Raw genomic sequence first — 57,671 nt, 5'->3', positions numbered from 1 at the left:
GTTGCGCAATCAAAGTTTCAAGATGCGTATTCATCTCGCTGATGCGGCGGCGGGCTTCGTTTTGGGCCGTATAATCACGCATTGTTTTGGACGATCCAATGATCTGCCCGGTATCTGATTTGATCGGTGATGCGGTCACCGAGACATCAATAATCGTCCCATCCTTACAGCGGCGCTGCGTTTCAAAGTTCTTCGTCGGAGAACCACGTGACAAACGTCGCGAAATCGCGGCTTCTTCTTCTTGCAACGTGTCGGGCACCAGAAGCGTTTTAAACGGCTGGCCTAGTGCTTCTTCCTCGCTATAGCCAAATAGCGCCGTTGCACCGGGGTTCCAGCTTGTAATAACGCCATCTAAGTCGCGGCCAATAATCGCATCAAACGAGTTTTCAACAATCGAGGCCAAAGCAGCGCGGTTTTCCATCGCACGGCGTTTTTGAAGGCGACTGGACATAAATGCAGCGAACAAAAGCGCAAGCCCCACACTGGCCGCTGATCCCACGGCAAGGACAGTTTCATGGGGCAATAGGTTCAGTCGATTGATGAATTCTGGTGTGGCGGTGAAATGCACCGACCATGTGCGGCCAAAAAGGGTGATGTTATCAACGCTGTTAAAGTCCGATTGCTCAAGATTTTCTGTCGGAAGGTTTTTGAAAAACGAAACGGGATTGTCGGGTTCGGTGACGTCGATCAGTTCCAGCACAAAAGACCCGTCATAAAAATCTAGATCGGCAAGAACCTCTTCCATCAGAAGGGGCGCATAGCTCCAGCCAAACGCGGCGGCAACCCGCTGCGCTTGGGTTTGAAGCAGCATATGCGGACGATAGATCGGGGTCAGGATCAAAAACGACTGTTTGGGGTTGCCTGTTGCCTGCACAAGGGTAATCGGCCCGGTCAGTTGAACCGTTCCTGTGCGCATGGCATCGTCGGCGGCTTTGCGTCGGTTGGTTTCTGATCCGATATCAAGACCGATGGCTTGTCGGTTGCGGCCAGCGGGCTCGATATACTGAATGATATAGCGTTCTTGGTTATTGGGGGTCAGTTGGCGGATGGTAAAGGACGGTGCGCCGTCTTCACGCGCACGTTCCAAAAATGCAGCCTCGTCGCTGACATCAACCCGACGGATAAAGCCAAATCCGCGCGCACCGGGGAATTCCGTATCGATATCGCGCACTTGGCTATATTGCACAAATTGGCGGCGGCTTATGCTGTTTTCGCCAGTCGCCAGAATGACGCCCTTGGTGCTGCGCAGACCATATTGATACAGACTAAACCGTTCCCTGATCGCCGCCGTCGCCTTGGCGGATGCGTCATCAACGGATGCCTGAATATAGGCCATATTATTTTGCCGCAGATACCATGCTTCCACGGCGGTCAGGCTAATGCCGATAAAGGCAATCAGCACCGAAAGCAGCTTTAGTTCTTTTTGTGAGAAACTGTATTTGAATGGGAACACAAAACCGCCGCCAAAATGATGTCAAACGTCATGAGTTATGAAATTGGGACTGGCGGGCCGCTTTTCTAGTTCCGCGTCAATTTTCCTGTTTGTCACCTGCCAAAGGAACTCAAAGGTGCACCAAACGTTGTGATCTCCATGTAACCGTTTCATGAAGAACATAAAAACGGCGTAATGGCGCGTTTGTCTGTCATGAGGCTCGGCCTATAGTCCAGAAAACACCGCTATAAAAATATGCCGGTGGCACATGGAATTAAGGAATTTGGGATGCTGATAAAAAAGACGATCCGCGCGGCACTGTTTGGTGTCGGTTTGTCGGTTGCAGGTTCGGTTATGGCGTTGAACGCAGCCGGGTTAGGGATTGGCACCGCCGCCGCACAGGACATCACCCAGGAAAAAGTCGTGATCGCCCATCGTGGTGCGTCGGGATATCTACCGGAACATACGTTGCCTGCTGTTGCGTTGGCCTATGGGATGGGTGCTGATTACATTGAACAGGATGTGGTCCTGTCAAAGGATGGCGTGCCGGTGATCTTGCATGACATTCATGTTGATACCACCACCGATGTCGCGACCAAATTCCCCGACCGCAAACGCGAAGACGGGCGCTATTACGCGATTGATTTCACCCTTGAAGAACTCAAAACCTTAAATGTCACTGAACGCTTTAAGGCCGATACCGGCAAGCAAGTGTTTGTACAACGCTTCCCGAAGGAATTTGGCATTTTCAAAATCCCGACCCTTGAAGAAGAAATCAAGATGATCCAGGGGCTGAATAAATCGTCGATCCGAAAAGTCGGGATTTATCCAGAAATCAAAAACCCGGCCTTCCACCACGCCGAGGGTCAAGACATCGCCAAAGCAGTCGTCTCGGTTTTGGAAGAATGGGGCTACAACAATCCGTCTTCAAATGCCTACCTGCAATCGTTTGACTGGGCCGAAACCAAGCGGATCCGCAACGAATTAAACTATCAGGGCAAAATGGTGCAGCTGATCGGCGAAAACAGCTGGGGCGCGCCAGAAGGTACGGACTACGATTATCTAAAATCCGATGACGGCATTTTGGAAATGGCCAAGGTTGTGGATGGCATCGGCCCGTGGTTGCCCCAAGTGATTTCAGGTCTAAGCGAAAAGGGAACCGCGGTGATGACACCAACCCTGATCGCCGCCCAGCGTGCACAGCTTACCGTGCATCCCTATACCTTGCGTGCGGATAAATTGCCGAAATGGGCTGGGGATATGAATATCGCGCTTAAGGCGATTTTTGATGATGCCGGGATTGATGGCGTCTTCACCGATTTCCCTGATCAGGTTGTGCAATATTTGGCCGAAAATCCCGCAGCCTAATGGCGGGGCGATGAAACATAACGCGGTCTGATGCGTTATGGGACCTATAGAGTTTCTAACTTCGGTGTTCCCAATCTGTGTTCATACACGAACATTGGTCGATGGGGGCGTCAACCAAGGAGGTAATGATGGCAAAAGTACTCGTACTTTATTATTCGATGTACGGACATGTGGAAACCATGGCGAATGCTGTGGCCGACGGCGCGCGCGCCGTTGCCGGAACGCATGTTGATGTGAAACGCGTGCCTGAAACCATGCCCGAGGACGCCGCCCGTGAAGCCGGTGCGAAAATGGATCAGGTTGCACCCGTGGCCGAAGTTTCCGATCTGCCTAAATACGATGCGATCATCTTTGGTGTGCCGACCCGCTTTGGCAACATGCCAGGCCAAATGCGCACCTTCCTTGATCAGACCGGTGGCCTTTGGGCCAACGGCGAACTGATCAACAAGGTCGGTTCTGTCTTTACCTCGACCGGCACCCAGCATGGCGGTCAGGAAAGCACCATTTTGACAACCCATGTGACTTTGATGCATCTGGGCATGGTCATTGCCGGTGTCCCGTATAGCTGCGAAGGCCTGACCAAAATGGATCAGATCACGGGTGGTTCACCTTATGGTGCGGGCACGCTTGCCGGTTCTGACGGGTCACGCACCCCGTCGGAAAACGAGCTTGATATCGCCAAGTTCCAGGGCAAACACGTTGCCGAACTGGCCGCCAAACTCGCAGGGTAATTTACACCTTCGATTTGGACCTAAATCGCGAAAGGCAGCCTTAATCAAGGCTGCCTTTTTTGTTTGGCTTTGGGGTTTAGGGCGAAACAACAACGGGCATAAAGGGGCCTTTCGTCCGTTGGCTCCGCCCGTTTTGTTGGTCAAATGGAAACAATCAGATGCCTGATTGGGTCTTGTTTGGCGACAGCTTTATGCGACAGTGATGGGTATAAAGCTCTGTCTGGCACGACTGCCGATATGATCAGGAGGATAAAAATGTCTAACTCTGTTGAAAATCCGCGCGGCGTCGAAAAAGTTCTGCGCGCCATGGATACATCTGATGGTGCGGGTGTCGCACTTCGTCGGTCCATCGGAACGCCACAGCTTGATATGCTTGATCCGTTCCTGATGCTTGATTCGCTTTCGACCGATAAGGCCGATGAATATATCGCCGGCTTCCCCGAACATCCCCACCGTGGTTTTGAAACCGTGACCTATATGGTCGAAGGTGCCATGCGCCACCAAGACAGCATGGGCAACGAAGGTATCCTGCGTTCTGGCGGGGCGCAGTGGATGACGGCCGGAAGCGGCATTGTACATTCCGAAACGCCCGAACAAGAAGACGGCCTTTTGCAGGGCTTTCAGCTTTGGATCAACTTGCCCGCCAAGGACAAGATGATTGATCCGCGTTATCAGAATATGGAACCGGATGAATTGCCGGAAATCTCGCCGGTCGATGGCGCGCAATTGCGCCTTCTTGCGGGATCCATGCATGGTGCAACCGGCCCGATTAACGGCATTTCGACCGATCCGGTCTTTGTCGATGTCAAACTCGAACCGGGTGCCAAAGTCACCATCCCAACGCCCAAGGGCCATACGGCGGTTGCCTATGTCTTTATCGGCGATGCGGTGGTTGCCGACAAGCCTGTCCCGACCCATCACTTGGCGATCCTTCAGGACGGCGATGGCGTGACCCTGGAAGGTGGCGAACATGGTGGTCGCATGCTGGTAATTGCTGCACGCCCGATCCACGAGCAAGTCGTGCGCTATGGCCCATTCGTCATGAGCAGCAAACAAGAATTGATGCAGGCCTTTGAAGATTACCAGAACGGTAATTTCGTCCGCAAAGCGGCGTCCTAAAGCGTTTCGGCACTGCTTAACGATATGCCTTTAAAGACGAAGCCCTGATCCATCCGGATCGGGGCTTTTTCGTACGCTGTCGTTATAATCCCCAAAAGAAAAGCCCCCGCCGAATGAACGGCGAGGGCTTCTTTTATTTGGCAAAACTGCCAGCGTGATCGAAAACCGATCAGGCCATTGCAGCTTTCAGACCTTCGTCCAGTTTGTCGAGGAACTGGTTGGTGGTCAGCCATTTCTGGTTCGGGCCGATCAGAAGCGCCAAATCCTTGGTCATGAAGCCAGCTTCGACGGTGTCGACGCAAACTTTTTCAAGGGTTTCAGCAAATTTGACAACTTCTGGCGTACCGTCGAATTCACCACGGTATTTCAGGCCCTGCGACCAAGCAAAGATCGACGCAATCGGGTTGGTCGAGGTTTCTTTACCCTGCTGGTGCTGACGATAGTGACGGGTCACGGTGCCGTGTGCTGCTTCTGCTTCGACGGTCTGCCCATCCGGGGTCATCAAAACAGAGGTCATCAGACCGAGCGAGCCAAAGCCCTGTGCCACGGTGTCAGACTGAACGTCGCCGTCATAGTTCTTACAAGCCCAAACGAAACCACCGTTCCATTTCATGGCACATGCGACCATGTCATCGATCAGGCGGTGTTCATAGGTGATGCCAGCTGCTTCGAACTTGTCTTTGAATTCTTCCTGGAAGACTTCTTCAAACAGGTCTTTGAAACGACCGTCATAGGCTTTCATGATGGTGTTTTTGGTCGAGAGGTAGACCGGCCAACCAAGGTTAAGGCCATAGTTCATGCAAGCACGTGCAAAACCTTTGATGCTGTCATCAAGGTTGTACATCGACATCGCAACGCCCGAGGACGGGAAGTCAAAGACTTCATGCTCGATGGCTTCGCCGCCGTCTGCCGGCTGGAACTTGATGGTCAGTTTACCTGCGCCCGGAACTTTAAAGTCGGTCGCACGGTATTGGTCACCAAATGCGTGACGGCCAATAACGATCGGCTGGGTCCAACCCGGAACCAAACGCGGCACGTTCGAGCAAATGATCGGCTGACGGAAAACGGTACCGCCAATGATGTTACGGATGGTGCCGTTCGGCGACTTCCACATCTTTTTCAGATCGAATTCTTCAACGCGCTGCTCATCAGGGGTGATGGTTGCGCATTTCACACCAACGCGGTGTTCCTTGATGGCGTTTGCCGCATCAATGGTGATCTGGTCGTCGGTCTCGTCACGTTTCTGAACCGAAAGATCGTAATATTTCAGGTCAATGTCGAGATACGGCAGGATCAGTTTGTTTTTGATGAAATCCCAGATGATCCGGGTCATTTCATCGCCGTCAAGCTCGACGACTGGATTCTTAACTTTAATCTTGCTCATGGAATACTCCCTTGCTGGCCGCGGCCGAGTTACAGCGCGGCTGCCATTCAAGATGGTTCATCTTTGTCTTCCGGCGCGCGAGGGAGCGCCCTGGCCGCGTCGGGAGCCCGAACATACAGGAAGCCACCAGAAAATCAAAGAGGGTGAGCCAACAACATTATCCGGATCGATCAAAAGCCGGATTTCCCGCCGGTTTGATTGGGGTTTGGCGCCGGTTTGCCATCCCAAAAACCGCAATGAGGCCCGCTATTTAGGCGTGCGTCTCGAATTTTTACAACATGACGATCAAGGTGGCGAAAAAACAAGTCGACCTGACACGGATCAAAGAAGCCCCATGCCAACCGCCCCTAAGGTTGGGGTGTTGAGGGGAAAGATCGGAGACTCCGATTGGGGCGTGATCTTTACAAAAAGGGGACTGTCATGATTGCGACAATGGAAAATAACATCGTCATTCTTTTGTGCCTGATCGGTTTCGGACTGCTGGCGGTGGGGTTCAGCAACCGTGACGAAAACTGGGGCCTGTGCACGATGTGGGTCGGGGCCCTGACGATGTTCGGGCCCGTTGCATGGCGCTTGCTGACCCTGTTTGACTAGGGCCGCCGCCAAAACGGGGTCGGGGGACCATGTTTTGGCTTTTACCGCCGAAAAGGCACGGCTTTGCCAGATCATGCTTTTGGACGTACGGCTTTTGCTGAACCTGTTTCTTACGCCGTTTTGTCCGGATCAAGCCCATAGCCACGCAGGAACATATCAACCGAGCCAATCACGTGTGATCGCAAATCCTTGGCCTGCGGTTCCCAATCGACATAGGACATCTGGCGAATGTCGTAATCGGCTTTGATCAGGCTGGAAAAGAAAATGGCGGCCTGTCTTGGGTCGCCCTTGGGAAAGCGTCCTTCGTTCATCTGACGTTCAAAATAAGACGTGATGATCCGCCGCCCATTCATCAGGCCCGTTTCGTAAAAGATTTTCCCAAGCTTGGGAAAACGCGGCACTTCAGACAGAAACAGCCGCATATAACGGATTGTATCCGGGGCTGTCAGAAGCTCCATCAGCGTTTCACCGTAATGAATAAGTGCCGCCCGAAGCGGAAGGTCGGTGAGTTCAAGACCGGCCATGATCGATGTAATGCGCCCGGTGCAATCGCGAATAACCGCCTCAAACACCCCATCCTTATTGCCAAACAGCTCATAGATCGTGCGGCGTGATCCACCGGCCTCTGCCGTGATCATTTCAAGCGTCGTGCCGGCAAATCCATGCTCGCAAAACAATTCGCGTGCCGCCGAAATCATGGCGTCACGGCGTTTGAGCGTTCTGGGATTGAGCTGTTCGGTTTTCATAAATTGAATGTTTCCAATTTCGCGCTTGACGTTTGGTACTGGTTGGTACCATATAAATGCAAATGGTACTAATCAATACCAAAAGGGCTTAGACGGCGATGGATGTGAAGAAAATCATACTGCCCCTGGTCGCAGCAGCGATCATTGGCGGCGGTGCCTATTACGGTTTCTATTGGCTGACCGAGGGTCAGTATTTCGAAAATACCGACAATGCCTATTTGCAGGCGGACGAAGTTGCGATTTCGCCCAAGGTATCGGGATATGTGGGCGAATTGCGCGCCGATGAAAACCAGTCGGTGCGCAAGGGTGACTTGCTGCTGACGATCAAGGACGATGATTTCCGTCTCGAAGTCGCCAAGGCAACCGCCGCCCTTGAAGCCCGCCGTTCGGCGGTTGCGACAATGGACGAACAAATCACCCTCCAGGAAGCCGCCATCCATCAGGCCGAAGCCAATGTGCAAATTGCCAAGGTCGAGCTTGATCGCACGACCGAGGATTTTGACCGCTATAAGGATCTGGTCAAAAAGGGTGCGGCCAGCCGCCAGAAATATGATTACGCCAAGGCCGACCGCCAAACCGCACAGGCCCAAGTCGCGGTGGCAAATTCCACGCTGACCGTCGAAAAAAGCCGGCTTGGCGTTCTAAAAGCCCAGAAAACTGAGGCCGAACGTGCCGTAAGTCAGGCCCAAGCCGCACGTGATCTGGCACAGCAATCCCTTGATGATACCCGCGTTTATGCCCCGTTTGATGGGGTTGTTGGCAATCGGTCGGTGCAAACTGGTGCGTTGGTTCAGCCGGGCGAGCAACTGCTGGTTCTTGTTCCGCTGCCCAACGTTTACATCGTTGCCAATTTCAAGGAAACCCAGATCGGCCATATGGCACCGGGTCAAAAAGTGCAGGTTGAAGTCGACGCCTTCCCGGATGCCGATATCACCGGTCATGTGCAAAGTTTCGCCCCGGCAACCGGATCGCAGTTCAGTTTGCTGCCCCCCGAAAATGCCACGGGCAACTTCACCAAAATTACCCAGCGCGTTCCGGTGCGCATCGCCCTGGATCAAAGCAAATGGACCGATGCCCTGCGCCCGGGCCTGTCTGTGGTTGTTGATGTCGATACCCGTGATGCCGATGGCAGCCAACATGTTGCCGCAAGCGGCCTTGTCCCGGCCGATGTTTCCAAAACGGAACTGTCGGAGCGTAACTAATGGCCAGTGCCAGTAGCGATACCAACAACACTGCCAAAGTGCCCACATCAGCAGACAGCGGGCAGATTGATCGCGCCGCCTTTATTGGCTGGGTCGCGATGGTTATTGGTATGTTTCTGGCCATCCTTGATATCCAGATTGTTGCAAGTTCGCTCGAAGATATTCAGGCCGGTTTATCGGCAAGCCCCGATGAAATTGGCTGGGTGCAAACCAGTTATCTGATTGCCGAAGTCGTCATGATCCCGCTTTCGGGGTTTTTGTCACGGCTGATTTCGACCCGCTGGCTGTTTGTGATGTCGGCTGTTGGCTTTACGATGATGTCGGTGGCATCGGCCTTTGCGTGGTCGATCGAAAGCATGATTTGGTTTCGCGCGCTACAAGGCTTCCTTGGCGGGGCGATGATCCCAACCGTCTTTGCTACCACCTACATCATTTTCCCACCGGCAAAACGGAATACCGCCTCGGTGATGATCGGGTTGATTGCCACCATGGCGCCGACGGTCGGGCCGACATTGGGCGGCTTTTTGACCCAGTCGCTGTCATGGCACTGGCTGTTTTTGATCAATGTTCTGCCGGGGCTTTTGATTGCCCTTGTGGTGGGCATGACGCTTCACATTGATAAAGGCGATCGATCCCTGCTTAAGGGGTTTGATTTCAAAGGCCTGATTGCCATGGCGGTATTTTTGGGCAGCCTTGAATATGTCATGGATGAAGGCCCCAAAGACGACTGGTTTGATGAACGTGCGATTGTCTATGGCACGATCATTTGCGTCATTGCCGGGCTGTATTTCTTTTGGCGGATGTTTCGCTATGACAAGCCGATTGTCGATTTGAAATCCTTTACCGACCGCAACTTTACGATGGGCTGCGTGTTTAGCTTTACGCTGGGTATCGGGCTTTATGGCAGTGTCTATGTCATGCCGCTGATGCTCGGGCGTATTCGGGGCTATGACAGTCTTGAAATCGGTATTGTCATGGCGGTCACGGGGATTTCGCAATTCCTGAGCGCGCCGATCGCCGGCAAAGTGACGGCAAAATTCCCACCGCGCGTGGTTCTGGGATTTGGCTTGGCGTTGTTTGCTTTGGGCCTTGCGATGCATGGCTTTAACACCAGCGAAGTTTCCTTTCACGAGCTGATCTGGCCACAGGTCGTGCGCGGGGCGGCGATGATGTTTTGCATGTTGCCGGTCACTGATTTGGCCCTTGGCACCTTGCCGCCCGAAAAGATCAAAAACGCCAGTGGTCTGTATAACCTGATGCGGAACCTTGGTGGGGCGATTGGCATGGCGGCGATCAATACGTTGCTGGATAAACGCATCGATTATCATTTTTCGATCTTGTCCGAGCATATCAGCCCGGCCAGCACGGCCTTTAAAAACCATCTGGCGACCTTGATGGCGCGCTATTCGCAAATGGGCATTGCCGAACCGCATGCCGCGGCCATGAAAACCATTGTTCAAATCGTCACACGCGAAGCATCAATGATTTCATTTAACGATGTTTATCTGGCGATGGCAGCGACCTTTGTGGTGGCATTGCTGTTGCTGCCCCTTGCCAAACCTGCCCGCCATGCGGCTGGTGCCGAAGGTGCGCACTGATCAAACCCATATCCCCCTGATCGCCAAAAGTGGCAGGGGGCTTTGAAACAAGCCGCACACTGTCCCCCGACCCCGCAAGCGTATGCTTGAGTGCGGCTTGGCCGGTCCCCTTTCCCCGGGGGGCCGGCTTTTTTCTATTTTGATCTCGGGATAAAAAAGAAACGCCCGGGGAAGCCCGGGCGTCTCGGCCTTCCGACCTAGGGAGATTTCGGAAGGACTTCAGGGCACATGCGGACAATCATTCAATCTGGGGGGCAAATGATTGGCGCTTGGTTTTCATGGGGTATGAAAACCTGTGACCTGTTTTCTTTAATCAAGACACCCCCAAACAGGGGGCGCCAGACCCGCCTCGCAACATCGGAATCTGGCAAATGCACTTACGCAGATGGGGACTTTTTGCATTCGTCTTGCTACGACGCCCAAGACCTAGCGCGGTTACCAAAAATTGAAAAGAGATCGAGAACACACGTTTTTATGTATTAAGGCTTGCATCGCGGCGGGCATGGGATGTCCGGTGTCTTTGTACCCAAAGAAACACCGCGCAAGGGTGTTAATGTCCTGTGCGCGGTGTTGGGTTTGGGGCGGAATGCGATGCGCGTGGTTACCGAATGCCTGCGCGCAGGAACGCCTGAATAAACTGGCGTTGGAAAATCAGAAACGCCACCAAAAGCGGTAAGATCGTCATCAAGGTGGCCGCACTGATCACGGAAATATCCACCCCGGTTTCAGGTGCGCCAAACAGTGATAATCCCACCGTTAACGGACGGGTGTCGGGCGAGTTGGTCACAATTAGCGGCCACAGGAAGTTATTCCAGTGGGTGGCAATGGACACCAGCGCATAGGCCAGATAAACCGGTTTGGCGGCAGGTACATAAACCTTCCACAAAACCCCCATCCAACTGCATCCTTCAATCCGCGCGGCTTCTTCCAGCTCAAGCGGCACGGATTTAAACGCTTGGCGCAAAAGGAAGATACCAAACGCACTGGCCATATACGGAAGCCCGATGCCAAGGGCGGTATCAAACAGGCCAAGCTTTGAAATGATCGCGTAGTTTTCAACAATCAGCACTTCGGGCAGGATGAAAAGCTGCAGCAAAACAAGAATGAAAACCGTGTCGCGGCCCTTAAATTCAAACCGGGCAAAGGCAAACCCCGCCAAGGTACACAAAACAAGCTGCCCGGCCAGAATAAGTGTGACCAAAATCACCGTATTGGCAAAATAGCCAAGCCACGGCACCGCATTCCAAACATAGACGAAGTTTTCAAACGTTAATGGCGTTGAAAAATCCAGTCCAAGCGCCGTGCCCGATGGCTGCAACGCGGCCCATGTGGCAAACAGCAATGGTGAAATCCAGACAAGTGCCAAAACCCATGCCCCGATGGCATCAAAAACCTTATCAAGGTCGGGCAGGCGGCGTTTGTTGGGCATGGAAGAAACAAGCGTATTCATCGGTAATGGGTCCGTTTTTCAACCAGTCGGAACTGAATGACGGCAACAATGCCAAGGGTCAGCAAAACAAGCATGGTCATGGCCGCGGCATGCGGGGTATCGAAATACGAAAACGCCATTTCCCAAATCCAATACAGGATCAGCTTGGATGCGTTATTGGGGCCGCCCTTGGTCAGGATGAACAAATGGTCGATCAGTTTGACCGAATTGATCATCGCATTCACAAACACAAAGATCGTGGTCGGCATCAAAAGCGGCAGCAAAACCCGCCGCGTATAGGTCCAACGACCCGCCCCTTCAATCCGGGCGGCTTCACGCAAATCTGGCGGAATGGTCTGAAGGGCAGCCAGATAGAAAATCATGAAAAACCCGGACTCTTTCCAGATCGTCACGACAATGATGGATGCCAGTGCCGTTTGCGGCTGGCCCAGCCAGTTGGTCGGTTCTGCGCCGAAAAATCCGGTGATTTGGTCAATCACGCCAAGGTCGGGCGTATAGAAAAACAGCCATAAATTGGCCGCGGCAATCATCGGTAAAATGGTCGGCGTGAAATAGGCACTGCGCACGAAACTGCGTGCGGGAATATGCGCATTGGCCCAAAGCGCCATGGCAAGCGCAAAGAAAATAGAAACCGGAATCGTGACCCCGGCATAGATCAGATTATTGATCGCAACCGTGGCAAAGGTCGGATCAGAAAACAGATCGCCATAATTTTCAAACCCGGCAAAAACCGACGGTCGGCGCGTTGTCCCACGGGTAAACAGACTGTGCCAAAATGTCGCCACGGCCGGGTAAAAGGCAAACAAGCTCATCAAAGCCAGGGCAGGGGCCGCCAGCATCCAGCCATAAAGGGCCAGCCTGCGTTTTTTAAGTTGGGCCATTTCGTTCATGCTCGGCGCGTCCTGAAGTCAAAATCACAAAACAAATCAAAAAAGATAAAAGTGCCGAAGCGGGCATTGGGCACCCGCTTCGACGTGCAGATCTGTTGGCACATCAAATGCCAGCCAAATTACCGGCCCGCTTATTGGAAGGCCTTCAGAAGACGGTTTGCGTCTTCCTGCGCACCATCAAGGGCTTCTTTTGGTGTTTTCTCACCGGTCAAAGCCGCCTGAATGGCGTTGTTCAGGCCATCACGCACACGCGCGGTGTCATAGGTGGAGAATTCCGGGATCGCGACTTCAAGCTGATCACGCGCCACAAGTGCCTGCGGGAAATCAGCGGCATAGGCTTTAAGCGCATCGGTTTCATATGCCGCGGGGGTTACCCCGACATAACCGGTTGCCATTGACCATTCTGCTGCACGTTCTGGGGCGGTCATGTATTTGATCAGTTCAAGCGATGCTTCTTTTTGGGCATCGGTTGAGTCTTTGAACATATAGAAGTTACCGCCACCGGTCGGAGAGCCCGGCTTTTTGTGTTTTGGCAACATCGCAACGCCGAAATCAAATTTGGCTTCGCGTTTCACAGCCGACAGGTTGCCGGTGGAATGCCACATCATCGCGGTCTGACCCTGAACAAAGGCCTGACGCAGGGTGCCCCATTCAATCGTGCCTTCGGGCATGATTTTTTCATCCACCGCAAGACCGCGCCAGAATTCAAGCGCCTCTACAACGGCCGGATCATTGAAATAGGTCTGGGTGCCGTCTTTGCTCATCAACTCTTTGCCGTTCTGAATGGCAAAGCACTGGAACATCCAATACGGATAACCGGTTGATGGCACCATCAGGCCCCATTTGCCGTCTTTGGCAAGGGCCTTGCCATCGGCAACCAGTTCTTCCCACGTTTGCGGCGGGTTTTCCGGATCAAGACCAGCAGCCTTGAACATGTCCTTGTTGTAGTACATGACAATGGTCGAACGCTGGAACGGGATGCCCCAGGTTTTGCCATCGACTTCACCATTGGCCATCAAGGCTGGGTAAAAGCCGTTCAGCCATTCTTTGTCTTCGTCGGTTTTGACAACATCATCAAACGGTACAATCAGGTCCTGTTCGATCAGGTCATAAACATCGATCGAAAACATCACTGAAAGCTGTGCTGGCTCGCCGCTTTTGATCGCCGACACGGCACGCAGACGCGTATCGTCATAGTTCCCGGCATAGATGGCGTTGACTTTGACATCCGGGTGTTCGGATTCAAAACCATCAATCATGCCATCAATCACATCGGTCAGCGGGCCGCCAACAGCGATCGGGTAATACATGGTCAGCTCGGTCGCAGCAAAGGCTGGTGTCGCGGCCGCGGCCATCAGTCCGGCGGCAAAGGCCGCACGGGTTACGATGTTACGCATGGAGATAAATTCCCTGTTAGAGTGTCAAAAGTGACGAAGGTGAAGAAGGTAAAGAGGCTGTGGTTTGAAGTTCTGAGGTTTGAAATTCTGTGGTCTGTGATGGTGCGTTGGCTGCTGTGCTGGTCGCCGCCGTCGCGTGACGACGACCGGTTTCGCGGTCAAACCAATGGGCCGCAGCACCAGCCCACCGGAGCGAGACTTCCGTCCCCGGCGAAAGATGAACGCGACCGGGCAGGCGGGCGGTGGCCCCATCCGTTCCGGGGATCGCGACATAAACAAATGTTTCCGCCCCCAAAAATTCGCTGCCCGTGACGGTGGCTGGAATGCCTGCCATATCGCCCGTTTGCTCTGTGGTCAGGATCAGGTCTTCGGGACGGATGCCAAAAATAAGGTCCTTGGCCGCAAGGCCGTTGGGAATGACGTCAGTTGGCAGGGCGTCGGCGGGCAAAAGACCCATGGGCGGGCTTCCGACAAATCCGGCGGCAAAGGCGGTGGCGGGCTGCAAATAAAGGTCTCCCGGGTTGCCTGCTTGTTCAATCCGGCCATCCTTCATCAGAATGACAATGTCGGCCATGCTCATGGCTTCGGTTTGATCATGGGTGACATAAACCACCGTAATGCCCAGACGCTGCTGAAGGTCGCGGATGTCTTTGCGCACCGAATGGCGCAGCTTGGCATCAAGGTTTGATAACGGCTCATCCATCAAACACAGCGGATGCCCCGCGACAATTGCGCGGGCAAGGGCAACACGCTGGCGCTGCCCACCGGAAAGTTCGGCGGGTTTGCGATCTTCGCATCCTTCAAGCCCTGTGACTTTAAGCGCTTCGGCCAGGCGGGTTTTAATCTCGCCCTTGGTGGTTTTGCGCACTTTCAGGCCAAAAATGATGTTTTCGGCAACGCTTAGATGCGGGAAAAGGGCATAGGATTGAAACACCATCGACAATCCGCGCTTGGATGGCGGGGTGTTGGTGACGTCCTTGCCGTCAATTTTGATGCTGCCTTGATCAGCAATTTCAAGACCGGCAATCAGGCGAAGCGTGGTTGATTTGCCACAGCCCGACGGGCCGAGCAGAACGACGAAACTGCCGCGCGGGATATCAATGGAAAGATCATGCACCCCGTTCCCGCCATTAAAAATGCGCGATACGGAATTGATCTCGATGAACGGTGTTTGGGCAGTCATTTCGAAACTTCGCTTTTTGCAAGTTGAAGGCGCGCACGAACGTCTTGGCGATCAAACAGCGGGGCGAAAACGCCGCCGGGAATGCTGTCGACAATCACAAGGTCCGGGTCGGTGATATGGCCGCCTTTGGCGGGGGCCGGGCGGCCAAATTTGGTTTGGTCGGCAACCAGAATGGAATTGCGGCAATTGCCCGCTATCGCTTGACGCAGCGATACTTCGCGGTGGTCAAAATCGGTTAAGGTGCCATCGGGTTCGACCCCGCCGACGCCAAACAGGCCGTAATCGACCTTGTAATTGTGAAACATGGTTTCGGCTTCGGGGCTGATGATGTCACGGTCAGGCAGGCGCAGCGTGCCGCCGGGCACGACAATCCGGTTGCCGGTATTGTTGCCCAGCGCCATGGCGGCATTCATATTGTTGGTAATCACCGTCAGATTGCGATGATCGACAAGGTTCAACGCAACCAGTTCCAACGTGCTGCCAATCCCAATCAGGATCGACGCCCCATCCGGGATCAGGTTGGCAACATGCAGTGATATGGCGTGCTTGGCAGCAAGATTGGTCACCTGACGGCTGTCATAAGACAGATTCATGCCCGGTTCCCCGGCATATTCCACCCCGCCATGACGCCGACGCACAAGGTTGCCGTCGCTTAAGGTATTCACATCCCGGCGCACGGTTTGCGGGGTCACTTCAAAATGATCCGCCAGCGCATCAATGGACGCAAACCCATCGCGGCGTAGAATGTCGATAATGTCACGCTGTCGCGTTGATATATTCATTTGATCGTTCAATTTGTTGTTTTGAACATGAAAACGATCATACGTGGCTTCGTTGTCACTACGGTTTCAGGTAAGTGACATTCGTGTGAATGTTATCTCAAGGGGTGAATGCAATGTAATTCAAGGGATTAGCGGTTATCCCGCAGCCGGGGTGCGCATATGAACATCCCCTGTTAAGCCGCTTTGTTACAAATGCACCGCCCACAGATCATGGGCGGTGCAGGGGACGAACGGTTTTGGTGTCACTTCGCGGGCAATCTCAACATCCGCTTTTTGTGGGGGATTATTTGAAAACCAGCGACTGATGCACAGCAACCCCGGCCATAACCCCCGCTGCGGATGCAAGGGTGGCATTATGACCTGCGGCGGCGGCATCCCCGGCGGCGAAAACGCCGGGCACGTTGGTTTCCTTGCTGGCATCGACCTCAATAAACGGCCCTTGTGGGCCTGTTTCAAACTGACAGCCCAACATTTCCGCAATCGGGTTTGGCATTGAAACGGTCGGACCAACAAACAACGCCCGGATCGCCAAGATCCGACCATCGGCAAGCTTAACGCCCGCTATCGCCGGTGCGGTGCCGAGAATTTCGACAATCGGGCTGGTTTCGATGGTAATCCCGCTATCACGCAGGGTCATCAATGTATCTTGGTCCGGGGTCGGGCCAGACTGGGTGAAATAGGTGGTTGGTCCCCAATCGGGCAGCAACATGGCCTGATGACTTGATTGCGGCATCGTTGCGATGACCCCGATCTCCGTATCGCGGACTTCATACCCATGACAATACGGGCAATGCAAAACGGTTTTGCCCCAGCGTTCGGTAAGTCCGGGAATGTCGGGCAGGGTATCGCGCACACCGGTTGCCAGAATGATGCGGTGCGTTTCGATCAGACTGCCATCGGCCAGTGTTATGTCAAATAACCGGTCGGGTGCGTCAGGCACCTTGCATGCTGCGGCCTTGGTGACCATCGTTTCGCGAAAGTCGACGGTGTCATAACGACATAGCTGATCAATCGCGGTCGTGCGGATTTCGCTCGGCGTTTTGCCATCATGACCGAGAAAACCGTGCGACGTGGTGGCAAACCGGTTGCGTGGTTCGCCGCCATCAATGACGCAAATGGTGCGACGCGCCCGGGCAAGCTGCAATGCGGCGGACAATCCGGCAAATCCGGCACCAATGATCGCAACATCATATCGTGGTTTTGCGCGGGCGCTGTTTCCGGCGCCAACAGAAGCGTTCTGGGACATTTCAAATTCCTTCTTGGCAAATGTGTTTCGATTTCATGTAACTTTATAAGTATCGTGATATGGCGCCGTCAAAGGATTTCGAAACTTTTGTTGTTGCGAGATGTGCCAGATGCTACCTATGGCGATAGATCACACCGGTACGAGGAAGCTTGAAATGCGCCGTGACAGCCGACTTTCACGCATGTTGCACGTTCTTATTCACATGGACCGGATAGAAGGTGCGGCGACATCTGATCAGATTGCGCAGATGCTGGGCACCAATCCGGTGGTCGTGCGTCGCACCATGGCGGGCCTTCGCGATGACGGATATGTTCATTCGGAAAAGGGGCATGGCGGCGGCTGGGTGCTGACCCGACCGTTATCGGAAATCACCATGCTTGATATCCATCGCGCCCTTGGCAATCCCGGCTTTTTTGCCGTGGGCGTTGCCATCGATCACCCGGAATGTCTGGTCGAGCAGGCGGTTAATTCCGCACTTGGCAGTGCCTTTGAAGCCGCCGAGAACCTTTTGATCGGAAAATTTGCCGCTGTCACATTGGCCGATCTGGCCGATGACTTTGATCAACGCATGGCCCAAATTACCGCCGAACCGAACTGTGAACTGACCTAAGGCTTTGCCGTTGGTCTAGAAACAACAAAAAGCCCTGCCAGTTGAAACTGACAGGGCGATGGGTGGGGTTGGTCTTAGACCTAAGATCTTAAAACAGCTTTTCGCGCGGATCGAATCTCGGCGCGGGCTCGGCGGCAAGCTGTTCAAAGATTTCGTCGAGCGTATTGGCGACAGTATAAAGGTTCTTGTGGCTTGGCCGCGCAAAACCCTCATCGATGATGCCATCAATCATTTCAAAGCACTTATCCCAATAGCCAAGCGCATTGAAAAACACCATCGGTGTGTCATGGATGCCAAGCTGGCGCAGGGTCATCGCCTCAAACGCTTCGTCAAGGCTGCCAAGGCCGCCAGCCAGGGTAACAAATGCGTCAGATCGTTTGAACATTTCGACTTTGCGTTCATGCATGGATTTGCAAATGATCAGTTCCGAAAGCCCGGTATGACCAACTTCGATGTCATCAAGATGTTGCGGGATGATCCCGACAACGTTGCCACCATTTTTCATAACGCCGTCGGCAACAGCGCCCATCAGGCCAATGCGCCCGCCGCCATACACCAGCGTGATGCCGCGTTCGGCCATCATCTTGCCAAAGGCAATGGCGTTTTCCATGTGGCGCGGATCTTTACCATCCGACGCACCGCAAAAGACACAGATTGATTTTACATTTGTCATGGCGACCTGCCTTATGTTTCTTGTTTCGCAGGTATCGGGACGGCACGGAAATATCCCATGCATTGCCCCGTACTAGGCGGGAACTGCAAACATCAAATTGCTTGCGTGATCTTGGGCTACCATAGCCGATCACCGTCAGGCCAGGTCAAGATTTTCTGCACCACGGCATATTAAAACAAAATAGGTGCCGCAATTTGGTTGCTTTTCCCTGCCAGATAAGAAATCTGAAGCCGTCTGATTGTGATTTGGCCCAACGGTAATCTTGGCTTTGATCGCGATTTTGTCGGTGTCACCCGATTATTCCGCAAAGTTTCGCGCGATGGTTAACAAGTTCTGAACCTGATTGTGGGAAGGCTAGGAACCATACGCAGGATATTTGTGCGCGCCATATGGGCCGCCGCACCATAAACCAAAAAGAAGGCAGGACCGCCCAACGTGTTTGTCGACAATCCTTTCTGGCTGGCCATTTTGGTATCAGCCGTCATTGCCGCCGTATTGATGTTGGCCTTGTGGCTGGGGCTGGACCGTGCCGTTGCGCGGCGCATTGTGCTGGGTGCTGTTATTCCCGCCGTTGCTGTTGCCGTGCCCGCCGCCATTGGCTTGCCCGATACCGCGCGTGGGGGCATTGGCGCGGCACTTTTGATGCTGGTTCTGGGCGGGGTTTTCGGCGCGGTTCTCGATTTTTCCAAGATTTCCGAACGCATTTGTCTTGCGGTTGCCGGTCTGTTGCTGCTGCTGGGCGCGTGGCTGGTGCTGGCTGCGCCAATTAATGGTCTGGCCTATCACCCAACCTCGATCAAGGTTGTCGCGTGGCTGGCCTACCTTTCGGTGGGTGGCTGCTTCTTGCTTGTGACCCGACCCGACTTTTCCCAAGACGATATTGACGACGAACCCAAGGGCAAAAAAACCAAGGGCCGTGCGACCAAATCCACCAAAACCGCGAAATCGACCAAGGCATCACCCTCATTGGGCCAAGACGAAATTGCCGGTTTTGCCATGCCCGGACCAGTTGCGGTGTTGATGACCTTGTCACTCGGGCTTGGCATTATTGCCGATCAGTTTGGCTTGCAGACATTTGTTGTGTTTCAGGCGGCCTTAACCGTCGCCCTGTTTGTCGCCTTGGTATCGGAAAAGGCCGCCCCGCAATATCGCGCGACGGTCTGGCTTGCGGTGGTCTGTGCCCTGATGGCCAGCGCGACGGGTGTGATGATTGTCATACCGGCGTCTTGCTTTGCAGTGGCGGTGTTGTTGCTGGTGGTTTCTGCTGGCCCCGCCGCAGCACGGATTTCCGTTATTTTACCGCAAGATAACCCGGCGCAAAGTGCGGTACTTGGCGCGTTTATCCGCATTGGTGTTCTGGGCCTGCCCCTTGCTATGGCGGCATTGGTCGCCTATGTGGGGGCGATGATGCGCGTGACCGCCTACTAAGGCGTGTAACGGCCCGATGCGGGTAAGCCGAGCAAATGTAGGGCGGTGATGCATCTGGGGCGGCTTATTGGGGCGTAACTGGTAGCGCGCAAAACGTCGTCTTCGCCGATGCGCTAAGGCGCTGTGCGGCTGGCGTTTCGCAAAGCGGCTGATTTCATTCATCTTTACCTAACGGTTGCAGGTTAACGTATCTTCGTTACGCTATGGAAACCGACGGCTTAAAGTAGTACAAGTCTCTAATTCACGTGGCCAGTGCGGTTGTTTGGGGGGAATATGACAAGCAAATTCAATGCGTTGGTCGCGTCAGTAGATAAAACAACCATGGTTCAAGGATATTTCCGGTGAAGCGACCCTATATCCTCGTCATTATCGGCGTTGTACTGATCGTCGCTGCGATTGTGGCAAACTATATGTTGACGCAAACAGCGGATGAAGATCTGACAACGACCGCGCCGCAAGTGCCGCCAACGGTTTCAACAACCGACGCACCAACACCCGCGACCGACACACCGTCGAACGGACAGCCTGCTGCGCCTGAAATCAAAAATCCAAGTTTTGATGTTGTGCGCATTGGCCCCGACGGGAATGCCGTGATTGCCGGGCGTGCCGAACCCAACAGCAAAGTCCGCATCCGCGAAGGTGACGAAGTCATTGGCGAAGCAACGGCGGATGAACGCGGTGAATGGGTTGTCTTGCCGGGTAAGCCGCTTGATAGTGGCGACCGTGAACTCTCGCTCGAAGCAGAAGATGAAACCGGCGAGGTTAGCAAAGCCGACGATAAAATCGTTGTCCTGATCCCCGAAGAAGCCCCCAAAGAAGATACCGCGGCCGCGTCAAGTGATGCTGCGGGTTCTGACGGTGCGGCATCGGATGCCGAGAAAGCCGAAGACGGCACAGAACAGCCGATCATTGCCCTTCGTGTGCCCGAATCCGGTGGGGCCACCACGGTGATGCAGGGACCAAAAGCGCTGGCCGATGAAATGGCCAAAGCAGCCGAACAGGAAGCTGGCGAAGATGGCGCAAAACTACCGCGTCTGACGATTGGTGTTGTTGACTACGATTCCGATGGCCGTGTTGCGATGTCGGGCAAAGCCGACAAAGACCATCTGGTGCGCATCTATTTGGATAATAAACCGGTTGGCAGTGCGCCAGCCGACGAAGACGGCACGTGGGCGCTGACGATTGGTGAACCGATTGAGCCGGGCAATTACACGCTGCGCGCCGATCAGGTGGATCCATCTGGCAAGGTAACAGCACGGATTGAAATGCCGTTTGAACGTGCCCATCCTGATGACCTTCTTGAACCGGGGACGCGCTATGTGGTTCAGCCGGGCAACAGCCTGTGGCGGATTGCGCGCAGCACCTATGGCGAAGGTCTGAAATACTGGATCATCTATGCGCAGAATCGCAAGCAAATCCGCGATCCTGACCTGATTTATCCGGGGCAAATCTTTGCCTTGCCGACCACAGAAGAAGCGGCTGAGTAACAGCTTTTCTTCATGAAGATCTCAGGGCCAGGACCAAGGATATTCTTGGGCCTGGCCCTGACACATGTTAAGTGTGTTTTTGACCGTTCTTTTGAAAAAAGAAGAACCGTTTTGTTCGGGGTGCGTTGCCCTGTATCGTTACCAGATGCTAAGAACGCGCCTTCGTGGTACCAATTGTACCAATTTGATGTGCCCACCCCATGGCAACCAGGGAATTAAGACTTTGAAATCCGTTCTTGTGCCGATTAATCCAGAAGGCTGGAAATTCGTTGCGATTTTCGCGGCGATCACTGTGATCTTGTTTTTGATCGCCGAACCGCTTGGCTGGATCGGTGTGATCCTGACGCTGTGGTGCGCGTACTTCTTCCGCGACCCGGACCGTATTACCCCGACCGACGAAAACCTTGTCATTTCCCCGGCAGATGGCCGTGTTTGCATGATTTCGCAGGCGCCTTTGCCCAAGGAACTTGAACTCGAAGACAAAACCCCGCGCACGCGTGTTTCGATCTTCATGAACGTGTTTAACGTTCACGTGAACCGCTGCCCGGTCAACGGCGAAATCATTGGCGAGGCTTATGTCCCGGGCAAATTCGTCAATGCCGAACTTGATAAGGCGTCCGACAATAACGAACGTCAGATCCTGCTTGTCCGTGACAAGGAAGGCCGCGAGTTTGGTGTTGTTCAGATTGCCGGTCTTGTTGCGCGTCGTATCCTGTGTGACGTCGGAACTGGGTCACAGCTTAAAGCTGGCGAACGTTTTGGTCTGATCCGCTTTGGGTCGCGCGTTGATGTGTATCTGCCCGAAGGTGTGTCGCCGAACGTGATTGTCGGCCAGACCACGATTGCTGGTGAAACCGTCCTTGCGGATGTTTCGGCAACCGATAAACAAGCCGCAATCGGGGAGATCCGATAATGGCAGGCGGCATCCGACCCATTAACCGTCCGCGTCGTTTCAAGGCCCTTTCCTTGACGCGCCTTGTGCCCAATGTTGCTACCCTGATGGGGATGTGCACGGGCCTGACATCGATCCGCTTTGCGATGCAGGATAGATGGGAAGCCGCGGTTGCCGCCATTCTGATTGCCGGGATTATTGACGGCCTTGATGGCCGTCTCGCCCGGATGCTTAATGCATCAAGCCGCTTTGGCGGTGAACTTGACAGTCTGTCGGACTTTGTCTGCTTTGGCGTGGCACCGGCCATGATGCTGTATTTCTGGTCGCTGCATGAATTGGGGCCGATCGGTTGGGCGTTGTCGCTTCTGTTTGCGGTGTGCATGTCCTTGCGTCTGGCGCGCTTTAACACCCAGATGCTGGGCGAACCGGAAATGCCGACATGGGCATATCGCTTCTTTACCGGCGTTCCGGCCCCGGCTGCTGCGGCCCTTTCGATGTGGCCGATTGTTCTGACCCTGCAGTTTGGCGAAGGCCTGTTTGACAGCCCGTATTTCGTCGCACCTTATGGTGTTTTGATTGCCTGTCTGATGGTGTCGCGTCTGCCGACCTATTCGTTTAAAAAGGTCAAAATTCCGCGCGCATGGGTTCTGCCCTTGATGCTGGCCTTTGGCGCGTCGGTTGCGTTTCTGGTTTCCTCCCCTTGGCTGACCCTGTCGGCGATTGCCGCTGTTTATTTGATCAGTATGCCGCTGTCTTACCGGTCTTACCGGCGCATGGGTGTTGAAAATCAGAACGAATTGGATAAGGCAGACGAAGAAGATGATGACGGGGAATCGGACGAAGACCCCAACGAAGGTTTGAACCGCGTTCATCAGAACTGATCTCTGATTTTACCGATCTAAAAAAGCCGGCATTTGTGCCGGCTTTTTTGTGCCTAATGGCCAGAATGCTGGGGGGGGGGATGGGCAGGACAGCGGGCGGAACATCGCTGGCTGTTATCCAGTCGCTGAGCTGTTCGCTATTCAACACCAGCACGGCAGCTCAGCTTACTTAGTAAATACCTGCCCCAATGAAATCCTTGCGCGCTTCGGCGAACCAGGCGCGGTCTTGCGGATTAAGCCAGTTTTCGTAAAAGTCGGTCCAGGGCATGGTGGGGTTGTCATCAATAATCGTATTGATCTTGGCGATCACCGCGCGTCCTTCGGGCGTGTTACTGCATCCGATTGTCGCGCGCAGGATTTTGCTGTTGCCTTCAATCGGCAATGTCATCACCCGTTGCTCGGGCGTGAATTGCAGGCGGTAATATTCTGCTTCCGACGGGAAATACAGGGTCCAGTCAATGCGTTTTCGCGCCAACAGCATCAGAAGCTTGGTGTCGTCGGCGACTTCCATCACATGATCGGTTTTGCGATAGCGCGACAGATGGCTGTCAACCAAACCGCCATAGGCCCGTTCAGTCCGCACCGCCGTTTTCATATCGCCATCAGACAGCAACTGCCACAACAGCAAATGACCGTCCTCGTTGATGAACGGTTTAAAGCGATCAAAATCATCCTTGCGGATCACAACCGAAATCGGCAGGTGCAAAAGAACGGTTTTGGCAAAGGCAATATATTCCCGGCGATCCGGGGTCGGGATCAGCGTGCTGCTACATCGAATGCCACCCGACGTATTGCGCATTTCCGCAAGAAGGCGCGCGAGCGGGACGTTCAGGATCTCGTGATCATAGTCTGGCATTTGTTGCGCAAACCAGTTTTGGATATCCGCCGCATAGCCAGACAACACCGGGCGATTGGTCACAAATGCAGGCGCAAACGGGGGCACTGTCCATGTCAAAACATCCTTTGCCGAGACGCTCAAAGGTTTGATGACAGCAGACATCACAAAGACGCCGACAAATGCAGCGCACAGCAGCAACCGTTTACGTGCTGTTTCCATTCGATTTTCCAACAACATTGCCTTCTTCTTCTTATTTTTTTTGGTAGCAAGAATAAATCGGACTGTTCCAACATATGTATGCAAGCCGGTCACAACTGTAAAGGGACTCATCTGTCGGTAAAATGTAAATTTTTCGATGTTAGACCTAGGTCGTAAGAGTCAACCAGCCCCCAAGCGGGGGTGCTTGGGGGCTGATCAGGAGCCGCCACCGTTAAAGTGAATGGCTCCTGCCGCGCGGCGGGGTCGGGGGACAGTCAACGCGCGGCGATGTCGTTAAGGTTGTTTGGGCGCCTCAGTTTTACCGCGCATCTCAGACACCTTTTTTGCAATCCATGGCCGCAACCACCGCATCAGATCGCCCAGCTTGTGACGCATCATCAGCGCACATGGGGTAAAGATCAGGGTCAAGACCGTGGCAAAGGCCAAACCAAACGCGATAGAGGTTGAAAGTTGCACCCACCATTGGGTCGATGGCGCGCCAATGCTGACGTCGCGCGCGGCGAAATCAATATTGATCTGCAACACCATCGGCACCAGACCCAGAATGGTGGTCACGGTGGTCAACATCACCGGACGCAGACGTTGCGCCCCGGTTTGAAGGATCGCGGCCTCGATACTGCCGGCGGTGTGTTTAAGCCGGTCAAACGTATCGATCAGAACGATGTTGTTGTTCACAACAATCCCGGCCAGTGCCACCACCCCAATCCCGTTCATCACAACCGAAAACGCCTGTCCGGTCAGCATCAGGCCAAGGAAAACCCCCGCTGTCGACATGACGATTGCGATCATGATCAACAGCGAACTTGAAATACTGTTAAACTGCGTGACCAAAATGATGAACATAATGAACAGCGCAACCGTAAAGGCGCTTTTCAGGAAGTCTGCTGACTTTTTCTGTTCTTCGTCCTGGCCTTTGAACTGGACTGATACGCGCGGGTCGATATCAAGGCTGCTCATCCATGCTTTGACCTCGCCCAGTTTGGTATCGACCAAAACACCGTCCTGAACGTCGGCCTTAACCGTCAATGCACGACGACTATCCACACGGGTCAGTGTCCCGGTTTTGGGTTTTGGCGTGCGTTTGACAAAGTTCGACAGCGGCACAAGCCCCTTATCGGTCACGATGTTAAGGTTGCTCAGCTCATCAAGCGACCGGTACTCGGCCGGGAACCGCCCGACAATGTCGATTTCCTCGGTTGAATCATCGGGGCGATAGGTCGAAAAGTTGATCCCGTTGGTCACCAGTTTCACGACATTGCCGATCTGATCGACATTGGCCCCAAATTTAAGGGCCTGTGCACGATCAACCGCAAACTCCCAATCAATGCCGGGCGGGGATTTACCGTCTTCAAAGTTATAAAGCCCGCCCATTTCCTGCAAACCTGCCACCAGTTTGCTGGCCGTTTCATCGAGAAGTTCGGGATAGAGCGACCGCAATTGGATCTGAATATCCTTGCCTTGCGGCGGACCGGCTTCTTGGGCGCGCACTTCAACCTGAATACCGGCCAAATCCGCGGTATCGGCCAAAATACGCTTTTCGATTTCCGTGGCTTTGGGGCGTGATTGCCAATCGGCATATTCAAGTTGAACCACACCAATGACGTCTTCGGGGGCTTCATTCCCACCCGCACCATTGCCCGACCGGGCATAGACCGTATCAAACCAGTTCTGGCCTTCGTGATGGGTATCAAGGGCCAAAATGCGGTCTTCGACTTCTTGCAAAAGCGCATCTTGCTCGTAATAGGACAAGTTGCCGCGCGCACGCACCTGAACCACGGCGACTTCCGGCTCAACGGCTGGGAAAAACTCAACCCCCTTGCCAAAGAAACCAAACGAAACCCAAACCGCCAAAAGGATCACGAATGCCGCTGGAACCACCGCCCAGTAATAGCGAAGCGACCCTTTAAGGATACGGATATAAAACCCGGTCCCACCGGTGACTTTATCAAGTCCATCGGCGTTATCAGCGCCAATGGCCTCAAGGCTTTCATTGGTGATCGCACCGGGCTTGCCAAACCATGCACCCACCGTGGGCACAAAGATCAACGCCATGACAAGCGACGCGGTCAGGGTAAACAGAACCGTAATCGGCAAGAATTTCATAAATTCGCCGACAATATCGGGCCAGAATGCCAAGGGCAAAAAGGCCGCCAAGGTGGTCGCGGTCGACGCAATAATCGGAAGCGCCATGCGCTTGGCCGCAAGCGGATAGGCCTGTTTGCGATGCATGCCATCGATCATTTTGCGATCGGCATATTCGGTCACAACAATCGCGCCGTCGACCAACATGCCGACCGACAGGATCAAGCTAAACAGCACCACGATATTGACCGTCATGCCAAGGCCCCAAAGGACCAAGATACCGGTTAAAAACGAACCGGGGATCGCCAACCCCACCAACAAACCCGACCGCCATCCAAGCGACCAAATCACCACAACCATCACAAGCAGGATCGCAAGGATCACGCTGTTTTGCAGGTCATTAAGCATGGTGCGGATGTCAGACGATTTGTCTTGCGAATAACTGACTGTCAGGTTGGGCGGAAATGCTTGCTGTACCTCGGCTGTGGTGGCCTTGATCGCGTCGATCACTTCGATGATGTTTTCGCCAACGCGCTTGGAAACTTCAATCGCGATGGCCGGTTGACCGTTCAGGCGGGCAAAGCTCTCGGCATCTTTGAACGTCCGGCGCACTTCACCAATGTCGCGGAACCGAATAACCGAATCCCCATCCACCAAAAGCGGCATATCAAGAATATCATCGACCGATTCAAACAGGCCGGGAACCTTGATGTTAAACCGCCCCGTACCGGTATCAACCGCCCCAGCGGCAACCAGTGTGTTGGAACTGCGCACGAGTGATACGATATCAACCCCGTTTAACCGGTATGCCTCGACCTCCATCGGATCAAGGATGAATTCAACCAGTTCTTCGCGGTCGCCCGCCAGGTTGGCTTCAAGAACCGCCGGAAGCCCTTCGATGGCGTCTTTTAAATCACGCGCCATGCGCAACAACGCCCGTTCCGGCACATCGCCTGATAATGTCACCACCAAAACCGGAAACAGCGACAGGTTCACCTCGTGGACTTCGGGGTCGTCTGTGTCGGCTGGTAATTCGGATTTGGCGATATCGACCCGCTCGCGCACATCGGCAAGGGCGTCGTCGATATTTACATCGGAAAAGAATTCAAGCGTGACGGATGCCCCATCCTGATAGGACTGGGAACTCATTTCCTTCACACCTTCGATGCTGCGCAGTTCCTGTTCCATCGGACGCAGCAACAAACGTTCGGCATCTTCGGGCGACACACCATCATGATGCATGGTGACATACAGAACCGGGATTTGCACATCCGGGTCGGCTTCTTTGGGGATGGCGTTATAGCCAACCCAACCCGCCGCCAGCAACAGGATCAGAACCAGAATAACCGTGCGTGACCGGTGCAGTGCGTGATCAATCAAGGACATTGTTATTGCTCCTCATGCCCACGCATCAGCGCGCGACTTTTTCCGACAGGGTGGTCGCACTTTGATCATCGGTGGGGCTGTCTTGATCGCTCTTGCCATCAACATCAGCTTCTTCTGCCTTTGGCTGGATCGGCAGGCCATTTTCATCGGTCTCTAGATGAACAACATCAACCGTTGCCCCTTCCTTGACCCAGTCATGACCCACAACAATCAGTTCAATCTGCTGGGGCAGGCCGCCAATCCAAACGCGTGCCCGGTTGCCGCCCTGAAGATCGACAGGCAGGAAGTCAACTTTGTTGTCATCCTTGATCACCCGCACGCCAAGTTTGCCCTCGTCGTTAAGGGTCAAGACCGATGGCAAAACATGATGGGCGCGTTTGGTGCCAATCGGGATTTCCATTTCGGCCGTCATGCCATCAGGAATGCTCAGGTCTGAATTATCAATTTCAACTTCGACCTTATAGGTGCGCGTGCTGCTATCGGCCACCTGTGCGGTATAGCGCACGATACCGTCATATTCCGACCCGTCATACAGCCTGACATGGGCAAGTTGGCCGACATCGATGGCGCGGATTGAATGTTCTGGCACATGGGCAACCACCAACATTGGATCGGTTTTAATCAGGGTCGCCACCGGATTGCCGATGGACATTAAATCCCCGATATCAGCGGGAAGGTCTTCAATAACGCCGTCAAAAGCGGCGTGGATTTCGGTATGGCCAAGTTCGGTTTGCGCGATTTTAAGGGCGGCACGCGCTTCTTGAAGCTGTGCCTGTGTTTCGGCAACACCGGTTTTGGATCGATAGTTTTTCTCAGCCAGGCTTTTGGCCGCCTTACTTTCAAGTTCGCGCTGCGCGACAAGCGCACGCGCCTTTTGCACCTGCGCCATGCGGTCATCGACCGCCAGTTTGACGATCAGATCGCCTTCCTTGACCGATTGTCCTTTGGAAACGCCAAGTTCGACAACGCGGGCCTCGGTTTGCGCACGGATCTCAACGGAAACAACCGCTTCTGTCCGTCCCGAAACCCGCAGGTAATCAACATGATCTGTTGCGGTACTGGTAATGGTGCGCACACCCGCATGGGGTTCGCTCCCGTCAGCACCTTTTTCCGTGCCGTTACCATCCGCTTGCGATGCGGCCATTTCATCGGTTGCCCCGCCTGTCAGATAGGCAGACCCAATCCATATGACGGTCCCAAGGACCAGAAAAATGGCAATAAGCCGTGACGCGTTCATGTTTTTATTCCCTCAACTATTCCAGTAGCGGAATCCGTCTTTGACATTTTCGAAGTAAAGCATCGGCACGTCTTTGCTGGATCGGGACCCGGTTACAACGTCGTTAAATCTTCGCGTCGTTACATGTTGGTCGGTGTGATCCAATGGGGTTCAGGGCTTGTTGGCCTTGAACGTCTTCAAATCATCAATCAGGCCTTGCTTGTTTTCACGGATGAATTTCAAGCTGGCCTCGCACATGGCTTGCCCCAATCCGGCAACGAATTGGCATCCCGGTTTTAAGTTGCCATCTTCATCGCGGCCCGGGTTTGCGGCACTGTGGGGTTTGTCTGGGTTATGCGGATCAATCATTTGGGTCATTGCTTCATGACGGGCGGCAAACTCGTCAATCAGCGCTTCGGTCATCTCGACCGGTAATTCTTCGGCAAAAGTCAGCGTGAACAGAATATCAGAACGATATCGGTCCTCTGCTGGGCGAACTTGCAAAAGGGTACGGATGAATTTTCGACGGCCTTCGGATGTCAGGCAATAGATTTTCTTATCCGGGCGATTTTCCTGTTCCTGCTCGACAAATGTCACAAGCCCGTCTTGTGTCAGTTTGGTCAACGCCGGATAGATCGAGCCAAGCGACGCGATCTGAAAATGACTAAATGTGCCATCTTCAAACATCTTGCGGATTTCATATCCGGTCGCGTCCCCGCCCATCAAGGCGCCCAGGCACAGTGTGCGTACATCCATTTTTTGGTCCGTGTCCTTATTCATTCTTATCTGAACTGACGATGTGTGATCTTGCAGCAATGCCAGAAAACTATATCAGTTCGTCATATATCGGATTGTCATATATCGAATTGATATAGTCAATAGATTGTTGGTGAAACTTGTGCCATACATTTCCACTCAGGCGATCTGTGATGGCTTCACGCGGCGGGCTTCCTTAAAATCGTCGGGTCAAAACGCCGCAAAGTCCGGGGCATCAATGGAAAGTGAACCTGACGGATCCTGTCGGGGCCTGCGTCCGTTTGTGCACAACCGGACGCCTTTTACGTCCGACTGTGTCTATTGAAACGATATAGTTGTATTGTTGGGCAAACTGCCCGCCCAGATGCAAATACCAAAATCAGGAGCACGCCCGGATGGCAGGTTGGACGCAGTATGTCAGTGTCGCTTTTGCAGTCATTGGATTGGCGCAGGCGGTGTTTTTATGTCTGCTGCTGCGTTCAGAAGGGGACCGGGCCTTTGGCGCGAACCGCTGGATGATGCTGTTTATCGTCACAATCGCCTTTAACCTGATCGAAGACGTCGCAGATACTTTTGTGTCGGGCGACAGCGAAGCGTTGCTTGATCTGTTTTTTGGGCCGATCAATTTCGTGATCGCACCGGCCATTTATCTTTATTTCCGCGAAATATCGGGCAATCCGGTCCGCCGCCCGTGGGCGCATTTTATTCTGCCATTGATTGTTCTTAACCTGATGGCGTGGGCAACGGCGTTTGGGGGGCGGACAGGTGATGGATTATCGGATGGTCTTTCCTTGCGTGGTGCGGTGGATGCCCTGTGCTGGGGCGGTATTTTCGTTCAGATTACGGTTTATTTCGTGCTGCTTTGGCATGTGTCCTGCCGGTATTTTCGGCAAACCCAAGAACAGCTTGGCGCGGATCGAAAAAGCATGCAGCGCTGGCTGGGGATCATTCTTGGTGGCCTGACGCTTGTTTTCGTGATTGTTGCGGTTGGGCGGATTGTCGAAATTTACGTCGCCAGCAGCACCGAAATGTTTGGCACTGAAATCGCCTTTACCTTGGTCCTGTTCGCCATGAGCTATGAAACCGCGACCCGCCCGGTTCTGTTCGTCATGCCCGACTGGCCCTCCAATTTTGAGGCCGATGAATTCATCGCCCTTGATTCTTTTGCCTCTCACGGCACCCCGGTTGAGGCAAAGGCGACAACGTTAACCGTTCTCTCATCCCTGCAGAATGCTTCAGATCGCGACATGCATGCGTCCGTTGCCGGTGCTGCCCGCGTACCGCGCGATACCCAAGATCATCTTGATGGGGCGCCTTTGGCGGCGAATACGGCGCCGAATGGTCCGAATGACATTAATGACAGCTCAGCCGTGCGTCCGTTACTTGATGATGACGGTGTTGCACGTGTGATGGCCAAACTTGATGATTTGCAGCGCCGCGGCGACATTTTGCGCGATCCGTTGGTCTCGATGCCAAAGCTGGCCCGTGCGGTCGGTGTGTCGCCCAACCAGCTTTCCTATGTGCTTAATCAGCATATGGGGCAGAACTTCTTTGATTTCGTCAATCGGGCACGGGTCGAAGAAGCCCGCACGGTGTTATTGCTTGAACCCGATCGCACCATTCTCGATATCGCGCTCAGCGTCGGGTTCAATTCCAAATCGACCTTTAATCTGGCGTTCAAGAAAATGACCGGTGAAACCCCAAGTGCGCTGCGCGCGCGCCGTTCCGGGGAAATGCGTTCGGAAACAAGCAGTTAATCCGATTTTTGCGCCGTGCGGCCACAAATTGAACAAAAACCTCAAATACCAAACTCAATCGCGTTAGGCGTGCGTGGTGCAGGACCGTGCACGATGCACGTGTATTTCTAATTGTTTGATTTCGTTTGGTTTACCCCATACGCTCTGCTGCCCTGTATAATAAGGAACGTCCTCATGACTTGGATTATTTCGGCTGTCGTTGCGGTCTTGGTGCTGCTTTATTTTTGGTATGCATCGATTGTCACCCGGCGCAACGCGGCGGAGGAGGCCCTTTCAGGCATCGACGTTCAGCTTAAAAAGCGTACGGACCTTATTCCCAATATCCTGAAAATCGCCGCCCGGTTTATGGAGCACGAAAAAACGCTGCTCACTGAAATTACCGAGCTGCGCACAGAAGTCCTCAAGGCGGCTGAGCAACCTGGTCGCGATGCGACGCAGAAACGCTTTGAAATGGAAGCCGCCCTTGAAGGCAAGCTTTCTGGTCTGATGGTCGCTGTTGAAAACTATCCTGATCTGAAATCGCATTCCAACATGCTCGAAGCACAGCGCGCCTATGCCGACGTGGAAGAGCATATCTCGGCTGCACGACGCAGCTACAATGCGGCGGCACGTCGCTTTAAGGATGCGATCCAAATCTTCCCGGGATCGGCGATTGCCGCGATGATGGGGCTAAAACCCTTGCCGTTCTTCGAAGTCTCCGAAGCCGACCGCGCACCTGTTAACGCTGACGATTATCTAAAACCATGAGTTTCCTAAATACGTTTTATCAGGCCAAGGAAGCGGTCAAGCAGCTTGGCAACGGCACGGCGTATCGCAAGCCTGAGGCAAGCGCGCCCTTGTCCGACGTCGCACGGGAAAAAATCGAACAAGACCTGATGCCGATGCTCGAACCGCTTGAACAGTTCCGGCTGGAAAAGCTCGACAGCAAAAAGCAGCGCAAAAAGTGGTTTTTCCTGATTGGCTGGTTGCTGTATGGGCCGACGCTTGCCTTTGACGTCACCATGCTGATCGAAGGGGAGCCGACCTTTATCACCCTGTTTGTGCTCGGTGCGTGGGCCGCATGGATTTTCTATCCGGAAATCCAGTACAAGCGCCACTATAAGCAAAAACTGATCCCGATCTTGGTGGGGGCGTTTGGCGATTATGATTACCAAAGTAAGGGATGCATAGACGTCGACGCCGTTAAGGGGTTCGACATTGTCCCATCCTATTCCAGCAAAAGCAGCGAAGATCACATCCAGGGCGAAGTTGACGGCGTTAAGTTTGAGTTTTGCGAGCTTAAGCTCCTGCGTCGCCGCAGCAATAACAAAGGCAACATCACCCTGCATCAGGGTGGGGCGCTGATTATCACCATGCCGTTCCTGTTTACCGGCCATACCGTGGTCGATACCGATCACGGGAAGTTGGGCAACTTTTTATCGGGCCTGTCTTCCAAGTCGCGCATTCCGCTGGAAAACCCGGTATTCGAAGATCGCTACGAGGTCTTTGGTGATGACCCGCATTATGCCCGGTATCTGTTGTCACCGGCCTTGATGGAACGGATCATCGGTCTTGATGACCTGTTCCGGGCACGTGCCAAGGGGTCGGGCATCCGCTGCGAATTCCGGGATGACAAGGCGCTGTTCATGCTGTCGTATTTTGGCGATTTGCTCAATGTCGGCGATATCGAGGTCTCTGCCTATGACCTTGATAAAATGCCCCTGCTTGAGCAAGAACTCGCCATGATCGTCGGCATTATCGAGCAGCTTAAATTTGACTCTTTGGCGGCCCGAAATGTTGCCGCCGCGCGGTTTGCCGACGCATAAGGCGCGTCCATCGCAGTATCGCTTTATGCCTTATGCTTTATGCCATATCCCAAATGCCATCCGCCAAATCCGTTGGGTCGATGGCATTTGGTTTGGCAAAACCTTGGCGCTTAATAGGCGCTCACGCGCCGTCGCTTATTTGCGCGGCGCTTTTTTGTTTTGTGTCTTTATCTTTGTCTTTTGCCAGCACGGCATCAAGCGCACTTGGCGCGATGCTAAAGATCTTTTCGACAAACGGCACACCCTTTTCGGTGCGGTAATGAAGGTCGGTTGAAACCCGCTGATAGGCCATGAATGACAGCCCCTCTATCAGGTCCTCGGTCGTATCGATCCCATAGGTGCCCGCGGGAAAATCGGTTTCATAACCGGGCAGGCGAAACGGATGGGCAAAGGTTACGGTGGTGTGGGTTGTGCGCGAAATGGACATGATCAAACCCCATCAATGTCTGGGCAGTGTCTGGGCGATGCCTGGGCAACGCCAAACGATTAAGAACAGCAAAATCCGGAAAAAAGGGAAAAGCCCCAACCTGCGTCGGGGCGTTTCTTTCGCGCGGGGCAACGTGCTGCTGGTGCGCGCCAATTTCAGTCTGGCTTTAATCTGGCTTCACTCAAAACAGCCCGACCCACCAGAAGCCCGGCGCGGGAAGCTTAGCCCGCGTTAAGCGTTGGCCGCTTTATCGCCAGCAGGTGCAGGCCCCTGCGCTTTTTCTGCCGCTTTATTTGGTGCAGATGCCGGACTGTCGCCTTTTTTGGCGTCGGTGGCTGCGGTTGCGCTGTCTTTGTCTGTGTCAGGATGGGTTTTAGAGAAATCGCGAAATGACATGATATGTCCTTTGCATAAAGCAGCGCACAATGCGCCGCTTCATAGGACATGTAGAGGTTTATCGCCTTTCGCAATCCACACGCATCGCCTGTATCGCCGCAAAACCCGCGATGTGGCTGATAAGGATCAGCTATTTGCCTAAAAATATATTTTGGTTTCACGCAGTTAGCAGCGATACGTGGTGCGCAGGGGCCATCAAAGTCGGGTTAAACCCCGCGCAGATTGCCCCAAACATGCACATGCCATTGCGGCAAAACGCGCACATCAAACCATTGGCGTTTGGCAACTTCATCGACCAACCAGCGATAGCGCGCGGTCAATCCCTCCAAATCAACACCGTCTTGCCCGTCCGGGTGCGGTTCGGCCGGGGTTGTGTTGACCGGCTGCAGGCAAACCGGAATGCCGGTATGAAGCTTACGCACGTGATCCGCAAACAGAAGGTCGGCTTCATCGCGCACCGGGAATTTCAACGTGATGGCCGGGCCGCTTAGACTGCCACTACCACTACCGTTGCCGGCATTGGCCGCATCAATGCAGGCGGCCAGCGCATCGGCATCAAAACGGGTTGATGAACTTGGCGGCTTGGGGCTGATGGTCAGGTAATTCAGATCGGCAAACCAATCCTTGGCGATGCTGCCTTGGGTTTCGATGGCAAAGCTGAACCCTTCTTTTTGACCTTGCGTGATCAGCGGCCCCAGCGGCTGGATCGCAGGATTGCCGCCCGACAGCGTGATCAGGATCGGTGCGCCGCCGGTCAGTTTTTTGACCGCATTCAGCACCGCATTCGCAGTTATGGGTTTCCAATCGGCGCGAAAGGCCGGATCAACCGCATAGAGTGTGTCACACCACGAACAGCGAAAATCACAGCCGCCCGTGCGCACAAACACGGTCGGCATGCCAATAAGGGCACCTTCGCCCTGCACGGTCGGGCCGAAAATTTCTGATATGCGGATTTTTCCGGTGCTGTCGCGCCCGGTTAAATCCTTGGCAAGGTGTGGGTCATGGACATTCATGGGCGATATTCCGCCCAGGTTTTTGGCGTTTCCGATACCCGAACGGCGGAAACTTCCGGCCAACGGTCATGGGCCCATTCATAGAAATAAAGCGCCAAGTTTTCTGCGGTCGGATGATCATGGGCCAGGACATCATTTAAGTGCCGATGATCAAATTCATCATCAATCAGGCGCTTAAGCGGGCCAAGCTCGCGGTAATCACGCACAAAGCCGCGCGCATCAAGGCGGTCGCCCTTAAGTTCGACCTCGACGATATAGTTATGGCCATGCAGGCGCGAACAGGGGTGATCGGCATCAAGCCCGGCCAATTGATGGCTGGCGGAAAAGGCGAATTGTTTGGTGATGGTAAACATCAGGTATCTTTCGGTGTTTGCTGCGCGCGGTCCCAGCCAAAGCCAAAGCCTTGTCCCAGCCTCATCCCCAGCGGCGCAAATCGCGCGCGGCAAACGGCGGGATGCAAAAGGCAAAAAGGCAAAAGGACGCCCGCATTGCATCCATCATCAACCCCGCATCGGCGGGGCCAAAGGACGGCAATTAAATGGTATGAGGATTACTTAGCGGCGTTATCCCGTCGCATTATCCGGCGCGTTTTGACTGGCAAGCTTTTGGGCGACATGCGCCGCATGGGCCTGTTTCCAGTAATCGCGATCTTCGTACACCGTCGGGTCTTTGACGCAGGCCAGTTCAAGCGCTTCGCGGCGCTCAACACAGGTGCCACACCGGCCACAATGGGTGTCATGGCCCTTGTAACATGACCAAGTCAAATCGACGGGCACGCCAAGACGCCCGGCTTCAAGGGCGATGTCAGCCTTGGACACGTTCACAAACGGCGTATAAAGCGACACATCCTTGACCCCCTCAAGGGCATGGTTTTGCATCGTGCTAAACGCGTTGATGAAATCCGGGCGGCAATCGGGATAAATAAAGTGATCCCCACCATGTACTGCGGTGGCGACCGCATCGGCACCAGCCGCCGCAGCCGCGCCAAAGGCAACCGCAAGCATGATCGCATTGCGGTTTGGCACCACGGTAATGCGCATGGTTTCTTCGGCGTAATGGCCATCGGGCACGGCAATGTCATCACTGGTCAGCGATGATCCGCCCAAAAGTGCGCCAACAGATGTCAGATCGACAATATGGTGCTTTACGCCAAGATCGCGTGCCGTACGCGCGGCGTAATCAAGTTCCTTTTTATGGCGTTGGCCATAATCGAACGAAATCAGGGAATGCAGGCTATGCTCAGACGCGACCTTATAGGCCAGCGTGACGGAATCCAATCCGCCAGAGCAGACGACAATCGTCTTCATGTGTTTATGTCTTTCGTGTTTTTAACCTGGTGCTACGACAGGGAAGCGAACATCGCTTCAAGGCTGCGCGGTTTGCCATGATGCGTTCTAAAACGCAAGGCAAAACGTCGTTTTTGGCGTTCTGACGGGACGCGGAAGTAAAAATGAACTTCGGTCATTTTGTTGATGTGAATCAGCGCGCGACCGTCAAAATGGTTTTAACATGATGAAATCATTTAGAAGTCCCAAGGAGGTCCTTATGAAAGCACTTCGTTTCCACGCCGCAAAAGATCTGCGCATTGATACGATCGATGAGCCAAAACCGGGCCGTGGACAGGTCAAGATTCGCAACCGCTATGTCGGGATTTGCGGCACCGACCTGCATGAATATCTGCATGGGCCGATTTTCATCCCCGCCGAGGGCGAAAGCCACGTCTATTCCGGTGCCAAAATCCCACAGGTTCTTGGCCATGAATTTGGTGGCGTGATCGAAGAAGTCGGCGAGGGGGTCACAAATGTCAAAGTCGGCGACCGTGTCTCGGTACAGCCGCTGGTGATGGCGCGCGAAGGGGAATATTTCTCGGACCGGGGGCTTTTCCACCTTAATACCGAACTGGCCTTGGTCGGGCTCAGCTGGATGTCGGGCGGCATGTCCGAGGCGGCTGTGGTCAATGACTATAACGTGTTCAAGGTCCCAGAAGCCCTGACCGATCAAGAAGCCGCCTTGGTCGAACCAACGGCTGTCTGTGTCTATGCCTGTGATCGCGGTGGCGTGACCGGTGGGCAGTCGGTGTTTGTCTCGGGCGCGGGTCCGATCGGGATTTTGACCTTGCTGTCGGCCAAGGCCTTTGGCGCGACGCAGCTGTTTGTGTCTGATCTTAATGACACCCGTCTTGAACTGGCCAAGGAAATCCTGCCAGAGGTCATTACGCTTAACCCGTCGCGCGATAATGTTGGCGATGTGATCCGCAGCAAAACGCTCGGCAATGTCGGCTGTGATGTTGCCATGGAATGTGTCGGCAATGAAAAAGCCCTGCAATCCTGTGTCGATGCGGTCCGCAAAGACGGCGTTGTCGTGCAGGTTGGCGTCCATCCGGGCGAGGGTAAGGTCAACTGGTTTGATGTCACGTTCAAGAATATCGATATTCGCGGATCGTGGTGCTATCCGACCTATCTGTGGCCGCGTGTCATGGATCTGATCGCAACCGGCGCCATCCCGGCCAAAAAGGTCGTGACCAAAAACATCAAACTTGATGATGCGGTGACCGAGGGCTTCGACGCGCTGTGTGATCCGGCGGGCGCACACCTGAAAATCCTGATCGACGTCACCTGATGTGACCCGATCAGACCAACCTTCCTTGGTCTGAGGTGAAAAGGGTCCGGGTCGGCTTCCGCGGGTTGACCCGGTTCACGTCAGACACCAAAAAACGCCCCTGCCAATCGGTGGGGGCGTTTTGCGTTCTGGTCTTTGCGTTCTAGGCTCAGGGCTTTGGCCTTTAAGCCTTAAGCGATACCTACCGCGTGCCGCTGAGCACATGGAAGCAAATCGGCACCTGAAAATAATCATCCTCGATATAGGGGGTCAGGACCTCAAACATCGCGGCATTGATCGCGCCCATTTCCATATCGGATGCTTCGCGCAAGATATTGCCAAACAGCATATCCATTTGCGGCTTCCAGAATGCCGCATTGGCCGGAATGCGCCCCGCCGGACTGTGGGTTTTTGCCCAAACGTCTTTAAATCCAGCCGCACTCATGCGCTGGCGTGCCTTTTCAATATCGCCAAAGGAAAACGGATCAAGCCCGGCCTTTTCAAACCCGATACCCAGGATATTGCCCAAAACCGCATCCATGGCGGCAAACACCGGATTATCAATCAACGGCGCCCAGACCATAAATACTGCCCGGCCGTCCCCGCGCAGCACCCGGTGACTTTCGCGCAATGCCAAATCCGGATCATGACAAAACATCACCCCAAACCGGCACGATACCGCATCAAAGGACCCATCGGAAAACGGCAGGTCCTGCATATCCGCCGGGATCACCGAAAGGTTGCTAATACCTTCTTCCTCGGCCCGCGCGGCCAAGCCTGCACACATGTCGGGCACAATGTCGGACGCGGTCACATGGCCTGCAATTCCGGGGGTGTTAGCGCTAACATCGCGCTCCCCCGACAATGCCCGGGCAAACGAAAAGGCCGGCTCACCCACCCCAGATGCCAGATCAAGAACCGCAATCGGCGCATCCCCGCGCGCAGATGCCAGCGCCTGAAGGTCGGCGGCCTTAATCATATGACGATTGATTTTCTCGGCCGCCGGGGCCAGCCGATCCGCCCAATTAATCCAGTCGGCGGAAAGGTTGTGCCATGTCGTCTGGTCTTGATTGATCTGGTTCATCCGAACGTCACCCGAAATGTCGTGTGAAAAAATCTTTCTCTGACAATAGGGGGAAAGATATGGCGAATGAAAGGCCGATTTAGGTCAATGTGTTGCGCGCATGGGATGCTTTTATGCGGTGCTAGCGTAAGTTGCGCAAATGCGTTGCTCACACGCGCTGTTGTCGGGCGTCAATAACCGCATCCTTTGCGAGGTGAAAGGCGCCATGCCCATTCAAAAAGAAGTCAAAACCGCAATCGCACGCCTTGCCAGTGCCGGGGTTCTGATGGCGTGTGCCTGCGTGCTCTATGTCGGGTTCGTTGCCACTTTGTTTGCCGGATTTACCGCCGACATTCAGCGCGACATGCTCAGCCGCGTAATTGGCGCATCTTCGCCAGGCGAGCTAGAACGGACCATTCATCAAAGCTTCCATGAGGCGGAGCTTCGCGACGAAGTCACGCAATTGCGGGCCGGTATCCGCAAAACCAATATGGACGCGCTGGAGAAATTCCGCGATGTATTAACCCTTCGCAACGAGGTGATGCTGGCCTGGTTGCAGGCCTATGATGCCGCGTCAAAATTGCGCACAACCATCACCCAAAACCAATCCCTGTTTGCGCCCGATTTTGTCACCGCCTATCAGCACGGCATGACGGCGGCAGATGATTTTATCGCGCAGTTTCAGCCTCAACAGGACATATCGACCTTTCAGGCAACTGGCGATAAACAGCGCGATGATCCTGATGCGGCCTATGGGTTGCTTGCCGAGGATGGTGCGCGCAGTGTGGCGGCCCTTCGCGGGGCGTTAATAAATCTCGCCTTTACCGGGGCGGATGACGATATCGGCACAACGGTTGTGACCGATTTTGAACAACAGGTACACAACAGGGCCGACACGCTTGGCCAAATGCTTCTGTCCTTTGACGATAAAAACATCCGCGCCCGGATCGAATGGACCAACATCCGGGCGGAGCAAGCACAGGTCGACAAGATTTTGGCCAATATGCAGGCCCGCCTCGACGATATTGCCGATGAACTGGCGCGTGGGGAGGCCCAAAAGAAGATCGATCTTTCCGCCCTTGTCGCCCTGTTTCAAAACCCGATTGGCGCGTTTTGGGCCCATCTGGTGCAATTGCCCACCATCATGCTGACGCTTCTGGTCACGGTTGCCGCCGGAGGGCTGGGGGCTGTGGTCGCGTTCACCCGCCGCAATTTTGGCGATGCGTCAAAGCGCAAAGCTCCAATCCCCGATCCGGCCGAGACCACGGAGCCCATACACACCGCAGATCAGGCAACACCCGCACAGCAGGACGTCGCCCCCGATCCCGCCAAAGCACGACCCAACGCACCTTACAAGCCTCGAAAAGGCCTCATGGCCTCGGCCCGGTTGCTGATGATGACAGGTGAAGGTGTCGCGGCCGCAATTGCGATCTTCCTGTTCGCAGAAGCCGGTATGCTGATGCTGTACCAAGGCGGTCCCAATAGCAGCGGTCAAGTCGATATTAGCCCGTATCTTGTGACCTTCATGGCCTTCGTGTCGGGCTTTATGGCCGAAGACGCCTTTAACCGGATTCAGGATGCCGGGCAAAAGATTTTCAAAATCCGGGATAAAGATGATGTATCGGGGATGGGGCTTTAAGTAGGCTTTGACACGGCAGTCATCAGCACAAAGATTGCGATATTTGCGTTTTCACAAGCTGCCCCCGCCAACCGATCCGCTTTTTTCATCGCAGCGGAACGATGAAGAAGGCGATGCTCAAAACGCAGCAGAATAAGTTGGATTTACAAATTCATCTCGCGATTTGAATTTTATTGAGCAGAAAAAAAGCCCGGTGGATTTTTCCACCGGACTTCTTTCAAAAACAAAGGAAGGATATGTGCTCTGAGCGTGAGTACTACCCGTTCGTCCCGTACCGTGGCGCATTGCGCTGGGCACTGGTGCCGGACTCGGCATAGGCTTGGCTGGCCTGTGCGGTCTGGGTGACCTGCGACTGGAGAACCTGCTCATCACGTTCCGGCGTTGCCGCCTCGGCAGCTTCTTCTGACGCGCTGCTGTTAAACAGCTCGGTCAGGCGCTGCTCCATGCTTTGCAGGCCTTCATTCAGGCGGTTTTCCGTCTCGGAAATGTTGCCGTTGATTTCCTCGTTCAGCGCACCGAGCCCTTCGAGGAATTCGCGCGCATCATCAAGACCGCGCTGAATGCCTTCGCTGGCTTTGTCGAAAATGTCGCGTGCTTCGGCTTCTGAACTTGCATTGGATGCAATCAAATCGCCAACACGGGCCAGAATACGATCGGCCACGGCTTCGGGGGTGTAATCGCTTGGATCAACGCCCTGAATGGAAATGCCGGTCGAAGACAGGCTTTCGTTAATCGCCGAGACGATTTTATCGGCCGACAACATGTTGGTCGATTGGGAAGACAGGGAAATGGACGTCGCCGCCGCAAAGGCCGATGCGCTGTTGGCATCCGTGCCATTTTGGCTCGGCAAATAGCTTGCAGCCGAACGAAGGGCCGTGCTTGACCCGATGCCGGACTGTTGACCAAGTTGTTGGCCGGGTTGCTGGGACGTCAGGCCACCAATGGTAATATCCATAGTCGTCCTCCCTGGACGGAAACTTTAAAATCTGTGCCTGTACATGGCACGTGCGGTATTCGTGCGGTGTTAAGCGCCATCCACCCAATCGCGCGCCACAAACATGTGCGCAATCAACTGGTTGGCAAATAACAACCTCTAATATGGCATGGATGGGCGTAAAAATCCAGTGCTGGCACCAAATTTACCGGTGTTCACCACGCAAAGCCGCCCTGCGTTTGCGGTAGAGGTTGGCATGTGTATCGGGATGGAGTGGCGACCAAAGATGCGTTAAAAATCGCCCTTCCTACGCAGGCGGGAAACTTAACGCGGCATGTTTCCCAACCAAAGATGCCCGCCTGCGTGGGCTGGGCGATATTGTATGGGGTCGGGTCGGAAAAACGTGCGTATTTGCGCCTGTTTCATGTGATCTGATGTTGCACAGCGGCCAAAGCCCGCTTATGAACACAGGTTCAGTATTATATGTAACCCAATTTGGCATGGCAGGCGCGCTTTGATGTTCGCGCCCCAGGCCAACAAACGGGCCCCGATAGGCAGGAGTTGATTGAGCGTGGCGAACTATCAGGAAAGTGCGCGGGAATTCGAAAAGCGTTGGCAGCAATATTGGCGTGAAAACGATACCTATCGCACGCCAAATCCCGGCGATGCCGATTTTGACGCGTCCAAAAAGAAAAGCGTCATCCTTGATATGTTCCCGTATCCAAGCGGGGTGGGCCTGCATATCGGCCATCCGCTGGGCTATATCGCGACCGACGTGAAAGCACGGTTCGAGCGCATGCGCGGCTATAATGTGCTCCATTCCATGGGCTTTGATGCCTTTGGTCTGCCCGCCGAACAGTTCGCCATTCAAACCGGTCAGCACCCACGCATCACCACCGAAGCCAACATCGAAAACATGCTGCGCCAGTTGCAGGTGATCGGCCTTGGCCATGATCCGCACCGTCGTTTTGCCTCGACCGATGTTGATTATTACAAATGGACGCAGTGGATCTTCCTGCAGCTGTTTAACAGCTTCTATGACCCGGCGATGGAATGGAAAGGCCCGCAAGGCCAGACCATTGTCGGCCGTGCCCGCCCAATTGCCGAGCTGCGCCCGCTTTTGGAAAGTGGTGAATGGTTGCTTGATGAAGATGGTGTGCCGCAGTCAAAATCCGTGATTGGCGAAGGAACCAAAGCCCAAGGCAAGGAAATTGATCGCGCGATTGATCGTGGGCGTTTGGCCTATGTCGATGAAGTGCCGGTCAACTGGTGCCCGATGCTGGGCACGGTTTTGTCGAACGAAGAAGTCACCAACGAAGGCAAATCCGAACGCGGTGATTACCCGGTTTATAAACGCCCGCTCAAACAGTGGATGTTGCGCATTACCGATTATGCCGACCGTCTGGTTGCCGACCTTGAAGGACTTGATTGGCCCAACGGCGTTGTTGAAATGCAAAAGGGCTGGATTGGCCGTTCGGTTGGCGCACGCGTTAACTTCCCGGTCACCCGCACCGATGGCATCGAAGACAAAATCGCGGTCTATACCACTCGCCCGGATACCATTTTTGGCGCGACCTATATGGTCTTGGCCCCGGAACATCCGCTGGTGGATCATTTGACAACGGCGGACGCCGCCGATGCGGTCGCTGCATACCGTGAACAAGTCAAACTGGCCGGTCCGGTATCCTCCAAGGACGAAGCCAACCGCGAAAAAACCGGTGTGTTTACCGGTGCCTATGCCACCAATCCGGTAACCGGCGAAGACGTTCCGGTCTGGATTGCCGATTACGTTTTGATGGGCTATGGCACCGGCGCGATCATGGCGGTTCCGGCTGGCGATCAGCGCGACTTTGAATTTGCCCAGAAATTTGATCTGCCAATCAAGGCAACCACCTGCCCAACCGATGCGTGGTTGCGCGCCAATGCCCCGGCGGGATCGGATGATCTTGAAGATGCGGCGTTGTTGTCGCTTTATGAAACGACACCGGGCAGCTTTAAGGTCGCCCAGACCGATACCGGCGATACAATGAATTCCGCCAATGACGAGGTATCTTTGAACGGTCTTTCGACCGCCGATGCCAAGGCCGCTATCATTGAATGGATGGAAGCCAAAAACATTGGCCGGGGCCGTGTGCAGTATAAATTGCGCGATTGGCTGTTCTCGCGTCAGCGTTACTGGGGCGAACCGTTCCCGGTTCTGTTCGATCAGGAAACCGGTCAGGTGCACGGCGTGGCCGAGGCCGCCTTGCCGGTTGTCTTGCCGGAAATGACCGATTTCAAACCGCAATCAAACGAAGACCCGAATTCCGAACCAGAACCGCCCCTTGCCCGGGCCAAGGAATGGATGGAAGTCACCGGGATTGTGCTTTCCGATGGATCGGTTCTGCCGGTTGATGCAGCCGTGGGCACCACCTATGCCCATGATGGCAAGGATTATGAAGTGCGCGCGTTTAAACGCGACGCCAACTCGATGCCAAACTGGGCCGGGTCGTGCTGGTATTACCTGCGGTATTTCGATGCCAATAACGATCAGGCCTTTGCATCTGATGAAGCCGCTGCTTATTGGGCGAATACCACCGATGATCAGGGCAATCCGAAACCGGGTGCGGTTGATCTTTATGTTGGCGGTGCGGAACACGCAGTGCTTCACCTGCTTTATTCGCGTTTCTGGCATAAGGTCCTGTTTGACCTTGGCCATGTGGGAACGCCTGAACCGTTCCAGAAGCTGTTTAATCAGGGCATGATTACCGCCGATGCCTATACCGATACGCGTGGTGTTTACGTTGATATTCACGACGTTGAAATGCGCGATGTCGATGGCAAAAAGCAGCCGTTTAACGCCAAAACCAACGAAGCCCTGATTACCGTTCCGGGCAAGATGGGCAAGCGCTATAAAAACGGCATTCCGCCCGAAGAAATCTGCGATCAATACACGATCGATACCTTCCGGACCTATGAAATGTATATGGGGCCGCTTGATAGCTCCAAACCGTGGCAGTCCGATGCGATTATCGGCATGATGCGGTTCCTGTCCAACGTCTGGAAAGTAACCACCCAGATGGAACGCACCGATGCGGTGGATGGCAAAATCGAAACGCTTTTGCATAAAACCATCGCCAAGGTGACCAAGGACGTGGCCGAGCTTCGCCATAACACCGCGATTGCCGCCTTGATCGAACTGACCAATGCCCTGACCAAACAAAACGCCGTGCATGACGATCATGCCAAGGCGTTGGCTTTGATGGTTGCACCGTTTGCACCGCATCTGGGTGAAGAGCTCATGAGCCGCATGGCTGCGGATGAATTCGGGGCCAAGAAATCGGTGATTAAGTTCGATTGGCCGGAATTTGATGCCGAAAAAGCCAAGGATGATGAATTCGAAGTGCCGGTTCAGATCAATGGCAAAAAGCGTGCATCGGTGATGGTCGCCGCTGGCGCGGATCAGGCAACGGTTGAGGCGCTGGCAAAATCGGATGAAAACATTGCCCGCCATCTTGAGGGCAAGGAAATCGTCAAGGTGATTTACATCGCCAAGCCGACCCCGAAATTGCTTAATATCGTGGTGAAGGGCTAAGCCCTTTATCCCACGGACACAATCAGGCAGGGCGCGTTATCATGACGCGCCCTGTTTTTTTGTTTTATCGGGTTTTGCTGCTGCCTTCTGGGACGCAACCTTTGCGCAGGTTTTCCGCCGGGATATCGCGTTCGACAAGGTCGGTATCGGGCAACACATCACGCCGGCCAAAAATATCGGCCAATGTGCCGTCGCACAGCATGTCATAGATCGCGAGATTAAAGACCTTTTGGTTTTCAATCCCGGCGCGGTCCGCCTGAAACAGGGCGAATATATTTTCGGTGGTGGCCGCATCCTCGGCGACATCAATCGCGTCGGTAAGGCCCAGTTGATCGCGCAAATAAAAGCCCGAAAAACGCTCAATAATCGCGGCATCAAGCCGTTTGGTGCCCAGCATATTTAACAGCGACTGATCGCTTGGCACACGTTCAAAATGGACACCCTTCATTTGGGTGATCGCAGGCGGATAGGGATAGGGCGAAAGACCAACTTGATGCCCGGCCAGATCACTTAGGCCTTGAATGATACGGCCTTCAAACTGGTCGCGATTATAGAAAATCAGGTTTTCCCGCACGTAAAACGGTGCGGATGTGATGGAAACCGGAAGCGCGCTGAGCGACGGGAAAGTGCCAAACGCGTCATAGTCCCCATCGGCAAAGGCCTGCGCAGCACGGCGCGGCGGGACGACATCAATCACAATGTCCCGGTCAATGCGCGTGGCGAGTTCCTGATACAAGTCGATGAAAATGCCGCGATCGGGGCTTTCGGCCATCAGCGGGATATAGGGCAGCACGATTTTGATGGTGGGTTTGGATGGGGTGGTTGTCCCTGATGTAACCGGTGCCTCTGATGTATCAAGCGCCTCTGATGCCTTTGATAGCTCAGAGCGGTCCGACGCCTGATCCGCGCGGGCTTGATTGGTGCTGGTCGCGGCGATCAGGGCTGTGCCCAAGGCCAAAACAGCCAAGAAAATCAGATGATGAAAACGGGGCAGAAATGAAAGCATGAATAACCGGCTGATTCTAAACGGCGTTTAACCTAGCACATATTTTTTGTTTGTCCGACGCCGTTGCGTAATCCTCTTTTATTGACGATTACCGGTGGTCTGGCTAGAAGTCTGGCATGAACTTTATTTCAAGGGTTGAGCAATGAGCCACGGACGCAAGATTTCTGTTATTGGTTTGGGGTATGTTGGGTTGCCGGTCGCGGTGGCTTTTGGAACCTCGATTGGGCGGACCGTTGCCTTTGACATTAATACCGCGCGCATTGCGCAGCTTAAAGCCGGTCATGATGCAACCGGCGAAGTTGATGATCATGAACTGGCGGCGGCTGACCTCTTGCTCAGTGACGATCCCAAGGATTTGGCCAAGGCCGATTTCCATATCGTCACCGTTCCAACCCCGATTGACAGTTCCAACCGTCCGGATCTTTCCCCACTTCGCTCGGCATCGAAAACCGTTGGCGCCATTTTGAAAAAGGGCGACATCGTTGTTTATGAAAGCACGGTCTATCCCGGTGCCACCGAAGAAGAATGCGTACCGATCCTTGAAGAACTTTCTGGCTTGAAAGCCGGGACTGATTTTACGGTTGGTTATTCGCCCGAACGCATTAATCCGGGCGACCGCGAACACCGTTTCACTACCATCACCAAGGTGGTGTCGGGCCAGGATAAGGCGACCCTTGATATCGTGGCCGATGTTTATGGCAGCGTTGTCACAGCCGGCATTCACAAGGCGCCAACCATTAAGGCCGCCGAGGCCGCCAAGGTGATTGAAAATACCCAGCGTGATTTGAACATTGCGCTGATGAATGAATTGTCGCTGATCTTTGACCGGGCCGGCATTGATACCCGCGATGTGCTTGAAGCGGCGGGGACGAAATGGAACTTCCTGAAATTCACGCCGGGTCTTGTTGGCGGGCATTGCATTGGGGTTGATCCCTATTACCTGACCCACAAATCAGAAGAACTTGGCTATTACCCGCAGGTGGTTTTGGCCGGGCGTCGGGTGAATGATGGCATGGGCGAAGTTGTCGCCAATAAAGTCATCCGTGCTTTGCTGCGCGAAGGGGCCACCAAAAACCCGACCGTGACGGTTCTTGGCCTGACCTTTAAGGAAGACGTGCCTGATATCCGCAATACGCGTGTGATTGATATCATCCGTTCGCTTGAAGAAGCCGGGATCACGGTTCAGGTGCATGACCTGCATGCGGATACAGACGAAGTCGCGCATGAGTTTGACGGTCTTAAACTTCATGGTGACGATGACCTGAAACCAGCCGATGCGCTGGTGCTGGCAGTATCGCACAAGGAATACGTCACCAAGGGCTGGCCGCTGGTGCAAAGCTTGCTAAAAGATGGCAAGGGTTTTGTTGCGGATGTGCGTGCGGTTTTGCCGCGTGATGCGGTGCCGGCCGATATCGACCTTTGGCGTCTGTAAACCGATATAATCGGCCTGATTATTCATTTTTGGTGAAGATTAAGTTCGCGCTGCATTTTCTTGCTTAGCCCTTTGGAAACAATGCGGTGCGAACTTTCGATGTGACTTTTAAGGTCATCATCATCAAGCCCCGGCTCGTCAAAATGCTGAATCCATTTCATCCCCCGCGATGCCAGATAGGGTGCGGGGCGCAGGCCGGGTTGATCTTTTAAGACCTCGTAACCGATTTCTGATGTTTTAAAGGTGATGCCAAGCGTATCGGTCTTGGTCCAGCCGGCAATGGCAAACACCTTGGTGACGGTTTTACCATCCACCGTGCCGCCAACCTTCCACACATCCGCACCCCCCCACTGCACCACATGGCTGGTGTGGGGCAGGGATTTGCAAAACGCATTGAACTCATCGCGGGTCATCGGAAGTTATCCGTCTTGTTCTTGTTGCTGGGCATGGGCAGGCGCGGGTTGGTCTTTACAGATTTTATCAATTACGTCGTAAATGTCGCGGGTAAAACGATCCAAGGTGAAATCGGTTTCGCACATCTGGCGCGCGGCCTTGGCCATCGCGTCTGTTTGATCGGGAGTGTTGATCGCCTGGGTGATCGTCTTTGCCAAGCTATTTGGATCATTAGGTTCGCAGAGCCACCCGGTTTCGCCAGCCCGGACGAATTCTGGCAGGGTGGCGATATTGCTGGCGATCACTGGCACGCCTGCGGCCATGGCTTCTAACACCACAAGCGGCTGGGCTTCGTTGGGGTAATTGCTGGGAAAGACAAACAAATCGACCGCGTTAAACAGGGCCATGCGCTGATCGGCATTGACCGGGCCGTGATAGGCCGCGATGTCGGCAATGCCATGGTCGTTCAGCATGGAGTGCAGTTCTTGTGCACTTATGTCGCCCGGTGCCCCGGCAATGTCGAGGGTGACAGCGATGCCATTCTTGATCACGGCGGCGGTTGCTTTGATCAGGGTTTCGATGCCCTTGGCGCGAAACAGGTTGGAGAGATAAAGAAGCCGAACGGGATGATGCAGGGGGCGTTTTGCCATCGTTTGCGCGGCAAAGGCGGTGGTGGGCAGCGCATTCGGGATAATGAGCTTGTTACACGAGAGACCTTCGAGTTCGGGCAGCAACCGCGCGCCCAGTACAATCGCGGTTTGACCGGCAAAAACCAAACGTTGCAGGCTTGCAATAAGACGGTTTTGACGCAGCTTTGCCAAGCCACGCCCATGCAGATGCAAGATTGCCGGGACGCCAAACAGCTTTGCTGTGAGCACGTACAGACAATCGCGGTAAAATGCGGCGCCGCTGGGCGCAAAGCAAATGTAAAGCACGTTGGCACGCGGCAGGTGGCGGGCCAGTTTGACCCAAAGCCACATGGCGATGGCGACTTTGCGCAGCGAGAATTTTGCAATGTTGCCGAGGTCTTTGCCAAAGCGCATTTCAAGTACGGTTAAGTCCGTGCAGCGCGTAAGGGCATCCACCGCATGCTGGTTCATTGCCGCCGCCCCATGTATGGGTGGGGGGAGTTGGACCATGGCGATGCATTTGGGTTGGCGGGGTGATTGTGAAACCGGCGAATGGATCTGATCGCGATGGCGTGCCAATACCTGATCACGGGTTTGGTGGTAAAGCTTTGGGGGGAATCTGACAAAAGAAACGGGTTTTGGGATCAAGGTTGCGATCAATCAAAACGGTTCGCTGTTGGATAAGTGTGGCCCCAGCCTGTGTCACCGTGCGCAGATAAAAATCAAGATCAATGCAGCACGCAAGATCAGGGTCATATCCCCCGGTACGTTCCCAAACAGATTTGTCAAAAGCCAGCGTGGAATGATGCAGCGGGTTGCTGCGATAGAGGCGCTTGGCGGAAAGATGCCGACGGTTCATCGGCCATAACCAAGGACGATCAGAGGTGGCCCGGCCAAAGAGCAGGCAGTTGGGTTGCTTGAGCAGGAATGCAGTTTGCGCCGCCAGTCGACCGGGCAGGGAAAGGTCATCGACGTCCTGGATGGCGATGAGTTTGGTTGGGGCGGCTTTGATCGCGATGTTGAGGGCCGCACCGCGCCCTATTTTGCCGGGCGTGAGGAGATGGATGCGGGGGTCGTTTGCAAGGTTTTGGGGTAGGTAAACGGGGTGTTGGGAGCCATCATCGACGATCACGGCAAAGTCCTGAGCGCGTAAGTTTGCCGTGAGGTTGGCAAAGAACCGATCCCGGAAACCATCGCCATCGCGGATGGTGGTGATGATCGTCATCGCATCCGTGATGTCATCGGTCATGCCATCCGTCATGGACAATTCCCCCAGCAAATGCGCAACGCGACGTGATTGGCGTTGGGGGCGGTGATCATGCGCGCCGGACCGGCAGCGGTGAAGTGGGTGGGGTCGCTTAAGATAAGGTCATGATCGGCCCGGAAAGTGATGCCCAGTTCTGGCGCGTTCAGCTGATTTGGCGTGGCTTGGATCAGGGGTACGTGGTGATGCACCAAGAGGCGCAGCAGATCGCATTTGGTTGCGATTTCGTCTGTGATTGTGATTTCGTGATCATTAAACGTGATGGTGCGTGTTCCCGAAACGCGCGCCAGTTTGAAGGTAATTTCGACCGTGTCAAAGAGCTTGAAGGTCCTGCGGATGTGGGCAAACTGCGTGCCATCGATGCTGGCGGGAAGGGGGACGGATGATGGGCCATATAGGCTGTTGGCGTCTTCCTCGCCGCCGGTGGGAGCAAAGAGAAGCGTGGCGTTGGTGCCGGTGCCCGAAAGCACAACGGGACAGGGAGTGATATCAAAACTGTGTTTGCCGAGTGGACACATTTGCGCCTGATAGGCAGGGCCGGAAAAGATGCTGATCGGGGATGTGATGAGATTGGGCAAGGATGGTTGCGGTTTGGGTTCGGTTGTGCTGGTTGCGACCTTTAAAAGCCAATAGCCGGCAAAGGCGAGATAATCATCATGGCGGTTATAGCCGTACCAGCCCGGTGTTGCCGGATTGGCGGGGCCTAGATCATCGGGCAGCGGGTTTTGCGCAAACAGATTAAGTGGCAAGGTTCCGGTGGTCAGCATTGCTGTTTCAAGCCGAAACAGGATCGCATCCGCCGCATGGTGAAAGCCATGCTGGGCCAGCGCGTATAACGCACATACCGCGCCAAAGCTTTGCCCCGCCCCACGGCCCAAAAGGTTGGGGTAACCATGGTCATCGCAGAGGTCAGCAATCAGCGCGGTCGCCTGGGCGGCAATTTTTTGATGGGCGGTTTTAGGGCTGTCGGTCAAAAGGGCGGCGCAAAATGCGTGATATTGCCCGGAAAAACAGGACGGCCGATCCCAGAAAAGGGGGGCGAGCCAATAGTGCTGTCGGATAAACGTCCAGCGCAGCCAATTCATGAAACGGCGCGATTTGCCGGCGCCGTGTTTTTGCGAAAGTTGGCCGTTGATCAGGCCAAGCATTTGCCAATTGGCAACATCGGGCGATTGGGTGGGCGCGTCGCGCAAGATGGCGGTCCGGCGTGCGCGGTAAAGGCCCGGTATTTGCCACAGGGCATATTCGATAAATTCACGGTGGTAACGTCGGTCTTGGTGTTCGGTTTCAAGGGCGGTCAGGGCGGTTTCGATTTTGGCGGCGTAGTGGCTTGGATCCAACTGTGCCCAAAGGGCGGCGGCAAAGGCCGGGGCGTAGAAGCTGTGTTGGGGGAACGCGCCGTTGGGCTGTTGGCGGTCGGCCAACTGATCGGCAATCAGACGGGCCAAGCGCAGGCTGCGCTCCTGAATGCCGGTCCTTTCAATGTTATTTGCAGCATTGTTTGTTAGCGGAAGCGGCATGTCACCCCCAACCACAATGTATCGCCGGGCGATAGCCGATTAAGCGGCACGGCCTGAATTTCCGGGCAGTGTCGCCCCATGCGTTCGCGCAACCGCCAGAGCATTTTTTGGCCACCGGGCATATCCCATAGAGCACGTGATAGGCGATCCGGCGCTGTCAGGGTAAAGAACCGATTGGCCCACCGCAGCCAGACATGATCAACGGGGGTTGTCGGCAACAACCGTGCATGAACAATCCAGTGATCACCGCGATCACGCAAATAAAGATAGGGGGCAAAGCGCCCGGCCCCGTCATAGGTATCCAACGTGATGATGATTTCGCAGCCATCAGTGCCAATCAGGCGGACATCGCGTGCCCGATCAATGGGGTGAAGCCGGTATATGTCGCGATCACGGTGGCGATAGGTTTTTCCGGCGATTTTGCCATGGGAAATCGCATGTTTATCAAACACCATGCGCAACACGGCGTCTTGCAGCGGGGCATGGTCAAGGGCGGTGAATTGCGCACTGGCCGAAATGGTGGTGGGTGCAGTTTGCGCGGTACGCAACGAGCTGTGCCAGCGCCCTTGTTCAAGTTGCCAGATGTTGTTGGTGACATGCGCTTTGCGCGGGGTGTCGGTCAGGGTTGCGAAGGAATGACGATCTGAAAACTCAATGCCCCACATGCCAAATGTCATGTCGCCAAATTTCCCCGAGATCAGGCGATGATTTCGAATGTCTGTGTGAAGCTGGGGTGCCGTCATGATGTTGCCACCCGTCGCACATGTTGCCGGTTGCAGAGATAAAGCAGGCCCAATACGACGCCCAAACGAAGCTGCATAAAGACAAGGACTTCCTTCGCGTCGGTGGGGCTTGTTAAAAAGGCGGCACTGACGAGTAACCCGCACAGGCAAAGCCAGCCAACCCACATGGCAGCGGGGTTTTCTTGCAAGATCAAGATATGTCGGCTGAGCAAGGCCAAAAGGACCGGCCATAGCGCGCCGGTTTGAAGAAGGCTGATCAGCTCATCGCTTGGGTCGGTATAGATCACACCCGCAACCAAACCGGGCCAGACCCACAGCAGCAAACTTGCGCCAGCCATCGGGCCCAAAAGCCAAATATCGCGCAAATGGTCGGACTGCTGTTTGGCGAAAAGCGCACTTGAAATGGCTGCTAAAAAGGCTGCGCAGATCAGGAAAACCCGCTGAGCGAGGAATAGGGTGCTGTCAGATGCCAACAGCACAAAATCCAGATTGGGCAAAAGTCCGGCAAATAAGGTAAAGCCGATCAGACCAAAGCACGCTTGCCACGATGGTGTAGGCGCAGGCGATGGTCGTTTGGTTTGTTGGGGTGTTGCGGCCTGTGTTGGGAGGAAGGCAAAAACAATGGATGCCACAAAGCTTGCGATGGAGATGGTCGGCGCAACCGCGAACAACAGATGCGGATCGCCAAATAGCGCAGCACTTGTTGCGATGATGATCCCGCTGGTTTGCGCGACCAGTGCAATCACGCTGAACCGTGAAAATTCAGTCCGCGCGGAGATCACCCAATCTGGTGACAGGGCGGCGGTGATGGGTATGAGTAACAGCGGCCAATATTGGCCAAGAGGTGCGATGTCACCATTCGTTTTGAAGGTAATCCACAAGACTGCCGTCAGCGCAATCAGTACGCGCAAGCCAACAAAGGCCAATGCCCAATGATGTTTTTGCGCCTGTTGTAATCGAATTAAAAGCGGTCCTGTGCCCGCCTGGGCGCAGGTTACGCCAAGGCCAATGATGGCGAGCATATTGAAATAGCTGCCAAGCTGATCAGCGGCAAAGCCGTGACCAAGGATCAGAAGGATCATCATGCCGCCCAATCGGGCGGTCAAATTGGCGGCGATCAGCCAAACGGGGTACAGGCTTTGCGTGATCCTATCCATGGCGCGACAGCAGTTGTTCATAGGCAAGTTCCACCCGGTTGCCATAGCCGGGCATAAGGGCGTTTTTGATCTGCTTTCGCGCGGCATCGGCGATGGTTTGGCGCAGGGTGGGATTGTTGATCAGGGTGGTGACAGCGGTAATGAGCGCCACGGGATCACGGGGTTCAATGATCAGGCCGCTGGTATGATCAATAACCGGGCTTCCGGCGTCATGGGTTGTGATGACGGCACAGCCAGCCGCCATGGCCTCCATCGTTGCCAAACTGCTGCCTTCGGACAGGCTGGGGAAGGCAAAGATGTCCGCGCCGAGCAGATGTTTGGCGACTTCTGATTGGGGTAAAGGACCAAGCCAGCGACAGCCAGCGGGCAGGTTTTGAACTATGCCCTTGGCGCATGGTTGCGCACGACCGATGAGGGTTAGGCTGATTTTCTGGCCCTTATCATCGCTTTGAAAGCTGGCATGCAAGGACCGCCATGCATCGAGCAAGGCCGGGATGCCCTTGGCGATGGAGATATTGCCGACATAAAGCAAGCGGATGTCGGTATCGGTGCGTTTGGGGCGGGGGGATTGCAGCAATGTCTGACACTGAGGCGCGATAAACGGGATATGGAATATTTTGTTGGATGCGATGCCGCATTTTAAAAGCCCGTCAATCACGGTGTCGGACGGGGCAAAAACGGCATCGGCAAAATGCGCCTCGGCAATGCGGCGGCGGGCAAGGAAATTTGAAATTTCGCGGTAGGTGCGGCCATGTGCCTGATAGGTGGTGGCAAGTTGGTCATGGCGGATCGGGGCCAGTTGCCCGGTCACATCAGAAATCGTGATCATGCCGTGTTTCTTTGCGCGGCGCATGGCGGGCAGGCTGTAATTTCCCTGCCCATGTAAAATGCGCGCCGATGGCAAATGCGACGCAGCAAGCAGTGATAAGGGGATGTCGGAATAAAGGGTATGGGCGGGAAGATGCAGGTTGCGGGCTGCCTTGCCCAGCATATCGGGCAGCAGATGACGCCCGGGAATGGTGGCAAGTTCAGGAGCGACTTTCCGCGCCGGTGGGCAGATCAGACCCGTGCCATCATGACGCCAAAAGCTATCCCAGCGGGCCAGTCGGTTGTTTTGGGCCAGATGGCTCGCAAGGACGGCAAATTGATCGATCCTTCCGATCATCCAGATGTCCGGGGTTTGGGAAATTGGATTTGTCTTAAGCGCCTTTTGCATGGTTTGGCTCATGCGGCGTTGCCAATCCGATGCCGGGCCATATCGGCGGCCTGCCAAATCGCGGCGGCATGATGGGCGGCGGTGTTATCGGTGATCTTGGCCGATTGCGCGCGGCGTATCTGGTTCCAATTGTCTGGATCATTTAACAGCTTTTGGCAGGCGGTTGCCCAGTCGGCAGGCGCATCGGGGCTGTGGATTTCGGCTGGTGCCATGACATCAACCGCGCATCCGACTTCGGTGCTGGCAAGAACAATCGCACCGCAGGCAATCGCATCAATCACCGCAACGCCGTAGGCGTCATTATGGCTGGGAAACAGGCAGAGTTTTGCCCGTGTCAGGAATTCCGGCAACTGGTCGGGCGGCAACAGTGGATGGATATCGGTGATATCAGAAAGCCCCAAGGCTGCGACCTGTTGCGCGACCGTTGAGGGTTCAAGCGCGCCAACAATGCCGACCTTGCGAAGAGCGCCTTGGGATTTAAGCATCCGGGCAGTGTGCAGGAAGGTTTCAAACCCCTTTGGCGTGGTGGTGCGCCCACACCATAAAAGGTCGTATGGACGTTGGGCAAAGCGGCGTTGGTCAAAGTCGGGGAGGTCGGTATTGGGCGGGGTGAAAGATGTTGGAATCGGCGCGATTGTGATGTGGTTGGCGGGAACTCCAAATGCCTCAAACCACTGTTTGCCGCGTGTGCCGGCCGCGATAAATCCGTCGGCCTGTTTGATCATGGCTCGGCGTACGAACCGCCGTGCTATGTTGTCATAGGCACTGTCGGAGCCATGCCAGCCGTCAAAATACAGAACGGTTGGTATGTAGTGCTGTTTGGCCCAGTTTTGCGCGCGCCACATGGTGGGGCCAAAGCCCGATAAAATCAGCACATTTGGCGTGATGCGCAACAGAGTGCGGGTGAGGCCAAAGTTAAAAGAGAGCCGGCGGTTTTCGCCAAGCGGGACGCGAATGCCAGGCAAAGGATGGCAATGAAATTGTACGGGTTTTGTCGGCCAGATGTGTTGGGTTTCGTTGGGATCGGTGCAGATGACATGGCATGATCCCGCAACCGATTTTGCACGTGCCGCCAGCGCGTTAAACGCCGCCCGGCGATAGGGAGCAACAAGGTTGGTCAGAAGTGCAATCTTCACGGAACCGATCACCCCCAGATGCCGATGTTGCTGATAAAACAATCATAAGTTACAGTCGATATCAATAATTTAAACGCCAATTTTGGCGTAGGTTGACGATCCGGCAAAACGATAAAAAAAGACTGGTCCGGTTTCCACAGGGGTGCACATGGCGGTGGGGGTATCGGCGTTTTTTGGCCTTCAGCTTGACCTGCGCGCACAAGAGACGCTTTGTGACGATATATGTAATTGGCTGGATCGGCAGACTGTTTCGCCGGTATCGCCCGCACAACACTGTTTTCGGCATCATTGTCTGAACGCGGTCAAATTGCCGCATGCGCAATCTGATCCCGCACTTTTTAAGGCGTTAAGTACGGCCGATTGTCTGTCGCCCGATGGGATGGGGATTGTGTGGGCCGCGCGGCTTTTGGGCCTGCCGGTAAGCGCGCGTGTGACCGGCATTGATGTGATGGCAGCATTGATGCCCCGGTTTGCAAAAATGGGCACACGTATTTTCCTGCTTGGCGCGGCGGCGGATGTTGTTGCGGGACTTCGTGACAAATTACGTGCGCAATATCCCGGTTTGGTGATTGCCGGCCATCATCATGGGTATGAACCAGATGATGAAAAGCTTGCCACGATTATTCGCAACAGTAGGGCGGATGCGCTTTTTGTGGCCTTGCCATCGCCGCGCAAGGAAATGTTCGTGCACAACATTGCGCCGAAAACCGGATGCCGGTTTGCCATGGGGGTTGGCGGGGCGTTTGATGTGCTGGCCGGGAAAGTGCAGCGCGCGCCGATGATTTGGCAACGATGCGGGTTGGAATTTCTATGGCGGATTTTGTGCCAGCCGCGTGCGATGATACCGCGTTATGCCTCCGGGCTTTGGGGCTTTGCCAAAATCACGGTGCCCGCGATTATCCGATATCAGATGCGGCGATGGCAGCATCTGTTGACTGTGCCGCTTGTCAGTTTCCTGTTGATTGGGCTGATCATCAGCAGGCCCATATCAATGCCCGTATCGGCGCGCACAATCGATCGTCCCGCCCTTGTTGATGAAGATATGAGTGTCGGGTGGTTGCGTGGGCGGTTGGCGGATATGAAGACCGCCGATGATTTAGACATGACGATTTCCGAGATTGTCGCATGGATCATCCCCGAAGAATTGCGCCGCACACCCGATGAAAATGATGCCACAGCATCCGACGATTGGAACGCGCTGGACGGGGCGATTAAGGCCGCGCTGGTGGTGTTTGAAACCGTTTTGAAAATGTCGGGTGGGCAAAGTTTCCTGATCGAGGCCGTGATTGGTGGGGTGCTTGCCCGGTTGTTTGACCTTCATCCTGATCCGGCACGGGTGGAACGCCTTGTGATTTCTACCGCGCCAAACGTGGCAGACACGATATTTGGACGCGAACGTAACCTGTTGTTCGATCATGGTTTGATGTCTGCCACCCCATTCGATCGCGGGGTGCAACCCACACGGGGCGCAGGACCAAATGGCCCCGCGGATAAAGATCAGTTTGGCACCGCATTACCGTTTGCGACCAAGCAGATTGTCGATGATTTCAGGGATGAAAACGCATCCTGGGGGCGGGCGGAATCCGAAGAAACAGCCGCCCCGTTCGAGCCAGAGGACGCCAGCCCGCGATGACACACCAATCGAGTTCTCAGCAGCCACCTTATCGTCATGAGGAGGGCGGGTTTGATCCGTCCTTGGGCGAGCTTGTCACCATTTTGTGGCATCGGCGCGGTGTGGTTCTGATCAGCTTTGTCGGTATTCTTGTGATGGCTGTCCTTGGCATTAGCCAGTGGTCAGAGCGGTATTTGGCGGTGGCCGAGGTCGGGATCAGCCATCCGGTCGGGCACGGGCAAGGGCTTGCTGGCGAAATCGGGGGTGCCCGTGACGGCGGGGTAACGATCAGCGCGCAGGAAATTGAAACCCTGATTGCGCAGATGAAAAGTCAGGATGTTTTATCCGCCGCCGCGGCTGTGTTGCGCGGGGATGGGGTTTGGGCAGACCCAATTTCGCAAGCGGAGGCGATTGACCGGATACGTGCCGGGCTTGAGGCCAAGCGGATTGGCAATGCGGCGGTGATTGAGGTCACCTATCAAAGCCCATCGGCCCAACAAAGTGCGCAGGTGTTGCAAGCGGTTCTGGAAAGCCATGTTTGGTGGCGTGAAGAACGGCAAAAGCAGTCTTTGCGGCAGCAGGTTCAGGAAGTGTCATCACAATATGAAACCGCACAGCGCATACTTGCGGACCGGGAAAACAGCCTGATGGCGTGGCAGCGTGCAGCCGGGGTTTTGGATGCGGAGGAAGGCAAATTGATGCTTGAACGTATCTATGCGCTGGATGCCGAGGCGGAGGATATTGGGCGCGAATTGGCGGTGGCGCGT

The 57,671-nt window shown here is 54.5% G+C and carries 50 protein-coding genes (2 of these 50 running past the window's edge); 20 read left to right on the top strand and 30 right to left on the bottom strand.

Annotated features, from left to right (window positions below; translation table 11 throughout):
- Positions 1-1,453 carry the start of a PAS domain-containing hybrid sensor histidine kinase/response regulator gene (locus tag HCZ99_RS06910; RefSeq protein ID WP_167446221.1) on the bottom strand. It extends 2,435 nt beyond the left edge of the window, so the window shows 1,453 of its 3,888 coding nt (coding positions 1-1,453); the start codon lies at positions 1,451-1,453; its stop codon lies beyond the left edge, outside the window.
- 267 nt (positions 1,454-1,720) lie between these two features.
- Between HCZ99_RS06910 and glpQ the strand changes: the two genes are divergently transcribed.
- The 3 genes from glpQ to HCZ99_RS06895 all read left to right on the top strand — a co-directional run bounded on the left by glpQ (position 1,721) and on the right by HCZ99_RS06895 (position 4,650).
- Positions 1,721-2,800, top strand: a complete 1,080-nt coding sequence (gene glpQ / locus HCZ99_RS06905) for a glycerophosphodiester phosphodiesterase (RefSeq protein WP_167446220.1) — start codon at positions 1,721-1,723, stop codon at positions 2,798-2,800.
- Between the two features lie 128 nt (positions 2,801-2,928).
- Positions 2,929-3,531 carry an NAD(P)H:quinone oxidoreductase gene (gene wrbA, locus HCZ99_RS06900; protein WP_167446219.1) on the top strand — a complete coding sequence of 201 codons (603 nt, stop codon included), beginning with the start codon at positions 2,929-2,931 and terminating at the stop codon, positions 3,529-3,531.
- A 255-nt stretch (positions 3,532-3,786) separates the two neighbouring features.
- Positions 3,787-4,650, top strand: coding sequence for a pirin family protein (locus tag HCZ99_RS06895; RefSeq protein WP_167446218.1), 864 nt, complete (start codon positions 3,787-3,789; stop codon positions 4,648-4,650).
- Positions 4,651-4,819: 169 nt separating this feature from the next.
- On the opposite strand, the gene HCZ99_RS06890 is transcribed toward HCZ99_RS06895, so the two are convergent.
- On the bottom strand, positions 4,820-6,034 hold the full coding sequence (locus tag HCZ99_RS06890) for an NADP-dependent isocitrate dehydrogenase (RefSeq protein WP_167446217.1): 1,215 nt from the start codon (positions 6,032-6,034) through the stop codon (positions 4,820-4,822).
- Positions 6,035-6,454: 420 nt separating this feature from the next.
- Between HCZ99_RS06890 and HCZ99_RS06885 the strand changes: the two genes are divergently transcribed.
- Positions 6,455-6,628 carry a hypothetical protein gene (locus HCZ99_RS06885; RefSeq protein WP_167446216.1) on the top strand — a complete coding sequence of 58 codons (174 nt, stop codon included), beginning with the start codon at positions 6,455-6,457 and terminating at the stop codon, positions 6,626-6,628.
- A gap of 110 nt (positions 6,629-6,738) precedes the next feature.
- Here the strand turns inward: HCZ99_RS06885 and HCZ99_RS06880 are convergent, their stop codons facing one another.
- Complete coding sequence (locus HCZ99_RS06880) at positions 6,739-7,374, bottom strand: TetR/AcrR family transcriptional regulator (protein ID WP_167446215.1); 636 nt, start codon at positions 7,372-7,374, stop codon at positions 6,739-6,741.
- A 98-nt stretch (positions 7,375-7,472) separates the two neighbouring features.
- Here HCZ99_RS06880 and HCZ99_RS06875 point away from each other — a divergent pair, with 98 nt between their 5' ends.
- Both HCZ99_RS06875 and HCZ99_RS06870 read left to right on the top strand, forming a co-directional pair.
- On the top strand, positions 7,473-8,576 hold the full coding sequence (locus HCZ99_RS06875) for an HlyD family secretion protein (RefSeq protein WP_167446214.1): 1,104 nt from the start codon (positions 7,473-7,475) through the stop codon (positions 8,574-8,576).
- Positions 8,576-10,174, top strand: a complete 1,599-nt coding sequence (locus HCZ99_RS06870; RefSeq protein ID WP_167446213.1) for a DHA2 family efflux MFS transporter permease subunit — start codon at positions 8,576-8,578, stop codon at positions 10,172-10,174. The genes HCZ99_RS06875 and HCZ99_RS06870 overlap by 1 nt, the downstream gene beginning before the upstream one ends.
- A 601-nt stretch (positions 10,175-10,775) precedes the next feature.
- On the opposite strand, the gene HCZ99_RS06865 is transcribed toward HCZ99_RS06870, so the two are convergent.
- From HCZ99_RS06865 to HCZ99_RS06840, 6 genes are all read right to left on the bottom strand, one after another.
- Entirely contained in the window at positions 10,776-11,624 is an 849-nt protein-coding gene (locus HCZ99_RS06865) for a carbohydrate ABC transporter permease (RefSeq protein WP_439654652.1), read from the bottom strand.
- Positions 11,621-12,514, bottom strand: coding sequence for a carbohydrate ABC transporter permease (locus HCZ99_RS06860; RefSeq protein ID WP_167446212.1), 894 nt, complete (start codon positions 12,512-12,514; stop codon positions 11,621-11,623). Before HCZ99_RS06860 ends, HCZ99_RS06865 begins: the two co-directional genes overlap by 4 nt.
- A 131-nt stretch (positions 12,515-12,645) precedes the next feature.
- The gene (locus HCZ99_RS06855) at positions 12,646-13,911 is read right to left on the bottom strand and encodes an ABC transporter substrate-binding protein (protein WP_167446211.1); all 1,266 of its coding nucleotides are present in this window, start codon (positions 13,909-13,911) and stop codon (positions 12,646-12,648) included.
- A gap of 16 nt (positions 13,912-13,927) precedes the next feature.
- Positions 13,928-15,094, bottom strand: coding sequence for an ABC transporter ATP-binding protein (locus tag HCZ99_RS06850; RefSeq protein ID WP_167446210.1), 1,167 nt, complete (start codon positions 15,092-15,094; stop codon positions 13,928-13,930).
- Entirely contained in the window at positions 15,091-15,876 is a 786-nt protein-coding gene (locus HCZ99_RS06845) for a DeoR/GlpR family DNA-binding transcription regulator (RefSeq protein ID WP_167446209.1), read from the bottom strand. Before HCZ99_RS06845 ends, HCZ99_RS06850 begins: the two co-directional genes overlap by 4 nt.
- A gap of 283 nt (positions 15,877-16,159) precedes the next feature.
- Positions 16,160-17,122: an NAD(P)/FAD-dependent oxidoreductase gene (locus HCZ99_RS06840; protein ID WP_167446208.1), complete on the bottom strand. Its 963-nt coding sequence runs from the start codon at positions 17,120-17,122 to the stop codon at positions 16,160-16,162.
- Positions 17,123-17,240: 118 nt separating this feature from the next.
- Between HCZ99_RS06840 and HCZ99_RS06835 the strand changes: the two genes are divergently transcribed.
- On the top strand, positions 17,241-17,732 hold the full coding sequence (locus HCZ99_RS06835) for an Rrf2 family transcriptional regulator (protein WP_439654651.1): 492 nt from the start codon (positions 17,241-17,243) through the stop codon (positions 17,730-17,732).
- Between the two features lie 88 nt (positions 17,733-17,820).
- Here HCZ99_RS06835 and HCZ99_RS06830 read toward each other — a convergent pair whose 3' ends face one another.
- A complete protein-coding gene (locus tag HCZ99_RS06830) occupies positions 17,821-18,405 on the bottom strand; it encodes a TIGR00730 family Rossman fold protein (RefSeq protein WP_167446207.1) in 585 nt (194 codons plus the stop codon).
- Positions 18,406-18,840: 435 nt separating this feature from the next.
- Here HCZ99_RS06830 and HCZ99_RS06825 point away from each other — a divergent pair, with 435 nt between their 5' ends.
- The 4 genes from HCZ99_RS06825 to pssA all read left to right on the top strand — a co-directional run bounded on the left by HCZ99_RS06825 (position 18,841) and on the right by pssA (position 23,093).
- Positions 18,841-19,833 carry a hypothetical protein gene (locus tag HCZ99_RS06825; protein WP_167446206.1) on the top strand — a complete coding sequence of 331 codons (993 nt, stop codon included), beginning with the start codon at positions 18,841-18,843 and terminating at the stop codon, positions 19,831-19,833.
- A gap of 341 nt (positions 19,834-20,174) precedes the next feature.
- Positions 20,175-21,320, top strand: coding sequence for an Ig-like domain-containing protein (locus HCZ99_RS06820; RefSeq protein ID WP_167446205.1), 1,146 nt, complete (start codon positions 20,175-20,177; stop codon positions 21,318-21,320).
- A gap of 187 nt (positions 21,321-21,507) precedes the next feature.
- Positions 21,508-22,233: a phosphatidylserine decarboxylase gene (locus HCZ99_RS06815; RefSeq protein WP_167446790.1), complete on the top strand. Its 726-nt coding sequence runs from the start codon at positions 21,508-21,510 to the stop codon at positions 22,231-22,233.
- Positions 22,233-23,093 carry a CDP-diacylglycerol--serine O-phosphatidyltransferase gene (pssA, locus tag HCZ99_RS06810; RefSeq protein WP_167446204.1) on the top strand — a complete coding sequence of 287 codons (861 nt, stop codon included), beginning with the start codon at positions 22,233-22,235 and terminating at the stop codon, positions 23,091-23,093. Before HCZ99_RS06815 ends, pssA begins: the two co-directional genes overlap by 1 nt.
- Before the next feature lie 169 nt (positions 23,094-23,262).
- Here the strand turns inward: pssA and HCZ99_RS06805 are convergent, their stop codons facing one another.
- From HCZ99_RS06805 to HCZ99_RS06790, 4 genes are all read right to left on the bottom strand, one after another.
- Positions 23,263-24,150, bottom strand: coding sequence for a transporter substrate-binding domain-containing protein (locus HCZ99_RS06805; protein WP_167446203.1), 888 nt, complete (start codon positions 24,148-24,150; stop codon positions 23,263-23,265).
- Positions 24,151-24,423: 273 nt separating this feature from the next.
- Positions 24,424-27,618 (bottom strand): efflux RND transporter permease subunit, encoded by a 3,195-nt coding sequence (locus HCZ99_RS06800; protein WP_167446202.1) that lies wholly within the window; start codon positions 27,616-27,618, stop codon positions 24,424-24,426.
- A gap of 25 nt (positions 27,619-27,643) precedes the next feature.
- The gene (locus HCZ99_RS06795) at positions 27,644-28,855 is read right to left on the bottom strand and encodes an efflux RND transporter periplasmic adaptor subunit (protein ID WP_167446201.1); all 1,212 of its coding nucleotides are present in this window, start codon (positions 28,853-28,855) and stop codon (positions 27,644-27,646) included.
- 150 nt (positions 28,856-29,005) lie between these two features.
- Complete coding sequence (locus tag HCZ99_RS06790) at positions 29,006-29,590, bottom strand: PadR family transcriptional regulator (RefSeq protein ID WP_167446200.1); 585 nt, start codon at positions 29,588-29,590, stop codon at positions 29,006-29,008.
- Positions 29,591-29,985: 395 nt separating this feature from the next.
- On the opposite strand from HCZ99_RS06790, the gene HCZ99_RS20655 reads away from it, so the two are divergent.
- From HCZ99_RS20655 to HCZ99_RS06775, 3 genes are all read left to right on the top strand, one after another.
- A complete protein-coding gene (locus HCZ99_RS20655) occupies positions 29,986-31,347 on the top strand; it encodes a helix-turn-helix domain-containing protein (protein WP_254869500.1) in 1,362 nt (453 codons plus the stop codon).
- Positions 31,348-31,521: 174 nt separating this feature from the next.
- Positions 31,522-32,094, top strand: coding sequence for a LemA family protein (locus HCZ99_RS06780; RefSeq protein ID WP_167446199.1), 573 nt, complete (start codon positions 31,522-31,524; stop codon positions 32,092-32,094).
- A complete protein-coding gene (locus HCZ99_RS06775; protein ID WP_167446198.1) occupies positions 32,091-33,152 on the top strand; it encodes a DUF3137 domain-containing protein in 1,062 nt (353 codons plus the stop codon). Before HCZ99_RS06780 ends, HCZ99_RS06775 begins: the two co-directional genes overlap by 4 nt.
- A 121-nt stretch (positions 33,153-33,273) precedes the next feature.
- On the opposite strand, the gene HCZ99_RS06770 is transcribed toward HCZ99_RS06775, so the two are convergent.
- From HCZ99_RS06770 to queC, 5 genes are all read right to left on the bottom strand, one after another.
- Positions 33,274-33,579 carry a hypothetical protein gene (locus tag HCZ99_RS06770; protein WP_167446197.1) on the bottom strand — a complete coding sequence of 102 codons (306 nt, stop codon included), beginning with the start codon at positions 33,577-33,579 and terminating at the stop codon, positions 33,274-33,276.
- Positions 33,580-33,810: 231 nt separating this feature from the next.
- A complete protein-coding gene (locus HCZ99_RS06765; RefSeq protein WP_167446196.1) occupies positions 33,811-33,975 on the bottom strand; it encodes a hypothetical protein in 165 nt (54 codons plus the stop codon).
- A gap of 206 nt (positions 33,976-34,181) precedes the next feature.
- Positions 34,182-34,988 (bottom strand): 7-carboxy-7-deazaguanine synthase QueE, encoded by an 807-nt coding sequence (gene queE, locus HCZ99_RS06760; protein WP_167446195.1) that lies wholly within the window; start codon positions 34,986-34,988, stop codon positions 34,182-34,184.
- Positions 34,985-35,341 (bottom strand): 6-carboxytetrahydropterin synthase QueD, encoded by a 357-nt coding sequence (gene queD / locus HCZ99_RS06755; RefSeq protein WP_167446194.1) that lies wholly within the window; start codon positions 35,339-35,341, stop codon positions 34,985-34,987. The genes queE and queD overlap by 4 nt, the downstream gene beginning before the upstream one ends.
- Before the next feature lie 210 nt (positions 35,342-35,551).
- Positions 35,552-36,295: a 7-cyano-7-deazaguanine synthase QueC gene (queC, locus tag HCZ99_RS06750; protein WP_167446193.1), complete on the bottom strand. Its 744-nt coding sequence runs from the start codon at positions 36,293-36,295 to the stop codon at positions 35,552-35,554.
- Between the two features lie 238 nt (positions 36,296-36,533).
- Between queC and HCZ99_RS06745 the strand changes: the two genes are divergently transcribed.
- A complete protein-coding gene (locus tag HCZ99_RS06745) occupies positions 36,534-37,607 on the top strand; it encodes a 2,3-butanediol dehydrogenase (RefSeq protein WP_167446192.1) in 1,074 nt (357 codons plus the stop codon).
- 181 nt (positions 37,608-37,788) lie between these two features.
- Here HCZ99_RS06745 and HCZ99_RS06740 read toward each other — a convergent pair whose 3' ends face one another.
- Positions 37,789-38,670, bottom strand: a complete 882-nt coding sequence (locus HCZ99_RS06740) for a class I SAM-dependent methyltransferase (RefSeq protein ID WP_167446191.1) — start codon at positions 38,668-38,670, stop codon at positions 37,789-37,791.
- A gap of 205 nt (positions 38,671-38,875) precedes the next feature.
- Here HCZ99_RS06740 and HCZ99_RS06735 point away from each other — a divergent pair, with 205 nt between their 5' ends.
- A complete protein-coding gene (locus tag HCZ99_RS06735) occupies positions 38,876-40,288 on the top strand; it encodes a hypothetical protein (protein WP_167446190.1) in 1,413 nt (470 codons plus the stop codon).
- A 256-nt stretch (positions 40,289-40,544) separates the two neighbouring features.
- On the opposite strand, the gene HCZ99_RS06730 is transcribed toward HCZ99_RS06735, so the two are convergent.
- Positions 40,545-41,243, bottom strand: a complete 699-nt coding sequence (locus HCZ99_RS06730; RefSeq protein WP_167446189.1) for a DUF5610 domain-containing protein — start codon at positions 41,241-41,243, stop codon at positions 40,545-40,547.
- Between the two features lie 550 nt (positions 41,244-41,793).
- Here HCZ99_RS06730 and HCZ99_RS06725 point away from each other — a divergent pair.
- Complete coding sequence (locus HCZ99_RS06725) at positions 41,794-44,796, top strand: leucine--tRNA ligase (protein ID WP_167446188.1); 3,003 nt, start codon at positions 41,794-41,796, stop codon at positions 44,794-44,796.
- 64 nt (positions 44,797-44,860) lie between these two features.
- Here the strand turns inward: HCZ99_RS06725 and HCZ99_RS06720 are convergent, their stop codons facing one another.
- Positions 44,861-45,802, bottom strand: a complete 942-nt coding sequence (locus HCZ99_RS06720) for a substrate-binding periplasmic protein (protein WP_167446187.1) — start codon at positions 45,800-45,802, stop codon at positions 44,861-44,863.
- Positions 45,803-45,944: 142 nt separating this feature from the next.
- Between HCZ99_RS06720 and HCZ99_RS06715 the strand changes: the two genes are divergently transcribed.
- Positions 45,945-47,234 carry a nucleotide sugar dehydrogenase gene (locus tag HCZ99_RS06715; protein WP_167446186.1) on the top strand — a complete coding sequence of 430 codons (1,290 nt, stop codon included), beginning with the start codon at positions 45,945-45,947 and terminating at the stop codon, positions 47,232-47,234.
- A gap of 23 nt (positions 47,235-47,257) precedes the next feature.
- On the opposite strand, the gene HCZ99_RS06710 is transcribed toward HCZ99_RS06715, so the two are convergent.
- The 8 genes from HCZ99_RS06710 to HCZ99_RS06675 all read right to left on the bottom strand — a co-directional run bounded on the left by HCZ99_RS06710 (position 47,258) and on the right by HCZ99_RS06675 (position 55,292).
- A complete protein-coding gene (locus HCZ99_RS06710; RefSeq protein WP_167446185.1) occupies positions 47,258-47,647 on the bottom strand; it encodes an MmcQ/YjbR family DNA-binding protein in 390 nt (129 codons plus the stop codon).
- Positions 47,648-47,653: 6 nt separating this feature from the next.
- The gene (locus tag HCZ99_RS06705; RefSeq protein ID WP_167446184.1) at positions 47,654-48,727 is read right to left on the bottom strand and encodes a glycosyltransferase family 4 protein; all 1,074 of its coding nucleotides are present in this window, start codon (positions 48,725-48,727) and stop codon (positions 47,654-47,656) included.
- A gap of 115 nt (positions 48,728-48,842) precedes the next feature.
- Positions 48,843-49,517 (bottom strand): glycosyltransferase, encoded by a 675-nt coding sequence (locus HCZ99_RS06700; protein WP_167446183.1) that lies wholly within the window; start codon positions 49,515-49,517, stop codon positions 48,843-48,845.
- Positions 49,514-51,040: a hypothetical protein gene (locus tag HCZ99_RS06695; protein WP_167446182.1), complete on the bottom strand. Its 1,527-nt coding sequence runs from the start codon at positions 51,038-51,040 to the stop codon at positions 49,514-49,516. Before HCZ99_RS06695 ends, HCZ99_RS06700 begins: the two co-directional genes overlap by 4 nt.
- A complete protein-coding gene (locus tag HCZ99_RS06690; RefSeq protein ID WP_167446181.1) occupies positions 51,025-51,783 on the bottom strand; it encodes a hypothetical protein in 759 nt (252 codons plus the stop codon). The genes HCZ99_RS06695 and HCZ99_RS06690 overlap by 16 nt, the downstream gene beginning before the upstream one ends.
- On the bottom strand, positions 51,780-52,961 hold the full coding sequence (locus HCZ99_RS06685) for a hypothetical protein (RefSeq protein ID WP_167446180.1): 1,182 nt from the start codon (positions 52,959-52,961) through the stop codon (positions 51,780-51,782). Before HCZ99_RS06685 ends, HCZ99_RS06690 begins: the two co-directional genes overlap by 4 nt.
- Positions 52,933-54,168, bottom strand: a complete 1,236-nt coding sequence (locus HCZ99_RS06680) for a glycosyltransferase family 4 protein (RefSeq protein ID WP_254869499.1) — start codon at positions 54,166-54,168, stop codon at positions 52,933-52,935. The genes HCZ99_RS06685 and HCZ99_RS06680 overlap by 29 nt, the downstream gene beginning before the upstream one ends.
- Positions 54,165-55,292, bottom strand: coding sequence for a glycosyltransferase family 4 protein (locus HCZ99_RS06675; protein ID WP_167446179.1), 1,128 nt, complete (start codon positions 55,290-55,292; stop codon positions 54,165-54,167). The genes HCZ99_RS06680 and HCZ99_RS06675 overlap by 4 nt, the downstream gene beginning before the upstream one ends.
- A 148-nt stretch (positions 55,293-55,440) precedes the next feature.
- Here HCZ99_RS06675 and HCZ99_RS06670 point away from each other — a divergent pair, with 148 nt between their 5' ends.
- Both HCZ99_RS06670 and HCZ99_RS06665 read left to right on the top strand, forming a co-directional pair.
- Positions 55,441-56,925, top strand: coding sequence for a WecB/TagA/CpsF family glycosyltransferase (locus tag HCZ99_RS06670; protein ID WP_167446178.1), 1,485 nt, complete (start codon positions 55,441-55,443; stop codon positions 56,923-56,925).
- Positions 56,922-57,671: the 5' portion of a GumC family protein gene (locus HCZ99_RS06665; protein ID WP_167446177.1), read on the top strand. Its footprint extends 1,401 nt past the window's final position; the window shows 750 of its 2,151 coding nt (coding positions 1-750); its start codon is at positions 56,922-56,924; its stop codon lies off the right edge, out of view. Before HCZ99_RS06670 ends, HCZ99_RS06665 begins: the two co-directional genes overlap by 4 nt.

It is taken from the genome of Thalassospira lucentensis, assembly GCF_011806425.1.
In the GTDB taxonomy this organism is placed as follows: domain Bacteria; phylum Pseudomonadota; class Alphaproteobacteria; order Rhodospirillales; family Thalassospiraceae; genus Thalassospira; species Thalassospira lucentensis_B.
Note: the sequence above shows the minus strand (reverse complement) of the source record. Positions and strands in the feature narration are given on the sequence as shown.

Coding starts and splice junctions, on each gene's coding strand:
- glpQ (WP_167446220.1), top strand. CDS start 1,721: ATGCTGATAAAAAAGACGATCCGCGCGGCACTGTTTGGTGTCGGTTTG.
- wrbA (WP_167446219.1), top strand. CDS start 2,929: ATGGCAAAAGTACTCGTACTTTATTATTCGATGTACGGACATGTGGAA.
- HCZ99_RS06895 (WP_167446218.1), top strand. CDS start 3,787: ATGTCTAACTCTGTTGAAAATCCGCGCGGCGTCGAAAAAGTTCTGCGC.
- HCZ99_RS06890 (WP_167446217.1), bottom strand. CDS start 6,034: ATGAGCAAGATTAAAGTTAAGAATCCAGTCGTCGAGCTTGACGGCGAT.
- HCZ99_RS06885 (WP_167446216.1), top strand. CDS start 6,455: ATGATTGCGACAATGGAAAATAACATCGTCATTCTTTTGTGCCTGATC.
- HCZ99_RS06880 (WP_167446215.1), bottom strand. CDS start 7,374: ATGAAAACCGAACAGCTCAATCCCAGAACGCTCAAACGCCGTGACGCC.
- HCZ99_RS06875 (WP_167446214.1), top strand. CDS start 7,473: ATGGATGTGAAGAAAATCATACTGCCCCTGGTCGCAGCAGCGATCATT.
- HCZ99_RS06870 (WP_167446213.1), top strand. CDS start 8,576: ATGGCCAGTGCCAGTAGCGATACCAACAACACTGCCAAAGTGCCCACA.
- HCZ99_RS06865 (WP_439654652.1), bottom strand. CDS start 11,624: ATGAATACGCTTGTTTCTTCCATGCCCAACAAACGCCGCCTGCCCGAC.
- HCZ99_RS06860 (WP_167446212.1), bottom strand. CDS start 12,514: ATGAACGAAATGGCCCAACTTAAAAAACGCAGGCTGGCCCTTTATGGC.
- HCZ99_RS06855 (WP_167446211.1), bottom strand. CDS start 13,911: ATGCGTAACATCGTAACCCGTGCGGCCTTTGCCGCCGGACTGATGGCC.
- HCZ99_RS06850 (WP_167446210.1), bottom strand. CDS start 15,094: ATGACTGCCCAAACACCGTTCATCGAGATCAATTCCGTATCGCGCATT.
- HCZ99_RS06845 (WP_167446209.1), bottom strand. CDS start 15,876: ATGAATATATCAACGCGACAGCGTGACATTATCGACATTCTACGCCGC.
- HCZ99_RS06840 (WP_167446208.1), bottom strand. CDS start 17,122: ATGTCCCAGAACGCTTCTGTTGGCGCCGGAAACAGCGCCCGCGCAAAA.
- HCZ99_RS06835 (WP_439654651.1), top strand. CDS start 17,241: ATGGCGATAGATCACACCGGTACGAGGAAGCTTGAAATGCGCCGTGAC.
- HCZ99_RS06830 (WP_167446207.1), bottom strand. CDS start 18,405: ATGACAAATGTAAAATCAATCTGTGTCTTTTGCGGTGCGTCGGATGGT.
- HCZ99_RS06815 (WP_167446790.1), top strand. CDS start 21,508: ATGTGCCCACCCCATGGCAACCAGGGAATTAAGACTTTGAAATCCGTT.
- pssA (WP_167446204.1), top strand. CDS start 22,233: ATGGCAGGCGGCATCCGACCCATTAACCGTCCGCGTCGTTTCAAGGCC.
- HCZ99_RS06805 (WP_167446203.1), bottom strand. CDS start 24,150: ATGGAAACAGCACGTAAACGGTTGCTGCTGTGCGCTGCATTTGTCGGC.
- HCZ99_RS06800 (WP_167446202.1), bottom strand. CDS start 27,618: ATGTCCTTGATTGATCACGCACTGCACCGGTCACGCACGGTTATTCTG.
- HCZ99_RS06795 (WP_167446201.1), bottom strand. CDS start 28,855: ATGAACGCGTCACGGCTTATTGCCATTTTTCTGGTCCTTGGGACCGTC.
- HCZ99_RS06790 (WP_167446200.1), bottom strand. CDS start 29,590: ATGGATGTACGCACACTGTGCCTGGGCGCCTTGATGGGCGGGGACGCG.
- HCZ99_RS20655 (WP_254869500.1), top strand. CDS start 29,986: ATGGCAGGTTGGACGCAGTATGTCAGTGTCGCTTTTGCAGTCATTGGA.
- HCZ99_RS06780 (WP_167446199.1), top strand. CDS start 31,522: ATGACTTGGATTATTTCGGCTGTCGTTGCGGTCTTGGTGCTGCTTTAT.
- HCZ99_RS06775 (WP_167446198.1), top strand. CDS start 32,091: ATGAGTTTCCTAAATACGTTTTATCAGGCCAAGGAAGCGGTCAAGCAG.
- HCZ99_RS06770 (WP_167446197.1), bottom strand. CDS start 33,579: ATGTCCATTTCGCGCACAACCCACACCACCGTAACCTTTGCCCATCCG.
- HCZ99_RS06765 (WP_167446196.1), bottom strand. CDS start 33,975: ATGTCATTTCGCGATTTCTCTAAAACCCATCCTGACACAGACAAAGAC.
- queE (WP_167446195.1), bottom strand. CDS start 34,988: ATGAATGTCCATGACCCACACCTTGCCAAGGATTTAACCGGGCGCGAC.
- queD (WP_167446194.1), bottom strand. CDS start 35,341: ATGTTTACCATCACCAAACAATTCGCCTTTTCCGCCAGCCATCAATTG.
- queC (WP_167446193.1), bottom strand. CDS start 36,295: ATGAAGACGATTGTCGTCTGCTCTGGCGGATTGGATTCCGTCACGCTG.
- HCZ99_RS06745 (WP_167446192.1), top strand. CDS start 36,534: ATGAAAGCACTTCGTTTCCACGCCGCAAAAGATCTGCGCATTGATACG.
- HCZ99_RS06740 (WP_167446191.1), bottom strand. CDS start 38,670: ATGAACCAGATCAATCAAGACCAGACGACATGGCACAACCTTTCCGCC.
- HCZ99_RS06735 (WP_167446190.1), top strand. CDS start 38,876: ATGCCCATTCAAAAAGAAGTCAAAACCGCAATCGCACGCCTTGCCAGT.
- HCZ99_RS06730 (WP_167446189.1), bottom strand. CDS start 41,243: ATGGATATTACCATTGGTGGCCTGACGTCCCAGCAACCCGGCCAACAA.
- HCZ99_RS06720 (WP_167446187.1), bottom strand. CDS start 45,802: ATGCTTTCATTTCTGCCCCGTTTTCATCATCTGATTTTCTTGGCTGTT.
- HCZ99_RS06715 (WP_167446186.1), top strand. CDS start 45,945: ATGAGCCACGGACGCAAGATTTCTGTTATTGGTTTGGGGTATGTTGGG.
- HCZ99_RS06710 (WP_167446185.1), bottom strand. CDS start 47,647: ATGACCCGCGATGAGTTCAATGCGTTTTGCAAATCCCTGCCCCACACC.
- HCZ99_RS06705 (WP_167446184.1), bottom strand. CDS start 48,727: ATGAACCAGCATGCGGTGGATGCCCTTACGCGCTGCACGGACTTAACC.
- HCZ99_RS06700 (WP_167446183.1), bottom strand. CDS start 49,517: ATGACGGATGGCATGACCGATGACATCACGGATGCGATGACGATCATC.
- HCZ99_RS06695 (WP_167446182.1), bottom strand. CDS start 51,040: ATGCCGCTTCCGCTAACAAACAATGCTGCAAATAACATTGAAAGGACC.
- HCZ99_RS06690 (WP_167446181.1), bottom strand. CDS start 51,783: ATGACGGCACCCCAGCTTCACACAGACATTCGAAATCATCGCCTGATC.
- HCZ99_RS06685 (WP_167446180.1), bottom strand. CDS start 52,961: ATGAACAACTGCTGTCGCGCCATGGATAGGATCACGCAAAGCCTGTAC.
- HCZ99_RS06680 (WP_254869499.1), bottom strand. CDS start 54,168: ATGAGCCAAACCATGCAAAAGGCGCTTAAGACAAATCCAATTTCCCAA.
- HCZ99_RS06670 (WP_167446178.1), top strand. CDS start 55,441: ATGGCGGTGGGGGTATCGGCGTTTTTTGGCCTTCAGCTTGACCTGCGC.